We start from the raw sequence: 55,934 nt of genomic DNA, 5'->3' as shown, positions 1-55,934 counted from the left end.
AGCCCGAGGTTCAGCAGCAGGCTGCTGCCGGCATTGCCCACGGCAAAGCCGATATGCCGCAGCAACAAGCCGTCGAACTCCTTCAGTGCCTGGTCGTGGTCCTCGCGGGCGGCCAGGGCCATTTCCTTGAGCACGAACGGATGGCAGCGAATCGCCCCCTGGCCGAAGATCATCAGGTTGCGCGAGAGGATGTTCGCGCCTTCGACGGTGATGAAGATCGGCGCACCTTGCCAACTGCGGCCCAGGTAGTTGTTGGGGCCCATGATGATGCCCTTGCCGCCGTGGACATCCATGGCGTGGCCGATGCACTCGCGGCCGCGTTCGGTCAGGTGGTACTTGAGGATGGCCGACAGCACCGAGGGCTTCTCGCCCAGGTCCACGGCATTGGCGGTGAGCATCCGCGCACTGTCCATCAGCCAGGCATTGCCGCCGATTCGTGCCAGGGCCTCCTGGATGCCTTCGAAGGCGGCCAGCGGCACATTGAACTGCTCGCGCACCTGCGCGTACTGGCCGGTGACCAGGCTGGTGAACTTGGCCGCGCCGGTGCCGACCGCCGGCAGCGAGATCGAGCGGCCCACCGACAGGCAGTTCATCAGCATCATCCAGCCCTTGCCGAGCATGTCCCGGCCGCCGATGAGGTAGTCCAGGGGGATGAACACGTCCTTGCCGGCGTTCGGGCCATTCATGAAGGCGGCGCCCAGCGGCAGGTGACGACGGCCGATCTCGACGCCCGGGGTATCGGTGGGGATCAGCGCGAGGCTGATACCCAGGTCCTCCTGCTCACCGAGCAGATGGTCCGGGTCGTGAGCCTTGAACGCCAGGCCGAGCAGGGTGGCGACGGGGCCGAGGGTGATGTAGCGCTTTTCCCAGTTCAGGCGCAGGCCGAGGACCTCCTCACCGTTCCAGTCGCCCTTGCAGACCACGCCGGTATCCGGCATCGCCCCGGCATCGGAGCCCGCCAGTGGCCCGGTCAGGGCGAAGCAGGGGATGTCGTCGCCGCGGGCCAGGCGTGGCAGATAATGGTCGCGTTGCGCTTCGGTACCGTAATGCAGCAGCAGTTCCGCCGGCCCCAGGGAGTTGGGGACCATGACGGTGGAAGCCAGGTCGCCGCTGCGGGTCGCCAGCTTCATCGCCACCTGGGAGTGGGCATAGGCAGAGAAGCCCTTGCCGCCGTACTCCTTGGGAATGATCAGGGCAAAGAAGCCGTGCTCCTTGATATGCGCCCAGGCTTGCGGCGGCAGATCCATGTCCTGGCCGATCTGCCAGTCGCTGACCATGGCGCAGAGTTCTTCGGTCGGGCCGTCGATGAAGGCCTGCTCTTCCTCGGTCAGTTGCGCCTTGGGATAGGCCAGCAGCTTGTTCCAGTCCGGGCGACCGCTGAACAGTTCGCCATCCCACCACACGGTGCCGGCATCGATGGCATCGCGTTCGGTCGCGGACATCGGCGGCAGGACCTTGCGGAACCAGGCGAACAGCGGAGCCGTGAACAACCGGCGGCGCAGGTCGGGCAGCAACAGGGGGGCGGCGACCGCCGCGAGGAACAACCAGAGCACCGGCATCAGGCCGCCGGGGGCATGACCGAGGGTTCCCATCGCCAGGAGATACAGCGCCACTGCGCCAAGGGCGGGCAGCGCGGCGATGCGCCGGTGTGCCAGGTAGGCGACGCCGAGCAGCAGAACCAGTATCCACAACAGCAGCATATTCAATCCTCCATGAGACAGGGCAAAAACACTTCAGAGCTTAGTCGGCATCCGGCAAGCCGGATGCCGGGGCTGTGTATCCAGATCGGTGGGAGCGGGCCGCCGGACGGATGCCGCCGCGCACTGCCCGCAAGAAAGGCACGGTGGGTCTGTGACTTGGCCGAATCGTCGTGCCCGGCGCGCGGTGCCCGGGGCTAGACTCGAGACTGGCCACGGGGACTGCGCTCATGCACGAGTATCTGAATCCAGGACGCTTCATCGATAGTGACCACCCGGCGGTGATGGAGTTCGCCGAGAGTCGTCGCGGCGCCAGCCGCGACCCGAGGGAACAGGCCATCAGTCTGTACTACGCCGTGCGTGATGAGGTTCGCTACAACATCTACGCCTTCAGCCGCAACCCGCAGACCTTGTGCGGCAGCCATGCCCTGGCGCTGGGGCAGAGCTACTGCGTGCCCAAGGCGACCCTGCTTGCCGCCTGCGCCCGGCACTGCGGGATACCGGCCCGGATCGGCCTGGCGGACGTACGCAATCACCTGTCGACGCCGCGGGTGCTGGAGTTGCTCAAGAGCGAAGTGTTCGCCATGCACGGCTATACCGAGCTCCATCTGGACGGACGCTGGGTCAAGGCCACGCCGGCTTTCGACAAGGGTCTGTGCGAAGCCTTCGGGGTGATACCGCTGGAATTCGACGGGCATAGCGACAGCGTATTCCATGCCTACACCCAAGACGGCCAGCGGCACATGGAATACCTGCGCGACCACGGGCAGTTCGCCGATGTGCCGCAGGCGTTGTTCTTCGGTCATCTGGCCGAGTGTTATCCCCACCTGTTCCTCGCCGACGCGCTGCCCTTGCGAGGTGACATGCGCGGCGATTTGAGTCGTGGCTGATCGGGCGTAGACTGCGTCGGCATTTATCCTGTGAGAGGCCGTCATGCTGAAGATCTGGGGTCGGAAGAATTCGTCGAATGTCAGGAAAGTACTGTGGATTGCCGAGGAGCTGGGACTTTCCTACGAGTCCATCGATGCCGGTGGTGCCTTTGGTGTCGTGAACACGCCGCAATACCGTGAGAAGAATCCCAATGGCCTGGTGCCGATGATCGAGGATGGCGACTTCGTCCTGTGGGAATCCAACGCCATCGTCCGCTACCTGGCGGCCAGGCACGCCGCCAACCCGGTCTGGTCACCGGCGGACTTGCAGGTGCGTGCCCGTGCCGAGCAGTGGATGGACTGGGCCACCTCGTCCTTCGTCGCGCCGTTTCGCGTGGTGTTCTGGGGCGTCATGCGCACGCCGGCCGAGCAGCAGGACTGGACCGCGATCAACGCCGGCTTGCAAGCCTGTGGCGAGCTTCTGGCCATGGCCGACCGGGCTCTGGCGCAGCAGCCCTACCTGTCCGGCCAGGAGATCGGCCTGGGCGACATTCCCCTGGGCAGCTTCATCTACGCCTGGTTCGAGATGCCCATCGAACGACCGGAGTTGCCCCATTTGAGTGCCTGGTACGAGCGCCTCAAGCAACGTCCGGCCTACCAGCGTGCGGTCATGACCGCTTTGACTTAATAGCTACTATTAACGCGGGTTGCTGTACTTGTGCGGCGTAGCCAAGCACCATAGTCCTGGCGCGCCGCTATTGTTCACGACCCGGCGTGCCCTTATATGGGGCTATGGAAGGCCGGCCATGCGGTTGGTTTTCGCGCAGTTTCCCGACTTTTTCCTTCCTTCTTGGTGCATCGTCCGCTATGAGTTCCGCTCTGTCCATCCGGCAGCTAACCAAAACCTACGGCAACGGTTTCCAGGCCCTGAGTGGTATCGATCTGGACGTCGCCGAAGGTGATTTCTTCGCCTTGCTCGGCCCCAACGGTGCCGGCAAATCCACCACCATCGGCATTCTCTCGACCCTGGTGAACAAGACCAGCGGCACGGTGAATGTCTTCGGCCACGACCTGGACCGGCAACCCGCCGCACTCAAGCGCAGCATTGGCGTGGTGCCGCAGGAGTTCAACTTCAACCAGTTCGAGAAGACCTTCGACATCGTCGTGACCCAGGCCGGCTACTACGGCATCCCGGCCAAGGTCGCCAAGGAGCGCGCCGAGCAGTACCTGACCCAGTTGGGCCTGTGGGACAAGCGCGACGTGCCGTCCCGTTCGCTGTCCGGCGGCATGAAGCGCCGGCTGATGATCGCCCGGGCACTGGTGCACGAGCCGCGCCTGCTGATCCTCGACGAGCCGACCGCCGGGGTCGACATCGAGTTGCGTCGTTCGATGTGGACCTTTCTCACCGAGCTGAACGAGAAGGGCATCACCATCATCCTCACCACCCATTACCTGGAAGAGGCCGAACAGCTGTGCCGCAACATCGGCATCATCGATCACGGCACCATCGTCCAGAACACCAGCATGCGCCAGTTGCTCAGCCAGTTGCATGTCGAGACCTTCCTGCTCGACCTCAAGCATGCACAAACCGTCGCACCTAGCCTGATCGGCTACCCGAGCAAGCTGCTCGACAGCCATACCCTGGAAGTGCAGGTGGACAAATCCGTGGGCATCACCGAACTGTTCGGCCAACTGGCCACGCAGCAGATCGAGGTCCTCAGCCTGCGTAACAAAACCAATCGCCTTGAGGAACTGTTCGTGTCACTGGTAGAAAAGAATCTGTCGAAGGTGGCGGTATGAGTTCGGAGCTGCAGGCCAACCTGGTCGCCCTCAACACCATCGTCTACCGGGAAGTGCGGCGCTTCATGCGGATCTGGCCGCAGACCCTGCTGCCGCCGGCCATCACCATGGTCCTGTACTTCGTGATCTTCGGGAACCTGATCGGCCGGCAGATCGGCGACATGGGTGGCTTTACCTACATGGAGTACATCGTGCCGGGGCTGATCATGATGTCGGTGATCACCAACTCCTACGGGAACGTGGTCTCGAGCTTCTTCGGCAGCAAGTTCCAGCGTTCGATCGAGGAGCTGATGGTGTCGCCGGTTTCGCCGCACACCATCCTCGTCGGCTACACCCTGGGCGGTGTGCTGCGCGGCCTGATGGTGGGGATCATCGTGACCCTGCTGTCGCTGTTCTTCACCCACTTGCAGGTCCATCACCTGGGCGTGACCCTGCTGGTGGTGGTGCTGACGGCGACGATCTTCTCGCTGCTGGGGTTCATCAACGCGGTGTTCGCGCGCAACTTCGACGACATCTCGATCATCCCGACGTTCGTGCTGACGCCACTGACCTACCTGGGCGGGGTGTTCTACTCCATCAGCCTGCTGCCGCCGTTCTGGCAGACCGTATCGCTGGCCAATCCGGTGCTGCACATGGTCAACGCCTTCCGCTATGGCATTTTAGGGGTATCGGACATCCGTATCAGCGTGGCCATCGCCTTCATGCTGCTGGCGACCGTGGTGCTGTATTTCGGTTGCGCGCGGCTGCTGGTCAGCGGGCGCGGCATGCGCCAGTAAGCCCAGGCGACCCTGGCATGCCTGGCATGCCTGGCGGGCCGGGGCGCCCCGATTTCTTTGGTACAGCGCAACCTTGTAGGAGCGTGGCTTGCCCGCGAAGCTCTTGGCGTTCTCAAGGAACTCTTCGCGGGCAAGCCACGCTCCTACAGGGGGCGGTATTCATTTGGGGCGGCGCTGTTCCCGGCGCCGCTGCCACTGCCGGGCCACCCACCAGCGCCAATAACCCATGGTCAGGCAGTAACCGAGGGCCGCCATCACCAATCCCAACAGCACCGAACCCAGCAGAAAGGGTTGCCACAGCGTCGACAGCTGGTCGCTGATCCACGCCCAGGTCAGTTCGTCCGGCAGGCTGCGTGGCGGCAGGTTCATCACCCAGCTTCCCAGCTTGTAGGTGCAATAGAAGATCGGCGGCATGGTCAGCGGGTTGGTCAGCCACACCAGGCTGACGGCGATCGGCAGGTTGCCGCGCAGAAAAATCGCCAGGCACGCCGCCAGCAGCATCTGCAACGGGATGGGTATCAGTGCGGCGAACAGGCCGACCGCCATGGCCCGTGACACCGAGTGGCGATTGAGGTGCCAGAGGTTCGGATCGTGGAGCAGCTGGCCGAAAAATCGTAAGTGCTTGTGTTCGCGGATGCTCTGCGGGTCGGGCATGTAGCGTTTGAATAGGCGACGCGGCATAGGGCTTCTCGGTCGGTTCAAGCGGGCAGTATGCCCGGATTCTACTGACGACCCATTCAGACATTGTGACAATTGATAAAGCAGCTGCCGGCCAATCGGGCTATTCCGAGAACTGAACGGGTTCATGGAGTGAGAGATGCGCACAGGGATGTTGGCGCTGGCGGCGGGCCTGCTGAGCCTGCGTTTTCTGCCGCAGTTGCCTCCGCTCGGGTGGCTGCCGGTGTTGTCGCTGCTCGGCCTGATGCTGTTGCCGTTTCGCAGCTATCCGGTCGCGCTGGTGCTGTTCGGTTTCAGTTGGGCCTGCCTGCAGGCTCACCTGGCCTTGAGTGACCGCCTGGCAGCGCAGCTGGACGGCCAGACACTGTGGCTGGAAGGGCAGGTGGTGGGACTGCCGGAAAACGATGGAGCAGTGCAACGCTTCGTGCTGGAAGACGCGAGCTCCCGGCGCACGCTGCTGCCGCGGCGCATGCGCCTGGCCTGGTACGGCGGGCCCGCGGTCGGCAGTGGCGAGCGCTGGCGGCTGGCGGTCAAGCTCAAGTCGCCGAGCGGGCTGCTCAATCCCCATGGCTTCGACCGTGAGGCCTGGTTGCTGGCCCAGCGGATCGGCGCCTCCGGTACCATCAAGGACGGCCAGCGACTGGCCGCATCGCCGGGGTCCTGGCGCGACGGGATTCGTCAGCGCCTGCTGGCGGTCGATGCCTGGGGCCAGTCGGCGACCCTGGTGGCGCTGGTGCTGGGCGATGGTTCGGGTTTGTCGCCTGACACCTGGCGCGTCCTGCAGGACACCGGCACCGTGCACCTGCTGGTGATTTCCGGGCAGCATATCGGGCTGTTCGCCGCGCTGGTCTATGCCCTGGTGGCGGGGCTGGCGCGTTATGGCCTGTGGCCGCGGCACCTGCCCTGGCTACCCTGGGCCTGCGGCCTGGCCTTTGCCGCGGCGCTGGGCTACGGATTGCTGGCCGGCTTTGGCGTCCCGGTGCGCCGGGCCTGCGCGATGATAGGCATGGTGCTGCTCTGGCGCCTGCGCTACCGCCATCTGGGGGTGTCGTGGCCGTTGCTGGTGGCGCTGAACCTGGTCCTGCTGGTCGAGCCCCTGGCCAGCCTGCGATCGGGTTTCTGGCTGTCGTTCGCCGCAGTGGCGGTGCTGATCTTCTGTTTCGCCGGCCGGCTGGGGGCCTGGAACCTCTGGCAAACCTGGACCCGCGCGCAATGGACCATCGCCCTCGGCCTGCTGCCGTGGCTGCTGGCGCTCGGCCTGCCCATCAGCCTCAGCGGCCCGTGGGTCAACCTGGTCGCGGTGCCCTGGATCAGCCTTGCGGTACTGCCGCTGGCCTTGCTCGGGACCCTGACCTTGACGCTACCCTGGATCGGTGAAGCGCTGTTGTGGCTGGCCGGCGGCCTGCTGGAAATCCTGTTCCAGGGGTTGGCCCAGGTGGCGACACGGGTACCGGCCTGGCTACCCGGAACCCTTGCACCCTGGGCCTGGGGCCTGGGCAGCCTGGGTGTTCTGCTGTTGTTGCTGCCCGCGGGCGTGCCGTTACGGCCCCTGGGCTGGCCGCTGGTGGCCATGGTGTTGTGCTCGCCGCCGTCCAGGGTGCCGCAAGGGCAGGCCGAAATCTGGCAACTGGACGTCGGGCAAGGCCTGGCGATCCTGGTCCGTACCCGCCATCACAACCTGCTGTATGACGCGGGGCCGCGCTTCGGCGCGTTCGACCTGGGCCAGCGGGTGGTCCTGCCGACGCTGCGCAAGCTGGGGGTACGCGAGCTTGACCTGATGCTGATCAGTCACGCCGATGCCGACCATGCCGGTGGTGCCCTGGCGGTCCGCAACGGTATGCCGGTGAACCGGGTGATCAGTGGTGATGCCCCGGGATTGCCGGCACCCCTGCATGCCGGTACCTGCCCCAGTGGCGAGCGCTGGCAATGGGACGGAGTGAGTTTCGGGCTCTGGCAATGGGCCGCGGCGCAGGACAGCAACCAGCGTTCCTGCGTGCTGCAGATCGAGGCCCGGGGGGAGCGGCTGCTGCTGACCGGAGACATCGACACCCACGCCGAGCAGGCCTTGCTGGACAGTCCGCTGGCGGTCGCCACCGACTGGCTGCAGGCCCCTCATCATGGCAGCCGCAGTTCCTCGTCGATGAGCTTTCTCCAGCGACTGGCGCCGAGGGCCGTGCTGATTTCCCGGGGTCGTGGAAACAGCTTCGGCCATCCGCATCCGCAGGTGATGGCTCGTTACCAGGCATTGGGGATGGCGGTACATGACAGTGCCGAGCAGGGTGCGGTGCGCCTGGTGCTGGGGGCTTTTGGCGATGCGCAGTCGCAGCGCGAGGACAAGCGATTCTGGCGTTGATCCGATAGAGAGCTGAGCACTCCAGTCCCCTTGTGGGGGTGCCGGTGCAGCGTGATTCAAATAGCCCAGGGTTATTAAACCGCTCCCTGATGCGACATCACGTTCTTCGGCCCGGCCGACCCCTATGTTAGAGTGGCGCACTTTTTCGAGGGGGCTGTCACTGTGTGGGAATTGGTCAAATCCGGCGGCTGGATGATGTTGCCGATCATTCTGAGTTCCATCGCCGCCGTGGGTATCGTCGCCGAGCGCCTGTGGACCCTGCGCGCCAGCCGGGTGACCCCGGAGCATCTGCTGGGGCAGGTCTGGGTGTGGATCCGCGACAAGCAGCTGGACAAGGAAAAACTCAAGCAACTGCGCGCCGATTCGCCCCTGGGTGAAATCCTCGCCGCGGGCCTGGCGAACTCCAAGCACGGTCGCGAGATCATGAAGGAGTGCATCGAAGAGGCCGCCGCCCGGGTGATCCATGAACTGGAGCGCTACATCAACGCCCTCGGCACCATCGCCGCCATGTCGCCGCTGCTCGGCCTGCTCGGTACGGTGCTGGGCATGATCGATATCTTCAGCTCGTTCATGGGCTCGGGCATGACCACCAATGCGGCCGTCCTCGCCGGCGGTATCTCCAAGGCTCTGATCACCACCGCGTCGGGCCTGATCGTCGGTATTCCCGCGGTGTTCTTCCACCGCTTCCTGCAACGCCGCATCGATGAGCTGGTGGTGGGCATGGAGCAGCAGGCGATCAAGCTGGTCGAAGTGGTCCAGGGCGACCGCGATGTTGAAATGCCCGGGGGCAAAGCGTGAAGTTCCGCCGCAAGCCCCGGGAAACCATCGATATCAACCTCGCCTCGCTGATCGACGTGGTGTTCGTCCTGCTGCTGTTTTTCGTGGTCACCACCACCTTCACCCGCGAAACCCAACTGCGGGTCGACCTGCCGCAGGCGGTCAGCGGTTCGCCGGCGGAGGATCAACTGGTCAAGCAACTGGACATCGCCATCAGCGCCGATGGCGTATTCTCGGTGAACAACCAGATACTGCCGAAGAATGACCTGTCGACCCTGATGGAAGCGTTGCAGAAGGAGTCCAACGGTGACACCAACATGCCGCTGTCGATCAGTGCCGACGGCAAGACCCAGCACCAGGCCGTGATCACCGCGATGGACGCCGCCGGCAAGCTCGGCTTCAGTCACTTGCGCATGACCACCGTCGAGGCGGCGCCGGCGCCCTGATGGCTCTCTCGGACCGTTTGTTGCGCGCCTGGTACGAGGGCCATCCGGCCCTGACCCTGCTGCGCCCGCTGGAGTGGCTGTATCGTCGCGTGGTCGATGGCAAGCGCGCCCGCTTCGTTGCCGGCGCAGGCGACATCTACCAGCCTGCGGTGCCGTTGATCGTGGTCGGCAACATCACGGTCGGCGGTACGGGCAAGACCCCGATGATTCTCTGGCTGGTCGAGCATTGCCGTCGTCGCGGCCTGCGCGTGGGCGTGGTCAGCCGTGGTTACGGCGCCAGGCCGCCGAGCCTGCCATGGCGGGTACGTGCCGGGCAGTCCGCGGCGGTAGCCGGCGACGAGCCGCTGCTGATCGTCCGGCGCAACGATGTGCCGCTGATGATCGATCCGGATCGCAGCCGCGCGGTGCAGGCCCTGCTGGCCGAGGAACAGCTCGACCTGATCCTCTCCGACGACGGCCTGCAGCATTACCGCCTGGCCCGCGACCTGGAACTGGTGCTGATCGACGCCGCCCGTGGCCTGGGCAATCGCCGCTGCCTGCCCGCCGGCCCCCTGCGCGAGCCGCTGGAGCGCCTGCAGAGTGTCGACGCGCTGATGTACAACGGCGCCGACGCCGATCGCGGCGACGGTTTCGCCTTTCGCCTGCAGCCGACCGCTCTGGTCAATCTGCTGAGCGGCGAACGCCAGCCGCTCGACCACTTTCCCGTCGGCCAGGCGTTGCACGCGGTGGCCGGCATCGGTAATCCGCAACGTTTCTTCAATACCCTCGAAACGCTACACTGGCAGCCTGTGCCCCACGCCTTTGCCGATCATGCCGAATACAGCGCGCAGGCCCTGAGTTTCACGCCGTCGCTGCCGTTGGTCATGACCGAAAAGGACGCGGTGAAATGCCGGGCGTTCGCGGCCGCCGACTGGTGGTACCTGGCGGTCGACGCGGTGCCTTCCGAAGCGTTCGTGGCCTGGTTCGACACGCAATTGCTGCGTCTGCTGCCCGATCGTCTTTTGCCCTAAACCCCTTTTTATCCAGGGAACTCCTCATGGACACCAAACTGCTCGATATCCTCGCTTGCCCGATCTGCAAGGGGCCGCTCAAGCTCAGCTCCGACAAGACCGAGCTGATCAGCAAGGGCGCCGGCCTGGCGTTCCCGATTCGCGACGGCATCCCGGTGATGCTCGAGAGCGAGGCGCGCACCCTGAGCGCCGATGAGCGTCTGGACAAATGAGCACTCCGTTCATCGTCGTGATTCCGGCGCGGTATTCCTCCACGCGCCTGCCGGCCAAGCCTCTGCAACTGATCGCCGGCAAGCCGATGATCCGGCACACCTGGGAACAGGCGCGCAAAAGCAGCGCCCAGCGGGTGGTGGTGGCCACCGACGACCCACGGATCGTCGAAGCCTGCCAGGCCTTCGGCGCCGAAGTGCTGTTGACCCGCGAAGACCATGAGTCCGGCACCGATCGCCTGGCCGAAGTCGCCAGCCTGCTGGGGCTGGAGCCGGAGGCGATCGTGGTCAACGTCCAGGGTGACGAGCCGTTGATCCCGCCGGCGGTGATCGACCAGGTTGCGGCCAACCTGGCGGCGCACACCGAAGCGCGCATGGCCACCCTGGCCGAGCCGATCGAAGAGGTCGAGGCGCTGTTCAACCCGAACGTGGTCAAGGTGGTCAGCGACATCAACGGCCTGGCCCTGACCTTCAGCCGGGCCACCTTGCCCTGGGCCCGCGACGATTTTGCCGGGGATCGTGAACACCTGCCGAAAGGCGTGCCGTTCCGTCGGCATATCGGCATTTATGCCTACCGTGCCGGCTTCCTGCATGACTTCGTCGGCTGGGGCCCGTGCTGGCTGGAAACCACCGAGCGCCTGGAGCAGTTGCGGGCCCTGTGGCACGGCGTGCGAATCCATGTGGCCGACGCCCTGGAGGCACCGCCCACCGGCGTCGATACACCACAAGACCTCGAACGCGTTCGTCGTTTGCTGGAGGCCTGATGCGGGTCCTGTTTGTCTGCCTGGGCAACATCTGTCGTTCGCCCACGGCTGAAGGCGTCTTGCGCCACAAGTTGCGCGCGGCCGGTCTCGCCGAACTGATCGAGGTCGATTCCGCCGGTACCGGCCACTGGCATGTCGGCAAGGCGCCGGACAGCCGCAGCCAGCGGGCTGCGCGGCTGCGCGGCTACGACCTGTCGGCGCAGCGCGCCCGCCAGGTGAGCAGCGCGGATTTCAACCGCTTCGACCTGATCCTCGCCATGGACCAGAGCAACCTGCGCCACCTCAAGCAGCTGCAGCCGGCCCAGGGCAAGGCCGAGCTGGACCTGTTCCTGCGTCGTTACGACGGTGCGTTGGACGAGGTCCCGGATCCGTACTACGACGAGGAACACGGCTTCGAACAGGTACTGGACCTGATCGAGCAGGCCAGCGATCGTCTGGTCGACGAACTCCGGGGGCGTCTATGAGCCTGCAACCGCAAGCCGGTGTTTCCCTCAAGCCCTACAACAGCTTTGGCGTCGATGTCCGTGCCCAGTGGTTCGCCGAGGCCCACGGTGATGACGACGTGCGCGAGGCCCTGGCTTTCGCGGCGCAGCGGCAATTGCCCCTGCTGGTGATCGGCGGTGGCAGCAACCTGCTGCTGACCGGCGATATCCAGGCGCTGGTGTTGCGCATGGGCAGTCGCGGCATTCGCCTGCTCAGCGATGACGGCCAGCGTGTGATCGTCGAGGCCGAGGCCGGCGAACCCTGGCATCCGTTCGTGCTGGCTACCCTGGCCCAAGGCTGGTATGGCCTGGAGAACCTCAGCCTGATCCCCGGCACCGTCGGCGCCGCGCCGATGCAGAACATCGGTGCCTATGGCGTCGAGATCAAGGATGTGTTCGCTGGCCTCACCGCCCTCGACCGGCAGACCGGCGAATTGCGCGAGTTTTCCCTGCAAGAGTGCCAGTTCGGCTACCGCGACAGTCTGTTCAAGCACGCCCAGGGGCGCTGGCTGATCCTGCGGGTGCGCTTTGCCCTGAGCCGGGTCGAGCAGTTGCACCTGGGCTACGGTCCGGTGGCCGAGCGCCTGAAAGAGCAGGGTGTCAGTCAGCCGGGGGCGCTTGATGTCAGTCGGGCGATCTGCAGCATTCGCAGCGAGAAACTGCCGGACCCGGCGGTACTCGGCAATGCCGGGAGCTTCTTCAAGAACCCGCTGGTCTCGGCCGCTCACGCCGCCGAGCTGAAGCAGGCTCACCCCGCGCTGGTTGGTTATCCACAGGCCGACGGGCAGGTGAAACTGGCGGCCGGCTGGTTGATCGAGGCGGCCGGCTGGAAGGGCTTCCGCGATGGCGACGCCGGTGTGCATCGCCTGCAGTCGCTGGTGCTGGTCAACCACGGCGCGGCGACGGGGGAGCAACTGCTGGCCCTGGCCCGGCGGATCCAGGCCGATATCGCCGAGCGTTTTGCGGTTCAGCTGGAAATGGAACCGAACCTCTACTGAATGAGGCTATGCTGATCGTTGGTCAGCCGGAGCGCTTTCTCTCAAAGCCCTGTGCAGTCGGACTGCATGGGGCTTTTTTGCATGGAATGGCTTTCCCCGGGCTGGTCAAAACGGTAAAAAAGCCTCAACGAACGGCCCGGTGAAGCATCCGCTTCACAAGAGAGCCGATTAGCCTGAGTCGATCTGCTGCCGTCCGTGCGGCCCCTTGCAGATGGCTCGACCCCATGACCTTCAACGATGCGGGCGTGCCCATGATTACCCTGAAACTCAATGGTCAAGACCATCCCCTGGACGTCACCGAGGATATGCCGCTGCTCTGGGCTATTCGCGACGTGGCGGGTTATACCGGGACCAAATTCGGCTGCGGCATGGGCCTGTGTGGTGCCTGTACCGTGCATATCGACGGCCTGGCGGCCCGTTCCTGCGTCACGCCGATCGGCTCGGTGGTGGGCCGCGACGTGCGCACCATCGACAACCTGCACAGCGATCCGGTCGGCCAGGCGGTACAACAGGCCTGGCTCGACGGTGGCGTGGCGCAGTGCGGGTTCTGCCAGGGCGGACAGATCATGTCGGCCACTGCCCTGCTCAAGGTGAACCCCAAGCCCAGCGACGAGCAGATCGAGGAAGCCATGCTTGGCAATATCTGCCGCTGTGGCACCTACAACCGCATCAAGACGGCCATCCAGGCCGCGTCCGCCCATTTGCAGGAGGCCAAGGCATGAGCCGCTCCCTGAACGATTTCGCCCTGAGCAACCTCAGCCGGCGCGGCTTTCTCAAGGGGGTCGGCGCCACTGGCGCGCTGGTGCTGGCGGCCACCTGGGGCCTGCCCGATGCCTTTGCCGAAGGCGAGAAGAAGTACGGCGCCGACGGCATGCCCAATGGCTGGGTCGACGATCCCAAGGTTTATGTCAGCATCGACGCCGACGGCAGTGTGACGGTGGTCTGCAACCGTTCGGAGATGGGCCAGGGCGTGCGTACCAGCCTGAGCATGGTGGTGGCTGACGAACTGGAGGCCGACTGGGCGCAGGTCAAGGTCCGCCAGGCGCCGGGAGACGAAGTGCGTTTCGGCAACCAGGACACCGATGGCTCGCGCAGCATGCGTCACTGGTACGAACCCATGCGCCGCTGTGGTGCTGCCGCACGGACCATGCTGGAACAGGCTGCCGCGCAGCAATGGAACGTGCCGGTCGGCGAGTGCCGGGCGCAGTTGCACAAGGTTATCCACAGCCCGAGCGGGCGCGAGCTGGGCTATGGAGCCCTGGCCGCCGCTGCCGGCGCCCTGGCGGTGCCGCCGCGGGACAGTCTGCGGCTCAAGCAGCCCGCGGAGTTCCGCTATATCGGCAAGGAATCGACGCGGGCCATCGACGGTGCGGATATCGTCAACGGCCGTGCCCTTTACGGGGCCGATATCCATTTCGAGAAGATGGTCTATGCCACCGTGGCGCGTCCGCGGGTGTATGGCGGCAAGCTCAAGTCGTTCGATGCGGCGGCGGCGCTGAAGGTGCCGGGGGTGCTCAAGGTGCTGGAGATCGAACCTCGCCCGTTGCCGTCCGAATTCCAGCCGCTGGGTGGCGTGGCGGTGATCGCCAGCAACACCTGGGCCGCGATCAAGGGGCGCGAGGCGCTGAACATTGTCTGGGACGATGGCGACAATGCTCGCTACGACTCGGTTGCCTATCGCCAGGAACTGGAAGCCGCGTCGCGCCAGCCGGGCAAGGTGGTGCGCAATACCGGCAATGTCGATGAGGCGCTCAAGGGGGCCGCGAGCCACTTCGAGGCCGGCTACTACCTGCCGCACCTGGCGCAGGCGCCGATGGAGCCGATGGTCGCCATCGCCCGTTTCAACGACGGGCAATGCGAGGCCTGGGCGCCGACCCAGGCCCCCCAGGTCACCCGCGAGCGGATTGCCGAGCGGCTGGGCATCGGTTTCGACCAGGTCACCGTCCATGTCAGCCTGCTCGGTGGTGGCTTCGGGCGCAAGTCCAAGCCGGACTACGTCATCGAGGCGGCGATCCTGGCCAAGGCGATGCCGGGTACGGCGGTGCGGGTGCAATGGACCCGCGAGGACGACATCCACCACTCCTATTTCCACACCGTGTCGGCGGAATACCTGCAGGCCAGCCTGAACCAGGACGGTACGCCATCCGGCTGGCTGCACCGCACCGTGGCCCCGAGCATCACCGCGCTGTTCGCGCCGAACATGAACAACGAGGCGGCGTTCGAACTGGGCATGGGTTTCACCAACATGGCCTATGACATTCCCAACGTGCGCCTGGAGAACCCCGAGGCGAAAGTCCACACCCGGGTCGGCTGGTACCGCTCGGTGTCGAACATTCCCCATGGTTTCGCCATCCAGAGCTTCGTCGACGAACTGGCGCACAAGGCCGGCCAGGATCCGCTGGCCTATCAGCTCAAGCTGCTGGGACCCGACCGGCAGATCGATCCGCGCAGCCTGAGCGAACAGTGGAACTACGGTGAGTCGCCGGAGCGTTACCCGATCGATACCGGACGCCTGCGCACCGTGCTGGAAACCGCGGCCAAGGCGGCCGGTTGGGGGCGCAAGCTGCCCAAGGGACGTGGCCTGGGCCTGGCGGTGCACTACAGCTTCGTCACCTATGTGGCGGCGGTGATCGAGGTCGAGGTCAAGGACGATGGCACGCTGATCGTGCACAAGGCCGATATCGCCGTGGACTGCGGACCGCAGATCAACCCGGAACGGATCCGCTCGCAGTTCGAGGGCGCTTGCGTGATGGGCCTGGGCAACGCGGTGCTGGGCGAGATCAGCTTCAAGGAGGGCCAGGTCCAGCAGGACAACTTCCATATGTACGAAGTGGCGCGCATGTCCCTGGCCCCCCGGGAAGTGGCGGTGCACCTGGTCACGCCGCCGGGCCAGGTGCCACTGGGTGGTGTCGGTGAACCTGGGGTGCCGCCGATCGCGCCGGCGCTGTGCAATGCGATCTTCGCTGCCACCGGTCAGCGTATCCGCAACCTGCCGGTGCGTTATCAACTGCAAGGCTGGAACAAGGCGCAGGCCTGATGGACAGCGTCGATCTGAATGTCCTGCGCAGCGTCCTGCAGTGGCGCCGCGCCGGGCACCGGGTAATGCTGTACAGCGTGGTCCGGACCTGGGGCAGCGCGCCGCGCCAGCCCGGGGCGATGCTGGCCTTGCGTGGGGATGGCATGGTGATCGGCTCGGTGTCGGGTGGTTGCATCGAGGATGACCTGATCGCCCGCCTGCACGATGGGCGCCTGCCCGCAGACGGGCCCCCGGTGCAACTGGTGACCTATGGTGTCAGTCGCGAGGAGGCGGCGCGCTTCGGCCTGCCGTGTGGTGGCACCCTGCGTCTGACCGAGGAACGGGTCGGCGATGTCGCCTGGGTCGAGCAACTGCTGCGGCGTTGCGAGGCTCACGAGATCGTCGCGCGTGAACTGGATCTGCTCAGCGGAACGGTGACTCTGCATGAGGCCGGCCGGCAGGATCTGCTGAGCTTCGATGAGCGCACGCTGCGGGCCATCTACGGGCCGCGCTGGCGCCTGCTGCTGATCGGCGCCGGGCAGTTGTCGCGCTATGTGGCGCAGATGGCGCGGATGCTGGATTTCGAGGTACTGGTCTGCGATCCGCGCGAGGAGTTCATTCACGGCTGGGAGGAACCGCACGGCCGTTTCGTACCGGGCATGCCCGATGAGGCGGTGCTGAATATCCAGGCCGACGAGCGCACGGCGATCGTCGCGCTGACCCATGACCCGCGGCTGGACGACATGGCCTTGCTGACGGCGCTCAATTCCAGGGCCTTCTACGTCGGTGCGCTGGGCTCGCGGGTCAACAACCGCAAGCGGCGGGACAATCTGGCGCTGCTGGGGCTGGGCAGCGAGGCGATCGCACGGTTGCATGGGCCGATCGGCTTGCCTATCGGCAGTCACACGCCGGCGGAGATCGCCTTGTCGCTGTTGGCCGAGATCGTCGCGATCAAGAACGGCGTGGAGTCACGGCAGAAGAAAGCGGAGCTGGCACCGGGTGAATGAGTCGATTGCCGCGATCATCCTGGCGGCGGGGCAGGGCAGTCGGTTCCGGCAGGTGGCCGGGGCCGATCAGGACAAGTTGCTGGCCGCTTGCGAGGGGCGTGACGGGGTGGTGCGTCCGGTACTGGAACAGGTGCTGCGCAGCCTGCCTGACAGCCTGGGCGCGCGGGTGCTGGTGACCACGGCGGATCGGCCTGAAGTGATTCGCCTGGGCCAGGCCCACGGCTGCCGGGTGCTGTTGCCCGGGTCCACGGGCATGGGTGACAGCATTGCCACCGGGGTCGCCGCCAGTGCCGAGGCCGACGGCTGGCTGATGGTGCTGGGGGATATGCCATTTATCCTGCCGGAGACCTTTGAACGGGTGCTGGCGAGGATGGCAAGGGAGCGGATCTGCGTACCGACGCTGGCTGGCGGGTATGGGCATCCCGTGGGGTTCGGCCGCGATTTCGGGGAGGCGTTACGGGCGTTGTCCGGTGATCGTGGAGCGAAGGCGCTGTTTGCCACGGGGCGGGTCGAGCCGGTGCCGGTGGAGGACCGCGGGATCGTCTGGGATGTCGATGTGCCTGCAGCTCTGGTTTTCGAAGCGCACCACCCATGACCCATGAAAAAGCCCCGCCTGCATCACTGCAGGCGGGGCTTTTCATTGGCCATCGAATCAGGCGTGAGGCTTGTGCTCTTCGACTGTTTCCAGGGCTTTTGGCGCGTGCTCGATCACTTCTTCGGCAGGCTGCGAGTTTTCCTCGGTAGCCGCTTCGTTGTGAACGACAGGGGCCGCAGGGGCCTGTTCCGCCTCGACAACCACCGGCGCCGGTTCGGCAGCAACGGCAGCTTCCTCGGCAGGAGCAGCAGCGGCGGCAGCCAGTTCGGCAGCCTTGCGTGCTTCTTCCTCGCGCTTGCGACGGCGTACTTCACGTGGGTCGTTCGGTGCGCGGCCATTGCTGGTCAGGACCACCGCTGGGGCTTCCACCGCAACCGGAGCCGCTTCTTCAGCGACCACTGGTGTGGCTTCGACAACCGGAGCGGGCTCAGGCTGAGCGACGACCGCAGGTTCCACGGCAGCAGGCTCGGCAACCACGGGCTCGGCAACCGGCGCTTCGACGGCGGCAGGTTCGGCAGCCCACTGGAAGGTGGCCTGGATTTCCTGAGCAGGTTCGGCAGCCTTCTCGACGACCGCTGCTTCAACTGCCGGTGCTTCAGCCGGGGCAGCCTCGACAGTCGGGGCTTCGGCGGCTGGAGCTTGCACGACTGGAGCCTCGACCGCCGGCTCAGGCGCGACGAACACCGGCAGCTCGGCGGCAGCGGTTTCGATCGGTGCTTCAGCTACCGGCGCAGCTTCGCGAACCTCGGCGACTTCCACTTCCGGTGCGGCGATCACCTCAACCGGGGTGGTCGCTTCAACGGCAGGCGCTTCAGCGGTCGGGGTTTCCAGGGTGGCGGCGGTGGCACGTTCAGCCTGCTGATGCGCTTCGGCTTCGGCGTTGGCGCTGATCGCGCTGCTGGCAACGGCGGCGGTCACGGCCAGGCCGGCAGCCAGTTCGGCGCCGCTGGCTTCGGCCTGCTGGCCTTCGCCGGCTTCATCCGAGCCTTCGATCACGTTGCCGTTGGCATCGCGCTGACGTTCACGACGGTTGCTGCGACGACGCTGGCCACGGGAGCGACGACGTGGACGCTCGCCACCTTCGGCGTTGTCCTGGCCATCTTCCAGTTGCTCTTCGCCCTGCAGGGCTTCTTCCTCGCTGGCCGCGGCAGCCTGTTCGGCGCGTGGCTGACGCTCTTCACGCGGTGGGCGTGGCTGGCGTTCCTCACGTGGCGCACGGGCTGGACGTTCCTCGGCGACTACCGCGGCAGCGGCAGCAGCGGCTACGGCACCGACGGCCGGGGTGGCATCCAGCGGCTCGCGCAGTTCGCGTACACGTTCCTCGCGCTCGCCGCGTGGCTTGCGCTCTTCACGTGGGGCACGCGGCGCGCGTTCCTCGCGTGGTGGGCGCGGTGCACGTTCTTCGCGGGCGGCTGGCACGTCGTCACGGGTTTCACGCAGTTCGCGCGGGGCGCGCTCCTCGCGTGGCGCACGCTCCTCACGTGGGGCGCGCTCTTCACGCGGCTCGCGTGGTGCCCGTTCTTCACGAGGTGCACGTTCTTCGCGCGGCTTGCGGTCTTCGTCGCGGCGGCCGTTGCGGTTGCGGCTCTGCTGACGGCCGTTGCGGCGCTCTTCGTTGCGCGCCGGGCGTTCGGCGACAGGCTTCTCGACCACCACCGGCGCGGCCGGTTCTTCCTTGCCGGCGAACAGGCTGACCAGCGACTTCACCAGGCCCTTGAACAGGCTTGGTTCCGGGGCTGGAGCCGGAGCCGGAGCGGCGGCAACCGGGGCGGCCACTTCGGTCGGCACCGGTGCATTGGCGCGGGCCGGGGCGGTCTTGACCGCAGCTTCCTGGCGAACCAGGGTGCGGGTCGCGGCCGCCGGCTGGGCTTCTTCCGCTTCGGCGGCGGCGGCAGCGATCTCGTAGCTGGACTGGTTGTTGGTGGCGTCCGGGTTGTCGTCACGCAGACGTTGCACTTCGAAGTGCGGCGTCTCCAGGTGATCGTTCGGCAGGATCACGATGCGGGCGCGGGTGCGCAGTTCGATCTTGGTGATCGAGTTGCGTTTTTCGTTGAGCAGGAATGCGGCAACCGGGATCGGCACCTGGGCGCGGACTTCGGCGGTGCGGTCCTTCAGGGCCTCTTCCTCGATCAGGCGCAGGATTGCCAGGGACAGCGACTCGACGTCACGGATGATGCCGGTGCCGCTGCAGCGTGGGCAGACGATGCCGCTGCTCTCGCCCAGGGATGGGCGCAGACGCTGACGGGACATTTCCAGCAGGCCGAAGCGCGAGATGCGGCCGACCTGAACGCGGGCACGGTCGGCTTCCAGGCATTCGCGGACCTTTTCTTCCACGGCGCGCTGGTTCTTGGCCGGGGTCATGTCGATGAAGTCGATCACGATCAGGCCGCCGATGTCGCGCAGACGCAGTTGGCGGGCGATTTCTTCAGCGGCTTCCAGGTTGGTCTGCAGCGCGGTCTCTTCGATGTCGCTGCCTTTGGTGGCGCGCGCCGAGTTGATGTCGATGGACACCAGGGCCTCGGTCGGGTCGATCACGATGGAACCGCCGGACGGCAGCTCGACGACGCGCTGGAAGGCGGTCTCGATCTGGCTTTCGATCTGGAAGCGGTTGAACAGCGGTACGCTGTCTTCGTACAGCTTGATCTTGCTGGCGTACTGCGGCATCACCTGGCGGATGAAGGTCAGGGCTTCGTCCTGGGCTTCGACGCTGTCGATCAGCACTTCGCCGATGTCCTGGCGCAGGTAGTCGCGGATCGCGCGGATGATCACGTTGCTTTCCTGGTAGATCAGGAAAGGTGCGGAACGATCCTGGGAGGCTTCCTTGATCGCGGTCCACAGTTGCAGCAGGTAGTCGAGGTCCCACTGCATTTCTTCGCTGCTGCGGCCCAGGCCGGCAGTGCGGACGATCAGGCCCATGTCGGCCGGGGCGACCAGGCCGTTCAGCGCCTCGCGCAGTTCGTTGCGCTCTTCGCCTTCGATGCGGCGGGAGATGCCGCCGGCACGCGGGTTGTTCGGCATCAGCACCAGGTAGCGACCGGCGAGGCTGATGAAGGTGGTCAGGGCGGCGCCCTTGTTGCCACGTTCTTCCTTCTCGACCTGGACGATGACTTCCTGGCCTTCGCTCAGGACTTCCTTGATGTTGACGCGGCCTTCGGGTGCCTTCTTGAAGTACTCGCGGGAGATTTCCTTGAGGGGCAGGAAGCCGTGGCGCTCGGAGCCGAAGTCGACGAAAGCGGCCTCGAGGCTGGGCTCGATACGGGTGATCCGGCCTTTATAGATGTTGGCCTTCTTCTGTTCGCGCGCACCGGACTCGATATCCAGGTCGTAGAGGCGTTGGCCGTCTACCAGCGCAACACGCAACTCTTCGGGTTGAGTTGCGTTAATCAGCATTCTTTTCATGTAGTACCGTCGGTTTCCGGGCTGCCGGAAACGGCGTTCGGCACACACGACTTCTCACGGTCGGTGTCAGGTGCGTCATGGAGTGGCGGGCCATTCCAGTGTCTAGCGAGATTTCGGCCTACTAGTACTAGTGGCGAAGTCGCGACCGACGCTTCCTGCTTGCTGTGGTGGCATAAGCCCCGCTTTAAGCAAAACTGAGTCAGGAGGAGGAATCAACCGCGGGTGTGGACGATATGAAGCGTCTTGAACAAGCCTAATGCTACACAGTCCGACGGTTGTGCATCTCCACCCTACACGTATCCCTGATAATTCGGGTGCTGCCGCGCGCAGAATCCGCAGCGGGTTGCATTTACCGTGAACGCCGAAAGGGCAGTTCACGCATCATGGCTAATTAGGCGTTGTTTCCGACGCCTTCGCTGTCGGTGGGTCCTGCGACTGACTGCACTTTGTGAACTGTCCGTGAATATCGGCTCGGGAGACGAGTGGTTACTCAGTTTCCCGGCTCGCTTCAGGCCTCATGTCACCTGCGCTTGTTACAATCGCGAACCTGCCAAATGTAGCGAAAGCCCCGTAGGACGGCCTCGCGTCCTGATGAATTGCGTGGGTCAGGGTCGGCTGTTTGCCGTTGTTCCGCTGCCCGGCCGCTTTTGGCGGCGTTCGCGACTATAGCAGCAATGATTAAGTGCTTCAATTCCATAAAAAATTGTTATCATCCGCGACATGACGACGACTACCCCCCCGACCTCTGGCGTTCAACTGCTCGAGGTTTCGCCGGAATTTGCCGGCCAACGCATCGACAATTTTCTCCTGGCCCGGCTCAAAGGCGTACCCAAGACCTTGATTTACCGCATCTTGCGCAAAGGCGAAGTGCGAGTGAACAAGGGGCGGATCAAGCCCGAGTACAAGCTGCAGGCAGGCGATATCGTTCGTGTGCCTCCCGTGCGCGTTCCCGAGCGCGACGAACCCGTGCCTGTCGCCCAGGGGCTGCTGCAGCGCCTGGAGGACTCGATCGTGTATGAGGACAAGGCGCTCATCGTGATCAACAAACCGGCGGGTATCGCCGTGCATGGTGGCAGCGGCCTGAGTTTCGGCGTGATCGAAGCCTTTCGTCAGTTGCGTCCCGAAGCCAAGGAGCTGGAGCTTGTGCACCGCCTGGATCGCGACACCTCCGGGCTGCTGATGATCGCCAAGAAGCGCAGCATGCTGCGCCATCTGCACGAGGCGTTGCGCGGCGATGGCGTCGACAAGCGCTACATGGCGCTGGTGCGTGGTCACTGGGCAACCTCGGTCAAGCAGGTGCGGGCTCCGTTGCTCAAGAGCAACCTGCGCTCCGGCGAGCGCATGGTGGAGGTCAACGACGAGGGCAAGGATGCGCTGACGGTGTTCAAGGTGCTGCGTCGTTTCAACGACTTCGCCACCCTGGTCGAAGCCAAGCCGGTGACCGGTCGCACCCACCAGATTCGGGTGCACACCCTGCATGCCGGCCACTGCATCGCCGGCGACAGCAAGTACGGGGATGACGACTTCACCCGGGAAATCCGTGAACTGGGCGGCAAACGCCTGTTTCTGCATGCCTACATGCTGACAGTGCCGCTGCCTGATGGCGGCGAGCTGAAGCTGCAGGCGCCGGTGGATGAAATGTGGGCCAGGACCGTGGAGCGCTTGAGTGCGGGCTGATTACAAACTGCTGATTTTCGACTGGGACGGCACCTTGGCCGATTCCATTGGTCGGATCGTCGAGGCGATGGGCGCGGCGGCAGGGCGCTCCGGTTTTCCACTGCGGGACGAGCGGGCGGTCAAGGGTATTATCGGTCTGGGCCTTCCAGAGGCGATTCGCACCCTTTATCCAGAAATCTCCGACGAAGAGCTGGTAGTTTTTCGTCAACACTACGCCGATAGCTACATCGCCCTGGAAGCGGTACCTTCGCCACTGTTCCCGGGCGTGGTCGAGTCCATGGCGGCGTTCCGCGAGGCCGGCTACCAATTGGCGGTGGCCACTGGCAAGGCTCGTCGCGGGTTGGACCGGGTGTTGAAGGCCCATGGTTGGCTGGATTATTTCGATATCACCCGGGCCGCCGACGAAACCGCGAGCAAGCCGCATCCGCTGATGCTTGAGGAGATTCTAGCCCATTGCGGCGTGCCGGCGTCCCAGGCGCTGATGGTCGGTGACTCGGCCTTTGACCTGCAGATGGCCCGCAATGCCGGCATGGACAGCGTGGCGGTGGGTTACGGTGCCTTGTCCCTGGATGAGTTGCAGGTGTTCGAACCGCGCCTGGCGATCGACAGTTTTCCTGAGTTGCATGCCTGGTTGAATGGCCAGGCCAATTGAGTCTACTGGGGTGAGCACATATGGCTGATGAATGGAATGCACCGTCCAAGGCGAATGCCGACGGCGAAGATAAAAGCTGGAAGCTGCTGGAGCGTACGCTTCAGGCCGGCATCACCGAGCAGCGTCGGGCCCGGCGTTGGGGGATCTTCTTCAAGCTGCTGGCCTTTGTCTACGTGGGAACCGTGTTGGTGATGCTCTCGCCCCTGGTCGATGTGGAAAAGAGCGCCAGTCGTGGCGCTCACTACACCGCGTTGATCGAGGTGCGCGGCATGATCGCGGACAAGGAGTCGGCCAGCGCCGACAATATCGTCGGCAGCCTGCGTACGGCCTTCGAGGATCCCAAGGTCAAGGGCATCATCCTGCGTATCAACAGCCCGGGCGGCAGTCCGGTGCAGTCGGGCTATGTCTATGACGAGATCCGTCGCCTGCGTGGCCTGCATCAGAATACCAAGGTCTATGCGGTGATCTCCGATCTCGGTGCGTCGGGCGCCTATTACATTGCCAGTGCGGCCGACGAAATCTATGCCGACAAGGCCAGCCTGGTCGGTTCCATCGGTGTGACGGCGGCGGGCTACGGATTCGTCGGTACCATGGAGAAGCTCGGCGTGGAGCGTCGCGCCTACTCCTCGGGTGAGCACAAGTCGTTCCTCGATCCGTTCCAGCCACAGAAGGCGGATGAGACCCGCTTCTGGCAGGGCGTGCTGGACACCACCCACAACCAGTTCATTGCCAGCGTGAAGAAGGGCCGGGGTGACCGCCTCAAGGACAAGGAGCATCCGGAGCTGTTCTCCGGGCTGGTCTGGTCCGGCGAGCAGGCGTTGTCGCTGGGGCTGATCGACGGCCTGGGCAGTGCCAGTTCGGTGGCACGGGACGTGATCGGCGAGAAGAAGCTGGTGGACTTCACTGTTCAGGAGTCGCCGCTCGACCGCTTCTCGAAAAAGCTCGGGGCGAGCGTGGCTGAACACCTGGCCATGTGGATGGGTTTCCAGGGGCCGACCCTGCGCTGACAGCCTCTGCGTACGCCCACCGTCATCCTGCGGTGGGCGTGTCCCGGGGTCAGGGAATCTCGACGCCCTCGGCCAGCAACATATCCACCAGGCGGATCAGCGGCAGGCCGATCAGGCTGGTGGCATCCGTCCCTTCGGTGCTCTGGAACAGGCTCACGCCCAGGCCTTCGGCCTTGAAGCTGCCAGCGCAGTCGTAGGGCTGTTCGGCGCGCAGGTAGCGTTCGATGCGCTGTTCGTCGAGCTGGCGCATGTGCACGGTAAAGGCCACGCAATCGACCTGGCAGCGGCCGCTCTGGTTGTTGAGCAGCGCCAGGCCGGTGAGGAAGCTCACCCGGGCACCGCTGGCGGCCAGCAACTGTTCCCGGGCCGTTTCGAAACGGTGGGGCTTGCCGAGGATGCGCCCGTCGAGCACCGCGACCTGGTCCGAGCCGATGATCAGGTGCCGCGGGTGGCTGGCGGACAGGGCTCGCGCCTTCTGTTCGGCCAGGCGCCGTACCAGCGCTTCGGCAGGCTCGCCCGGCTGGTGGCTTTCGTCGATATCGGGCGAGCTGCACGTGAAGGGCAGGCGCAGGCGGTCGAGCAATTCCCGGCGGTAGACCGAGCTTGAGGCGAGTAACAACGGCAGCATGCGCTTCTCCTGAAGGTGGTCGGCGATTCTATCCACAGGCGAAGCCGACGGACAGGGCTGAATTTCCTTTGACATGGGCGGGTGCATCCCTATAATGCTGCGCCTATGTTGAATGACCCGATTCCACCTCACGTTGACCCGCGCAAATTGGCTGATCGCGGCACCACCCTCCAGGGTGAGCTGCTGCTGGCCGATTTGGAGAGACTCTGCGACCCGCTTTCCGACACAGTCGGTACGGTGCAGGCCAAATTCGTTTTTGAACGAGATGAACGTAAGTCTGTGGTTATCCACAGCTTTATTGACACCGAAGTCAAGATGGTTTGCCAGCGTTGTCTTGAGCTGGTCACCCTGCCGATTCACAGTGAATGCAGTTATGCTGTGGTGAAGGAGGGTGCGAATACCCAGTCGTTGCCGAAAGGTTATGACGTGCTGGAACTGGGCGAAGATCCTTTGGATCTGCAGGCATTGATCGAGGAAGAGCTTCTGCTCGCCTTGCCCATTGTGCCTGCTCATCATCCGGAAGAATGCCAGCAGCCGGCGGGGCTCGACGAGCCCGAACCAGCCGAGGACGAGGTAACGCGGTCCAACCCGTTCAGTGTATTGGCGCAGTTAAAGCGTGACCCAAACGTTTAGGAGTTAATCAATTATGGCTGTTCAGCAGAACAAAAAATCCCGCTCTGCCCGTGACATGCGTCGTTCGCACGATGCCCTCGAGGCCAACGCTCTGTCCGTGGAAAAGACCACCGGTGAAGTTCACCTGCGTCACCACGTTTCGCCAGAAGGCGTATACCGTGGTCGTAAAGTGATCGACAAGGGCGCTGACGAGTAAATCTTGTCCGCTCAGATCATCGCGATCGACGCAATGGGCGGGGACTTCGGTCCCCGCAACATTGTCCAGGCCAGTGTTGCCTGCCTTTCTACTACACCCTCGCTGCACCTGACCCTCGTCGGTCAACCCTCCCTCCTGGAAGAATTGATTGCTGGCTATCCGGCCGTTGATCGTGCGCGCCTGAATATCGTCCCGGCGAGCGAAGTCGTCACCATGGATGACCGTCCGTCCCAGGCCTTGCGGGGCAAGCCGGACTCGTCGATGCGGGTGGCCTTGCAATTGCTGCACGATGACCGCGTCCATGCGGTGGTCAGCGCCGGCAATACCGGGGCGCTGATGGCCCTGTCGCGCCATGTGCTCAAGACCCTGCCGGGCATCGATCGGCCGGCGATGGTCGCGGCGATTCCGACCCAACGGGGCTACTGCCAGTTGCTCGACCTGGGGGCGAATGTCGATTGCACCGCCGAAAACCTGTTCCAGTTCGCCGTGATGGGCTCGGTGGCCGCCGAGGCCCTGGGCGTAGTGCGCCCGCGGGTGGCACTGTTGAACGTCGGTACCGAGGACATCAAGGGCAACCAGCAGGTCAAGCTGGCGGCGGGGCTGCTGCAGCAGGCGCGCGGCTTGAACTACGTCGGTTTCATCGAGGGTGACGGCTTGTATCGTGGCGAGGCCGACGTGGTAGTCTGCGACGGTTTTGTCGGCAACATCCTGCTCAAGTCCAGCGAAGGGCTGGCGACCATGATCGCCGCACGCGTCGAGGCGCTGTTCCGGCGCAACCTGGCGTCGCGGCTGGTCGGTGCCCTGGCCTTGCCGTTGCTCAGCCGGCTGCGGGCCGATCTGGCGCCGGCGCGGCACAACGGTGCGAGCTTCCTCGGTCTGCAGGGGATCGTGGTCAAGAGCCATGGCTCGGCCGGCGTGCAGGGTTTGCAGAGCGCAATCCAGCGGGCGCTGATCGAGATCCAGGAAAACCTTCCCGAACGCCTGCATGGGCGTCTGGAGGACCTGTTGCTTTAGGCGTTTTGCCCGGCAGGCGCTTACAATGTGACCGCCCGGTTCAATGGGCCATCCAACTGACAGTTTATTGCGTTTCCGTTCGTTGTATTCCGACGGAACGCCAACTCTCCGACGATAAGATCATTAGGGGCTCGTTTCATGTCTACCTCCCTCGCATTCGTCTTTCCAGGGCAGGGCTCGCAGTCCCTCGGCATGCTGGCCGAGCTGGGCGCACAGTACCCGCTGATCCTGGAAACCTTCGCCGAGGCCTCCCAGGCTCTGGGCTATGACCTCTGGGCACTGACCCAGCAAGGTCCGGAAGAACTGCTGAACCAGACCGACAAGACCCAGCCGGCGATCCTCACCGCCTCGGTCGCCCTGTGGCGCCTGTGGCTGGCCGAAGGTGGTCGGCGTCCGGCCTACGTTGCCGGTCACAGCCTGGGTGAATACAGCGCACTGGTTGCCGCCGGCAGCCTGAGCCTGGCCGACGCCGTTCGCCTGGTCGAGCGTCGTGGCCAACTGATGCAAGAGGCCGTACCGGCCGGTCAGGGTGCCATGGCGGCGATCCTCGGCCTGGAAGATGCCGATGTCGTGGCGGCCTGTGCCGACTCCGCCCAGGGCGAAGTGGTCAGCGCGGTCAACTTCAACTCGCCGGGCCAGGTGGTGATCGCCGGTGCCAAGGCCGCCGTCGAGCGCGCCATGGAGGCCTGCAAGGCCAAGGGCGCCAAGCGCGCCCTGCCGCTGCCGGTGAGCGTGCCGTCGCACTGCGAACTGATGCGTCCGGCTGCCGAGCGTTTCGCCGAATCCGTTGCCGCCATCGACTGGCAGGCACCACAGATCCCGCTGGTGCAGAACGTCAGCGCCAGCGTTGCCGCCGACCTTGACAGCCTCAAGCGCGACCTGCTGGAACAGCTCTACAAGCCGGTACGCTGGGTCGAGTGCGTGCAGTACCTGGCGGCCCAGGGCGCGACCGAACTGGTCGAGTGCGGTCCTGGCAAGGTCCTGGCCGGCCTGAACAAGCGTTGCGCCGACGGCGTCAACACGTCCAACCTGAATACCCCGGATGCCTTCGCCGCCACGCGCGCGGCGCAGGCCTGAATTAGGAGAAGCCTGCATGAGTCTGCAAGGTAAAGTTGCACTGGTCACCGGCGCCAGCCGTGGTATCGGCCAAGCCATCGCCCTCGAGCTGGGTCGCCTGGGCGCCGTGGTGATCGGCACCGCGACGTCCGCCTCGGGTGCCGAGCGCATTGCCGCGACCCTCAAGGAGCACGGCATCCAGGGCACCGGCCTGGAACTCAACGTCACCAGCGACGAGTCGGTCGCTGCCGTCCTGGCGAGCATCACCGAGCAGTTCGGTGCGCCGGCCGTACTGGTCAACAACGCCGGCATCACCCGCGACAACCTGATGATGCGCATGAAGGACGATGAGTGGTACGACGTGGTCGATACCAACCTCAACAGTCTGTACCGCCTGTCCAAGGGCGTTCTGCGCGGCATGACCAAGGCGCGTTGGGGCCGAATCATCAATATCGGCTCGGTAGTGGGTGCCATGGGCAACGCAGGCCAAGTAAACTATGCGGCAGCCAAGGCAGGCCTCGAAGGTTTCAGCCGCGCACTCGCGCGTGAGGTCGGCTCGCGGTCGATTACGGTAAACTCGGTGGCGCCAGGCTTCATCGACACCGACATGACCCGCGAACTGCCGGAAGCACAGCGCGAAGCCCTGTTGACGCAGATTCCGCTGGGCCGTCTGGGCCAGGCTCAGGAGATCGCGCAAGTGGTCGCTTTCCTGGCTTCGGAGGGTGCGGCATACGTGACCGGAGCTACAATTCCGGTGAACGGCGGGATGTACATGTAATTCAAATGTGACGGATTGCTTCAAAAAAATGTCATACCAGCTGTCTAAAATCCGTTATAAAGCTGCAACTTATTGACGGGCAGGGGGACACGGCGGGGTGAAGGCGCAAGCTTTCGGTTGAAAAGCTGAAAAGCCTTTCTATACACTTACCCACCGGCCAGCTGCCTGAATTTTTCCATTAGGAGTGAAAACAAGGTATGAGCACCATCGAAGAACGCGTCAAGAAAATCGTTGCCGAGCAACTGGGTGTGAAGGAAGAAGAAGTCAAGAACGAATCTTCCTTCGTTGAAGACCTGGGTGCCGACTCCCTTGACACCGTTGAGCTGGTGATGGCTCTGGAAGAGGAATTCGAGACCGAAATCCCTGACGAAGAAGCTGAAAAAATCACCACCGTACAAGCTGCTATCGATTACATCAACGCCAACCAGGCGTAATAGTTTGTAATCTTTGCCTGCTGTCATGGAAAAACCGCACTGCCATCATGGCGTGCGGTTTTTTCTTTAGGTGAGGCAAACTGGTCAACAGGAAAAAGGAGAGTGCTGTGTCGCGTAGACGCGTCGTAGTCACCGGTATGGGGATGTTGTCGCCATTGGGTACGGATGTTCCGAGTACCTGGCAGGGCATTCTGGCTGGCCGTAGTGGCATTGGTCTGATCGAACACACAGACCTTTCTGCCTATACCACCCGTTTTGGTGGCTCGGTAAAAGGCTTCAATGTCGAAGAATACTTGTCGGCCAAAGAAGCCCGCAAACTCGACTTGTTCATTCAATACGGCCTGGCAGCCGGTTTTCAGGCGATCCGCGACGCGGGCCTGGAAGTCACCGACGCCAACCGTGAACGTATCGGCGTGGCCATGGGCTCGGGTATTGGCGGTCTGACCAATATCGAGGAAACCAGCCGCACCCTGCATGATTCCGGGCCGCGGCGCATTTCGCCGTTCTTCGTGCCTGGCTCGATCATCAACATGATTTCCGGCTTCCTGTCCATCCACCTGGGTGCGCAGGGACCGAACTACGCCATCTCCACCGCCTGCACCACCGGTACCCACTGTATCGGCATGGCGGCGCGCAACATCGCCTACGGCGAAGCCGACGTGATGATCGCCGGCGGTGCGGAAATGGCCGCTTGCGGCCTCGGCATGGGCGGCTTCGGCGCTTCGCGCGCGCTGTCGACCCGCAACGACGAGCCGACTCGCGCCAGCCGTCCTTGGGACAAGGGCCGTGATGGCTTCGTACTGTCCGACGGTGCCGGTGCCCTGGTGCTCGAAGAGCTGGAGCATGCCAAGGCACGTGGTGCGACGATCTACGCCGAACTGATCGGCTTCGGCATGAGCGGCGACGCCTACCACATGACCTCGCCACCCGCCGATGGCGCCGGCGCGGCACGTTGCATCGCCAACGCCCTGCGTGATGCCGGGATCACCCCGGACCAGGTGCAGTACATCAACGCCCACGGTACGTCGACCCCGGCCGGTGACATCGCCGAAGTCGAGGCGATCAAGACCGTGTTCGGCGAGCATGCCCACAAGCTGGCGGTCAGCTCGACCAAGTCGATGACCGGTCACCTGCTGGGTGCCGCCGGTGCGATCGAGGCGATCTTCAGCGTCCTGGCCATCGCCGACCAGGTGGCGCCGCCGACCATCAACCTCGACGAGCCGGACGAAGGCTGTGACCTCGACTTCGTGCCTCACGAAGCACGGCGCATGCCGATCGACGTGGTGCTGTCCAACTCCTTCGGGTTCGGTGGCACCAACGGTTCGCTGGTGTTCCGTCGGTTCGCCGAGTGATGCAGAGCTGGGTCGACGGTCAGCCGGCTGATTCGTTGCCGCTCAAGGACCGCGGCCTGGCCTATGGCGATGGTCTGTTCGAGACCATCGCCGTCAGGGGCGGGCGCCCGCTGCTGCTCGAACGGCACCTGCAGCGCCTGGCCGACGGCTGCCGCCGACTGGGTTTCGCCGCCAATCAGGCAGTGATTCGCAGCGAACTGCTGGTCTACAGCGCCGCACTGGGCGAGGGTGTGCTCAAGCTGATCCTCACCCGCGGCGACAGCCTGCGTGGTTATGCCGCGGCGGCCGATGCGCAGCCGCGGCGCATCCTGCAAGGCAGCCCGCTGCCGACTTATCCACCGGCCCTGCAGAACCTGGGGATCCGTCTCTTTCCCTGCACCACCCGTTTGTCCGAGCAGCCGTTGCTGGCCGGTCTCAAGCACCTCAACCGGCTGGAACAGGTCATTGCCCGTAGCGAATGGCAGGATGGCGAGCATGCCGAAGGGCTGATGCTCGATGCTGCCGGGCGGGTGATCGAGGGCGTGTTCAGCAACCTGTTCCTGGTCAGCGATGGCGTGCTGCGCACGGCCGATCTGAGCCGTTGCGGCGTGGCCGGGGTGATGCGTGCCGAATTGCTGGACCAGGCCCGGGACCTGGGGATCCCTGTGGATATTTCGGACATCAGCATGGAGCAACTCCGGCAAGCTGATGAGGTCTTTCTCTGTAACAGCGTTTACGGCGTCTGGCCGGTTCGCGCCTTGGCCGATCTGAGCTGGTCGGTAGGGCCGCTCACCCGTAAACTGCAAGGCATTGCCCGCGCGCTATTGGAAGTTTGAATTGAGACGTAAATTCTTGTTGCTGCTGCAGACGGGTCTGGTGCTGGCGGGATTGCTGCTGGGCGTATCGGCCTGGAAGATCCACTCCGCGCTGGAGCAGACTCTCGACCTGAAGCAGGAGCAACTGCTCGACGTGCCGACCGGTGCGACCCCAACCGGTACCTTCAACCGCATGGAGGCCGAGGGTACCCTGCACGATGCCTTCTGGCTGCGCCTGTACTGGCGCTTCAACATGGCCGGGGTGCAGTTGCACAGCGGCGAATATCGCCTCACTCCAGGCATGGATGTCCGCACCCTGCTGGGCCTCTGGCAGCGTGGCGAAGTGGTGCAGTACAGCCTGACCCTGGTCGAAGGCTGGAACTTCCACCAGGTACGCAGTGCGCTGGCCAAGCAGGAAAAACTCCAGCAGACCCTGGCTGGCCTCAGCGACAGCGAGGTCATGGCCAAACTTGGACATAAGGATGTGTTCCCGGAGGGGCGTTTCTTCCCGGACACCTATCGTTTCGTACGCGGGATGACCGATGCCGAGCTGCTGGAAAAGGCCTACGATCGCCTGCAGAGTGTCCTGGCCCAGGAATGGGAAAAGCGTTCGACCGATGCGCCTTACACCGAACCCTACCAGGCGCTGATCATGGCGTCGCTGGTGGAGAAGGAGACCGGCGTACCCCAGGAACGCGGGCAGATCGCCGGTGTCTTCGTCCGCCGGCTGCAGCTCGGCATGCTGCTGCAGACCGATCCGACGGTGATCTACGGTCTGGGTGAGCGCTATACCGGCAAATTGACCCGTGCCCATCTGCGCGAGGCCAACCCCTACAACACCTACCTCAACGTCGGCCTGCCGCCGACGCCGATCGCTATGGTTGGTCGCGAGGCGATCCATGCCGCATTGAACCCGGTGGAGGGCAAGAGCCTGTACTTCGTCGCCCGCGGTGATGGCAGTCACGTCTTCTCCGATGACCTGGACGCCCATAACAACGCGGTGCGCGAGTTCCAGCTCAAGCGCCGGGCTGACTATCGCTCCAGTCCGGCGCCGTCTCCGGCTGCGGGGGCTACGGTGAATCCGGCGCCGGGCGCTGAAGCCAAGCCTGCTGCACCGGCCCAGGATGCCGCCGAACCTGAGGCAAAACCGGCCACTGCTCCGGCAGAAGTGCCGCCTGCTGGTGATACCGAGGCAAAAGGCGGCCAGTAACCCGGCTTAGTCTCCGGGGGCCGGCCGGTTCTGCTGGCTGCGGGCGCCCCTCGGCAATCGGCAACTCAACGGTTCGTGGCATCAGCCCAGCTATTCGTCGATCATATCGGCCGCTTGCTGCGTCGTCTGGCTGGTCCGGGTGGCCAGCTTGCGAACTTCATCGGCGACCACCTCGATATCCCACAGCCCGTCATGGGCATGCCGACCAGGCCCCGCTGTCGAACGCTGACGCTCCCGACAGGGTTTGCCAGGCCAACGGGCCGGCAGCGATTTCCTCTGCACTCAGCAGGCAGTTGTCGAGCTCGCGCTGCAGCCGGTGGGTATCGAGATCCTGGCCGATGAAGACCAACTCCTGTCGGCAGTCGCCGACAACGCTGTCCCACTTGGTCATGATGCTCTGCATCCGATAGTCGTCCCGGGGCCATTGCGAAGGCTCGATGAAATTCCACCAGCGGCCGACATAGTCCCACTGGAATTGCCTGCCGCTTTGAACCAGCAATCCGGTTTCCAGGTATCGGCTGGCGAGCCAGAAGTAACCCTTGCAGCGCAACAGTTGCCCGTTGCTCCAGGGGCGGGAGAGAAAGTCGAGCAGGCGTTGGGGGTGAAAAGGGGCACGCTCGCGGTACACCCAGGAGGTCACGCCATAGGTTTGCGACTCGGAGGACGGGGTGTCCGTGTCCTCCATCTTCCTCATCCAGCCCGGTGATGTGGCAAGGCTGGGCAAGTCAAACAGCCGGGTACCGAGAATGCTGGATAACTCGACGTTACCGTGAGCGATCGGCACGATCCGGGCGCTCGGATTAAGACCAGTGAGGATGGCATGCACGGCCTGGTAACCCGGTTCATCGAGCAGGTCCAGCTTGTTGACGAGAATGACGTTGGCGTACTCCACCTGTTCGATCAGAAGATCCGCCAGATGGCGCTTGGGCGCCTGTTCATTCGCGTCGTTGCGGGCAATGCTGTCGGGTGACTCGAGCAACGCCTGGAAACGGCTGCCATCGACCACCGTCACCAGGGTATCCAGCCGTGCCAGTTCACTGAGGCTGAAGCCCTTGTCGTCAAGAAAGGCGAATGTTTCCGCGACCGGCATCGGCTCAGAGATACCCGTGGACTCGATGAGCAGGTAATCGAAGCGCTGCTGACGCGCCAGGCCGCTGATCTGCTCCAGCAGGTCGGCGCGCAGCGTGCAGCAGATGCAGCCGTTGCTCATCTCGATCAACTCATCGCTACCCCGGTGCAGCGACACTTCGCGCTGCACCTCTTCGGCATCGATGTTGACTTCGCTCATATCATTGACGATAACCGCCACTTTCAGGCCTTCGCGGTTGCGCAGGACATGGTTGAGCACGGTGGTTTTGCCGGCGCCGAGGAAACCCGAAAACACCGTTACCGGAAGTCGGCCCGCCTGGGCGCCGTCAATCATGCGCTCACCGCTTGCGGGTGGGGAGCCTTGTCCAGGTAGCTTTCGAAAAGATCGACCACCACGAAACCATCGTCCGCGGCATCTCCCCACAGGTCTTTCACGCGAAACTCGACGTGATAGGTCGGCTGATGCACTGCATTCAAATCGCCATGGCCAATCGAGTCCGGGAACGGCCACATTTGCGAAGTCCGGTGCAGGACCACGCCTTCCTTGCCACGCACGTAGGCTGGCATGCGGATATGCCCCGCCACGTGCTCGTCCCGGACCACCACCCGGTCGCCTGCTTCGAAGGGTGGCCGACCGGTGATCGCCGGGCGTCCCTTGGCCTGGGCGGGGTTCGCCAGCTTGAAGTGAGACCCCAGGGCCTGATCAAGCTCCGCCTGGGTGATGACACCTGTTTCGACCAACAGCGTGGCGGTAGCGATGACATAGCGTTCGTAGTACTGGGTGCCGACATGCTGGCGGACATCCAGGCGTTCGACGGCATGACGTACCTCGTCCACGCTGAATTTTTTCAAGTGATCGACGCCGATGAACATCAGGCTGTAGGCCAGGTGCTCCCAGTCCTGCTTGAACACGGGCTTGTAGCTCAGACTGTTGATTGCATGGGGGACTTTGCCAAAGCCCTGGAAGCCGCCGAGATCGTGGAAACCATCCATCGTGAATACCTCTGAAAAGTGAAGGAAACAAAGCGTCCCGGCTACGCCACGCGCGGCAGCGCCACGCCGATCAGGACATCCTTGGTGACCAGTTTTCGAAGTGCCTCTTCATCCATGGACTCGCTGCCCCGAGGCCGGACCGGCAACACCAGGTAGCGACTTTCAGCCGTGGTATCCCAGACCTTGACGGTGACCTCGTCCGGCAGGTCCGTACCCAGTTCCCGCAGGACGGTGCGTCCTTCTCGAACCAGGCGGGCACGGAATTCGAAGCCCTTGTACCACTCCGGTGGCAAGCCGAGGACGGGCCAATTGGTGCAGGAGCACAGGCTGCACACGATCACGTTTTTCAGCGTGGGCGTGTCCTGCAGGGCAACGATGTATTCGCCCTGAGGGCCGGTGTAGCCGAACTGGGCGCATGCGGCGGTGCCGTCCCTGAGCAGCCATTCACGAAATTGCGGGTCCACCCAGGCCTTGGCCACGACCCGGGCGCCATTTTCCGGGCTCCATTGGTGTGCCATCAGTTGGGTCATGTGTTCGATGTAACCGTCGGGGATCAGGTCCTTTTGCTTGAGCACTTGCAATAACGCATGGGCCCGCTCGCCCGGGGTCGAGGTGGTGCGTTCAGGTGAGTTCATCAATGGATTCCTCATCGTTGAGCTTCGAAGCAAACGCTTCACGGCTTTTATCGGTTTTTTGCGCTGCACGGGACGCGCCGGCTAACTGTTTTTCCAGTCGACCGACGCTTCGAACGCAGCGGCGGCCTGGTAAATCGTGCCTTCGGCATAGTGCTTGCCGACCAGCATGAGCCCGACCGGCAAACCCTCCACCCGGCCACAGGGAATTGACATGGCCGGGTGGCCGGTGATGTCCTGGGCCGAGGCATTGCCGATCATTTCCAGCGCCCGAGCCACGTATTCGGTGATCGAGCAACCCGGCTCCGGGTGTGGCTGGGCGAGGATCGGCACGGTAGGCATCACCAGCAGGTCGTAGCGGGCCAATGCCGCGTCATAGCCGGCACAGGCCAGGCGCCGGAGGTTTTGCGCCTTGGCGTAGAAGCGGCCGTTGTAGTGCTGAACGCCGTATTGCCCGACGAACATGCACAGCTTCAGGGATGCGGACAGATCATCCGCCTCATCGCGCCAGCCGACCTGCTTGTCCAGCAAGGGCAGGTCATACAGCCCCTTCCAGTTAAAACCGGCGCCGTTGCCATGCATCATCTGCATGGTCAGGCCCTCGCAGCCGATGGGGTGCCACAGCGAACCGGCGATCGTGTGCTCGGGAACGGAGACTTCCTCGACCTGTGCGCCGAGCCGCGCAAACTGTGCGATTGCACTGCGTACCGATGAGGCCACCCGTGGATCCAGGTTGGGCAGTTCAAAGCCTTCCTTCAGGATGCCGATCCTGAGTCCGTCCACGCCCCGCTCCAAATAATCGCTGTAGCGGTCGACCCGCGGCGCGGCCTGGCGAGGATCGAGCCCGTCCGCTCCCGCCATCACCTCCAGCATCAACGCGTTGTCGCGCACATTGGCGGTGATGGGGCCGGCATGGTCGATCGTCGACTCGATGGCCATGATTCCGGTGTAGGGCACCAGCCCATGGGTCGGCTTCATGCCGTAGGTGCCGCAGAACGCCGAAGGAATCCGGATGGACCCACCCTGATCACCGCCCACCGCCAGGTCGACTTCGCCCGCGGCCACCAGGACCGCGCTGCCGGAAGAGGAACCACCGGAAGAAAAACCCTGGCGGTGGGGGTTGTGCACCGGCGCTGGATCAGAGGTGTGGCTGCCGCCGGACAGGCAGTAGTGTTCGCATGTCGCCTTGCCGAGGATGGTTGCCCCGGCATCGAGCAATCGGCTGACGACAGTGGCGTCGAAGGAAGGGACGAAGCCTTCCAGTGGCTTGGCGCCATTCATCATGGGCACGCCGGCCAAGGAGATATTGTCCTTGAGGGCTACGGTCTTGCCCGCCAGCTTGCCCTCGCGGGCGCCGTTGACTTCGGTACGGAAATACCAGGCGTTGAACGGGTTGTGCTCAGCCGATGGACGATAGCCTGAACTGCGTTCGTAGCGTATCGGCGGGATGAAGTCGGGCAATTCGTCAATCAGGTCATAGGCGTCGAAGCTGGACTGCATGAGGGCCAGGTATTCACTGGCCTGCTCGCGGTCGAGCTGCATGTGCAGGCTGCTCGCGAGGTCCAATAGCTGCTCAAGGGTGGGGCGAACGATTGCCATGATGGGACTGTCCTTATCGTAAGTGGCCGAATGGCACTGCCTACTCGTCAAATGGGTGGGGCTGGTGCTCAAGATAGTCCCTATTCCCAGCCCCGGGCTTGGTTGAAAAAGACATCGACTTGGTCGAGCCGGACACCTGCGCGCCAGGACGGCAGGGGGCCGTGGTCGTTGTCCGGTGGGCGCCTGGGTCAAAACACGTGCGCGTAACGCAGGTTCATGCGCCAGTCTTCCCTGGCACCGTTGTCCACCGAGAGATCCTTGCCCAATTGCAGTTGGAGCTGGTCCGTGGGAGTGACGAACTGGGTGGCCGTCAGACGGAAGTTGGTGGTGCCCAACTCGTTATCCTGATTGACGTGCCCGACGCTCGTCTCACCGCCCCAGGTGCGCCCCAAGCCGATACCCAATGCGGTGGTGGCGTCTGGCATGTAACGCCCCATGATCTGTGCTGCGTAGGAAACGTCCTGCTTCAAGCGCACGGCATTCGCCCCATAGTCGGTGTTGTCGCCATACCAGGTGGCGCCGCCGACCAGGTCCACCGCCCATTTCTCCGTGAAGTGCTTGACGTAGGCACTCTGAAGCTCGAATTTCCAGCGGTTTTCGCCGATGTTGAGCGCGTCGTCCTTGTCATAGGTGCCCGTAGGGACATACAGGTAGGGGGCGATACTGAGGGTGTCGCGGGCCTCGTTGAGCCGCCACTTGACCGGCGCGGTCAGGATCAGGTCGCCAACGCCGCGGGTGCTGCCCAGCGCCGAGGCGTCACCTGCGCTGGAGACGTGTCCGAAAGGCAAAAGGAACTGCGGGTCGATGGTGACGGTGTCACTGAGCGCGTAGACATGCAGTAGACGCAGGATGCCGATGTCCGAACTCAACCTGAAATCAGAGCTGGCCTTGTGCCCGTTGGTGTAGGCCGAGTCCGTGGTGGCGTGCTGGTAATAAATTGCGCCAATGGTCGCGCCGACCGGGTATTGCTCGTAATCGCCAGGGGCCACTTCACCGGCATTCACCTGGAGCGCGGGTAACAGGGTGGAAAGTGTCAGCAGTCGGATCTTGTTCATCATTTATTCCTCGCACAGGGAGGCCGTGCCACCCGAGGAGAGTGGCAAGGAGGCTGAAATGGGGGGATGTAAACGCTGATGGACTTCAGGTGGCTGGCGGCAGCGCGTCGCGCAACATGCCGGTCTGCGAGTGACAGTTGATGTACTCGAATACCTGGCTCCTGGCGTCCGACACGGACACCTCGTGGTACAGCCGCAATTTTTTCAAACCTGCGGCCACGCGAAAGAACGTGACGAAAATACGCAGATGGGTAGGGTGCGATTCTGCCCAGCGCTCGAGTTTCTCGACCGAGCGCCAGTGACCGATGTTGTAGCTCAGGTCGAGAAAGTTGCCGTCCATATCGATGTTGCGCACGAACCGGTTGCTGTAGCAGCCCAGGGGGCCGCCGTTATCACGCAGGAAATCCATGCCGTCCTGCAGGGTCGGCAGAATTTCGTCGAGGTACAGCGAGCGCTCGTCTGCCTCGGCATCCGCCCAGTCCTGGCCGGAGCGGATCAGGGTGAGGTTGTCATGCCCCAGGACCACGACCCGACCACCTTTGGCGGGGTCCCCCGCGACCACTTGCAGCTCACTCGTGGGCTGCATCCAGTCCGTCTGGGAGAGCGGGAAGCGGTCGCGCATCGAGCCCCAGTAACCGTGTTCTTCGATCTCGCCACTGATCGCATCCATGACCGCGCCGACACCGGGCAGGTGGTCCTGGAAGGCATACAAGGTCTCGAACTGCTCGGCGCGCGGGGCGGTGATTTCGCGGAAGTAACCAAGGCCTTCGCCCAGCCGCTGCGGCGAATTCCACCAGTCATTCACCGAGGGTGAACGCAACCAGCGACAGTGGGCGGCAGGGTCTTTCCAGTATCCGACCACAATCAGGTTATCAAAGCCGCTGCTATCGGTGTGGTGGGTCAAGTCATGGGTCTGGGGGCCATCGACCAGGCTGAAACTGCCGACGATGTGACGCATCGCCTGCAACGCGGCCTCGCGCTGGGCGTCGCCGCGATATTGCACGCCGAGGTAGGCCATCACCACCTGTTCCAACTGCTCGCCAGCGCGTGCAACCCACATGGGAAAGGGTGGCTGGTACTCGTCGGGTACCCGGCGAGACAGGGTGCGTGGGCATTTGAGATGTTTGTCGATTGCAGATTCCATCTTGAGCTCCTCGTTATTTTCGTTCAGGCCTGCGGGGTTTCAGCGCTTGAGCGGCTGGTCGCGCTTGGCGATCTGCCGCCGGTGCAGCAGCTTCATGGCCCCCCATTCAATCAACCAGTAGGCCGACTCTTCAGGCGCGAGGTCGCGCATCTGCAGAAGCCAGGAGCAATCAGCCAGTCGTTGTGAACCGTGTCGATGCATGGCGTGCCTCGTCAGAAGGGTATGAGCTGCTGTGAGGTGGAAATTAGGCTGGACGGCGAGGGGACGCTTTGTTTGACGAGACAACCGTTTGGTTGGAAAAGACAAGGCTGAAAATGACCTTCCCATGGTCCGCATTGGTGCATCTGGCCCGACTGTGTGACCCGCCGTGCCTCCCGATGGGGAGGGCGGTGCAGGCAGCGGCACCGCAGCCAGGCGAACTTCGCGATGGAAGTTGCACGGCAGCGCACTGAGGGAGCTCCGCAACTGCCTGGCCTGTTAATTGCTATCGGTGGCTGAAGATTGGCTGCAAGTCAGAACTTCCCGCGCGCCTATTGCATCGTTGTCGAGGTCAGTGTCATGAACCCGAGCACTCAGTATTCGACCCTTGCCGTATCAGCACCCCGTCGCTTTGATTACTGGAAGGAAGTGGTGTGTCGCCATTGTCTGGCGGCAGATAGCAAACCCCTGTCCCAGAGCAGTTTTGATGGCCAGCTCGCAGTCAATGCCATCGGCGATCTGGACATCTTTTCGCTGTCTTCGCCGCTGCATTACTGGGAACGTTCCGAACGGCACCTGCGCAGCGGTCCGGCCGAGGATTTATGGTTGGGCTTCTCCCGCAATGGTCATGGACAAATCGAGCAGGGCGGAAGAAAAGCCAGCCTGGCCACCGGAAGTTTGTTTCTTTACGACGCAACCCAGGCGTTTCGATTCAGTTTGGGTGGTACCGAAAACCACCTGGTCCGTGTTCCTCGGGCCTTGTTGACCGAGCGTTTGCCACGGGTGGCCGATTACACCGCGATGGTCCTCGACGACCGGCGTCCCGGCGTCATTCCATTGCGTGAAATGTTGCGTCAGGTGGTGAGCGCACCGAGGTCGTTGGAGGATGAGCGCATCTCGAATCGTTATACAGGCGCATTGATTGACTTGCTGGTGATCAGCCTGGAACTTCAGGACCTGAAGACCACCCACCAGGAATTGGACCTCTACGGCCGCATCATGCAATACATCCGGCGGCACCTGACCGAGCCGGACCTGTCTATCGACGTCATCGCGCAAGCCCACAATGTATCCACCCGCACCGTTACGCGGGCGTTCGCGCGTCACCAGAAGTCCCCGGTCGCAGAAATCTGGAAAGAGCGCCTGAACGCGAGCCGTGAAGCGATCGAGCGCGGACAGGTGCGTACGGTGTCGCAAGCGGCGCTGGAGTTCGGGTTCTCTGATTTCTCCCATTTCAGCCATGCGTTTCGCAAGGCCTTTGGCGTGGCGCCCAATACGCTTTTGCAGCGCAACTGAGAGGATTCGCCCGAGGCCGCCCTTAGGGCCCGGGTAGCGCTCGACCGGCCAGGATCGAGCGCGGGTACACGGTATGGTCGCCGCTTTTACATCCTGAAGTACGAGCCATCGCCGGAGCCACGACGCAGGTGCGTTGTGTCGTCGCGACTTCTGCGTTAGCATGCCGGCCTTTCTTCCACCACGCAGCCAAGGAGACCATCATGCAAAACACCGCATCTTCCCTGGCAGAGCGCGCCCAAGCTTGAATTCCCCCGTGCCCGGCATCAGTGCCGCGTACGTCGAATGGCCTTCGGCCCCGGCTCTGCCCTAGCCAATTCATCTGTTGATTTCGTTTTACTGAACCGTCCGGTTCGGGACCGTATTGCGCCTGCGCGCTCGCCGCGCCAGGCCGTCGGCGTCCTGCCGGATGGATGGGACTATTCATGGGCAATTGCATGCAAACCCTGTCCGAGACCGTCACGCTGCTGGCCTCGGACGACACCTGGATCGAGGGCACCGCGATCCAGCAACTTCACACCACCGCTGCGCTGCCGGGCATGGCCCGGGTGGCCGGCATGCCGGACCTGCACCCCGGTCGCGGCTATCCGGTGGGCGCGGCTTTCTTCTCCGTTGGCCGCCTCTATCCGGCCCTGATCGGCGGTGATATCGGCTGCGGCATGGCGCTGTGGCGAACGGACCTTGCCGTTGGCAAATTGAGCGCCGACAAGCTGGACAAGCGACTGGGCAACCTGGATCGCCCGCTGGACGAGGACTGGCGCGAGCGGGTGGCGGCGCTGGGGCTGCCGGCCAATGGTTTCGACGCCGCGCTGGGCACCATCGGCGGCGGTAATCACTTCGCCGAGCTGCAGCGGGTGGAGCAGATTTACGACACCGAACGCACCGCCGCGCTGGCGCTGGACCCCAAGCGCCTGCTGCTGTTGGTGCACAGCGGTTCGCGCGGCCTGGGCCAGGCCATTCTGCGCGAGCAAGTGGACCGGCACGGCCACGCCGGTCTGCTGGAGGGCAGTACCGATTTCCTCGCCTACCTGGCCCGCCACGACGAGGGCCTGCGCTTTGCCGAGGCCAACCGGCGGCTGATTGCGCAGCGCATGTTGGAGCGCTTGCGCGCCAATGGCGAGCCACTGCTGGACGTCAACCACAACCTGGTGTCGCCGGCCCGCATCGGCGGCCTCGACGGTTGGCTGCACCGCAAGGGCGCGACGCCGGCGGATGCCGGCCTGGTGGCGATTCCCGGTTCGCGTGGGGATTTCACCTACCTGGTGGAGCCGCTGCCCAGCGAGCTGAGCCTGTTGTCGCTGGCGCACGGCGCCGGCCGCAAGTGGATGCGCAGCGAGTGCAAGGACCGGTTGTCGCGGCGTTTCAGCCCGGCGCAACTGATGCGCACCCGCCTGGGGGGACATGTGATCTGCGAGGATCGGCAGTTGATCTACGAGGAGGCGCCGGAGGCCTACAAGCCAGTGGACAGCATCGTCGACACGCTGGTCCGGGCCGGCCTGGTGCGACCGCTGGCACGGTTGGCTCCGGTGTTGACCTATAAAACCCGCGGGGAGTGCTGCTGATGATTCTGCTGCAATTTTCCGCCGCCCAGGGACCGGAGGAATGCTGCCTGGCCGTGACCAGAGCGCTGGGGCGCTTGCAGCTGGAAGCCGAGGCGCAAGACGTACGCTTGCAACTGCTGGAGCAGGAGGCCGGCCCGCGAGCGGGTACGTTGCGTTCGGTGCTGCTGAGTCTGGAAGGCTCGGACGCCGAAGCGCTGGCAGCGCAATGGACGGGTACGTTGCAGTGGCGGGCGACCAGCCCCTACCGGCCGCGCCATCAGCGCAAGAACTGGTTCATCGGCGTGGCGCGCTGCCCGGAGCCGGCCTTGGGGCTCGAAGGGGAAATCCGTTTCGAGACCCTGCGTGCTTCCGGTCCCGGCGGCCAGCATGTCAATCGCACCGAGTCGGCGGTGCGGGCTACCCACCTGGCCAGCGGTATCAGCGTCAAGGTGCAGTCCGAGCGCAGCCAGCACGCCAACAAGCGGCTGGCATTGCGCCTGATTGCGCTGAAACTGGAGCAGTTGCAGCAGCAGGGCGCAGCCGACGCGCGTGCGGCGCGACGTTTGTTGCACCACCAGTTGGAGCGCGGCAACCCCAGCCGGGTGTTCGTTGGCGAGCGGTTCGAGCCGCTGGGTTGAAGCCGCGAGGGCGGCGGCGGGCTTGCCGGCCCCTTCGTAGGCAAGCCAGGCTACTATAGGGGCGTGGGCTGCGGCAGGATTATCAATGTGCCTGTTGGGCGGTCTTGTGGTGTTGCCAGGCTCGTATCACCGTCTCTTGTAGCTGTTCGAGGCTGCCGTCATTGACGATCAGCACATCCTCGGGCAGGCGCGCCACGCCCAGTTCGGAGGAGTGGGCATTGACCCGCTGCAGGTTGGGGCGGGTGATGTGCCAGATGACGCCATGGTGTTCGCGCAGGTACCGGGCTTCGTTCTCGAAGCGGATGTCCTTGATGATGATCGTCGAGGCGCTCGCCGGCAGGGGAGGACGGCGCTTGAGCGGGGTCAGCGGCAGCTGGCCGCGTTTGGCCGCATAGTCGGGGTCGAAGGCCAGGGCGTGCCGTTCGATCAGGGCAACGGCATCCCGTGGGGAAATGTCCCAGCTCGGATCGACTTGTGCGTAATGCTGCGGGTCCCAGATCTGCCCATCGGAAAAATCGAAGAAGGCCTGGGCCGCCAGGCGGAAGGGTGCGTCGGTCGCGGACAGGTCCGCGGTGCCCGACCAGGTGCTGTCGTCCCGCGGTGGATTGATCTCGCGATCCGCCCGCTGCAACCAGTGGTCTGGGTTATGATTGCGCATCCACTCCGTGCCGACCTGCTGGAAGAACTCGCGCGGGGAGCGGTTCCACAGGTCAATCCTGCGCTCTTTTACTGTATCGTCCCAGGTTTGTTCATCGCTCAGGCCGAAGAGGGCCTGGCAGCCGACCTTGAGCGGATCGGCCAGGGCAAAGGCGGCAGTCTCCGCCTGTGCGAGCAGCATTGACGCTACCGTGTCCTTGCCGGATCTGGCGAGTGCGGCGAGCCCGATGATGGTTCTCAAACTGTTGCTCCTGAAGCCTTGCCAGGGCGACCGGCGCGGACGGCCTCCCTGTTCACCTGTTGTCGAAAGGATACCCATACTGCTGTGTTTAGATTTTTTATCAAGATAAAACAACAGGCTGGCGCACCATGGGGCGTGATTGCGACGGGGTTGCAGCATGGCTGAAGCCTATCCCTGGCAGGACACCCTCTGGCAGCAACTGGCCGGCCGTACCCAGCATGCCCATGCCTATCTGCTGCATGGCCCGGCCGGGATCGGCAAGCGCGCGCTGGCCGAGCGGCTGATGGCGCTGCTGCTGTGCAAGAGCCCGGCGGGCCTGGAGGCTTGCGGGCAGTGCAAGTCGTGCCTGCTGCTGGCGGCCGGCAGCCACCCGGACAACTACATCCTCGAGCCCGAGGAAGCGGACAAGGCGATCAAGGTCGACCAGGTGCGTGACCTGGTGGCGTTCGTCGCCCAGACCGCGCAACTGGGGGGGCGCAAGGTGGTACTGATCGAGCCGGTGGAGTCGATGAACATCAACGCCGCCAACGCCCTGCTCAAGAGCCTGGAAGAACCGTCCGGCGATACCGTGCTGCTGCTGGTCAGCCACCAGTCCAGTCGGCTGCTGCCCACCGTGCGCAGCCGCTGCGTGCAGCAGGCCTGCCCGCTGCCGGGCGAGGCGATGAGCCTGCAATGGCTGGCCACGGCCTTGCCCGAGTGCAGCGAAGAGGAGCGGATGGAACTGCTGACCCTGGCGGCGGGTTCGCCACTGGCTGCCGCGAACCTGCAGGCCCAGGGCGTACGCGAGCAACGGGCGCAGGTGGTCGACGGGGTGAAGAAACTGCTCAAGCAGCAGATGTCGGCGACTCAGCTGGCCGAAGGCTGGAACGCCATTTCGCTGTTGCTGCTGTTCGACTGGTTCTGCGACTGGTCGAACCTGATCCTGCGTTATCAACTGACCCAGGACGAGGAGGGCCTCGGCCTGCCGGACATGCGCAAGGTGGTGCAGTACCTGGCGCAGAAGGCGTCGCGGGAAAAGGTCCTGAATATCCAGGACTGGATCCTCGCCCAGCGCCAGAAAGTTCTGAGCAAGGCCAACCTCAACCGGGTACTGCTGCTTGAGGCCCTGCTGGTGCAGTGGGCCGCTTTGCCTGCTCAAAACTGAGGTAGAATCGACTTATCCGCATTTCGGGAGTCCGCATGAACGAACCTATTGGTCCTGGCCCGCGCAACGGCATCCTGTCATTGACCATCAAGGACAAGTCGGTGCTGTACGCGGCCTACATGCCCTTTATCAAGAACGGCGGCCTGTTCATCCCCACCAACAAGAGCTACAAGTTGGGCGACGAGGTGTTCATGCTGCTCAACCTCATGGACGAGCCGGAGAAGATTCCGGTCGCCGGCAAGGTCACCTGGATTACTCCCAAGGGCGCCCAGGGCAATCGCGCCGCCGGTATCGGCGTGCAGTTCAATGACGGCGACAACACCGCCCGCAGCAAGATCGAAACCCATCTGGCCGGTGCCCTGAAGTCCGACCGTCCCACTCATACGATGTAGTTGCCACCTTTCCCATGCTTGTAGATTCCCATTGCCACCTCGACCGCCTGGACCTGACCGCGCACCAGGGCTCCCTGGACGCCGCCCTGGAGGCTGCGCGCCAGCGCGGTGTCGGTCATTTCCTGTGCATCGGCGTCAGCGCCGACAACGCCGCCGAGGTGAAGGCCCTGGCCGAACGTTATGCCGATGTCGACTGTTCGGTCGGGGTGCACCCGCTGGACGTCAAGCCCGACGCGACCCCGGCCCTCGACTGGCTGCTGCGCGAGCTCGATCATCCGCGGGTGGTTGCGATTGGCGAAACCGGCCTGGACTATCACTATGAGCCGGAGGCGGCCGAGGTCCAGCAGGCATCTTTCCGCCTGCACCTGGAGGCGGCACGCAAGACCGGCAAGCCGGTGATCGTGCATACCCGCAGTGCCCGTGCCGATACCCTGCAACTGTTGCGTGAAGCGCAACTGCCCCAGGCGGGCGTGCTGCATTGTTTCACCGAGGACTGGGACATGGCCAAGGCCGCGCTGGACCTGGGTTTCTATATCTCGCTGTCGGGCATCGTCACCTTCCGCAATGCCGATGCGCTGCGCGATGTGGCACGGCAGGTGCCGGCCGACCGTCTGCTGGTGGAAACCGACTCGCCGTATCTGGCACCGATTCCCCATCGCGGCAAACCGAACCTGCCGCAATACGTGCGGGAAGTGGCGGAATACCTGGCGATGTTGCGGGGCGTGCCTTACGAGCGTTTTGCCGAGCAGACCACCGGGAACTTCAAGCGACTGTTTCCGCTGGCGCATGTGGCCTGAGGGGTCGCCGGCTCGAATCGCAGGCAAAAAAAACCCGGGTTCTGGGGGGTGAATCCGGGTCAAGACCATTAGGAGTAAAACAAAGGCGCGCGGTCCATTGGCACCTTTATCGACGTGACACTTGGGGGATATGCCCGTCGACATTTGAAGTATTGGTCAGTATCGCGGTACGTCCAGTCAGGCCTGCTCATTTTTTAAACAGATTTGGAATACATCCGCTTCCCTTGAGTTCTCACATGTTCAGCCGGGGCGCGGGCCTTGTCGTAGAGCGACGCAGCGTGACCCGAACGAAGACTTTTTGACTGGCGAAGGCTGATTCGTCGACAGTGAAAACGAAAAGCCGCTGATGATTCGTGCAATTTGGCGCGGCTCAGGCATAATACTTCGCTTCGATTTTGCCCCTACAGACCTTTTTCTTATGCACAAAGAACCCCGTAAGGTCCGTGAGTTTCGTCGCCGCGAGCAGGAAATTCTCGATACCGCGCTAAAGCTGTTCCTCGAACAGGGTGAAGACAGTGTCACCGTCGAGATGATCGCGGATGCCGTCGGTATCGGCAAAGGCACCATTTACAAGCACTTCAAGTCCAAGGCGGAGATCTACCTGCGCCTGATGCTCGACTACGAGCGCGACCTGAACGAGCTGCTGCACTCGGCCGACGTCGACAAGGACAAGGAAGCACTCTCCCGTGCCTACTTCGAATTCCGCATGCGCGACCCTCAGCGCTACCGGCTGTTCGACCGCCTGGAAGAGAAGGTGGTCAAGGGCCACCAGGTCCCGGAGATGGTCGAGGAACTGCACAAGATCCGCGCCTCCAACTTCGAACGCCTGACCCTGCTGATCAAGGGCCGTATCAGCGAAGGCAAGCTCGAGGACGTTCCTCCGTACTTCCACTACTGTGCCGCCTGGGCGCTGGTGCACGGCGCGGTCGCGCTGTACCACTCGCCGTTCTGGAGCAACGTGCTGGAAGACCAGGAAGGCTTCTTCCAGTTCCTGATGGATATCGGCGTGCGCATGGGCAACAAGCGCAAGCGCGACACCGATCATTCGGTAGCCTGAGCTCTATACTTGTCACTGGAAGGGACTTCCGAGAAAGAACTTGCCAAAACCTGATTTTGGAGTCAGGTTTTGGTGGGTGCGGTGTCTTGATGTCACGCTGCACCTGTAGGAGCCGGCTTGCTGGCGATAGCGACCTGTCAGTCACGGATTGGCCGTCTGACATCCTGCCATCGCCAGCGAGCCGGCTCCTGCGGGGTCCGAGTCTGCAAGTTTCCAAGTTCTCCGTCGGAGTGTCCCATGATCGTTGACCGTCAAGGCAGGCGTTTTCGCAATCTGCGTATCAGCCTGACCTCCGCCTGCAACTACGCCTGTACCTACTGCGTGCCCAATGGCAAGCGGCTGGTGGCGGCCCAGGACGAGTTGTCGGCCGAAGCGATGGCGCGTGGGGTTGCCTACCTGATCGAGGCGGCGGGCATCGAGCGGCTGCGCATCACCGGTGGCGAACCGCTGGTCAGTCCAAAGCTGGAGGCCTTCATGGGCGCGGTGGGCAAGCTGGGGCTGGACGACATCAGCCTGACCACCAACGGCCAACTGCTGGCGCGCAAGCTGCCGCTGCTGCTGGAGGCGGGGATCCGGCGGATCAACGTTTCCCTCGATACCCTGGATGCGGATGCCTTTCGCGGTATCGCCCGGGGCGGCGACCTGGCCAGCGTGCTCGATGGCATGGAGCAGGCGCGGGCGGCCGGGTTGAAAATCAAGGTCAACATGGTGCCGTTGCGCGGGCAGAACCTGGACCAGGTGATGCCGCTGCTCGACTACTGCCTGGCGCGCGGTTACGAGCTGCGCTTCATCGAGCTGATGCGCATGGGGCATCTGGCCAGTGACCACAACGCCTTTCTTCAGCAGTTCGTCAGCCTCCAGCAGTTGCTGGAGTTGATCGGCGAACGCTACGCCTATCTGCAGGCCAATGCGCCGGTGGATGCCACTGCGGTGCGCTACGAGATCCCCGGTCGTGGTCATTTCGGAGTGATCGCCAACGAAAGCGTACCGTTCTGCCGCACCTGTTCGCGCTTGCGGCTGTCTTCCACGGGGTGGCTGCATGGCTGCCTGTCATCGAGCAACCGGCATTATGTCGGCGACCTGCTGGACAAGCCGCGCCATGAGGCCCTGCCGGCGTTGCAGCGCCTGCTGGTCCGGGCGTTGGGCGACAAGCAGTCGGTGGCGTTTTCCGGTGGCGCGACGGTGATGAAGATCATTGGTGGGTGATCGGCCGGGCTTCCTGTGGGCCCCGTTCGCGGATGAATCCGGCCCCCAGGGGGCACTGCGGTGATCACCAATCTTGTAGATGCCTCACAAACCCGTGGGCACCGGATTGATCCGCGAACAAGGCCGCCGCTGTCCTGCAAATCCCGACTCCCCATCAATCTGGCGCGGAAGCTGCATCCTGGGGCTGTTCGCCGGTTTTCCGTCACCGGCCTCTGGAGGATTAGGATGCGTAGCCTGGTTATGCTGCTGGCGCTGTTGGCGCTGGGCGGCTGCATGAAAGTCAGCGATCTGGGAGAAGGGGCTCGTTATCAGATGAGCGACGCAGGGCTGCTCGATCATAGCGATACGCGCCGCATCCACTCGTTCCGCATTCAGCCGGACTCCTTTATCTACATCGCCCAGGGCGCGTTCGCCCCGCCCGGCAGCGCCTACCCACGGCCCAACGTGGTGGCCGAAGAAGCCTTCAACGGCTTCGTCGAATACTTCCCGATGGTCCGCCGCGCCCGCGCCCCGGTCGGCCTCGACCAGGCCATGGCCGAGGCCCGTTCGGCCGGTGCCCACTACCTGCTGTACACCCGTTTCGCCAAGGCCGACGACCGGATCGGCAACTATGACGAATGGGCCGACCAGGAAGCCGTCGACCGCCTTGGCGTTGACACCGGGGTGATCCAGATCATGCTGATCGAGACCGGTACCCAGTACCTGATCGACACCGCACGGATCAGGAGTCGTGGCGGTTTACTGACGTTCCATGACAACAAACCGCAAGACCTGATCGCCAAACCGCTGGCAGAATATGCCCGTAGCCTGCTGGGCTTGAGCGATCAGTAAGTCATTTCGGAGCGGACATGAGTGAATCAGGCAAGGCCAACGACCTGTTGGCGCAGATCCCCGGGACGGAAAAGGGGCTGCCACCGGTTCACCTCTGGAACCCGGATTTCTGCGGCGATATCGATATGCGCATCGCCCGCGACGGCACCTGGTATTACCTGGGCACGCCGATCGGGCGCAAGCCGATGGTCAAGCTGTTCTCCACCATCCTGCGCCGCGAGGGTGACGACTATTTTCTGGTCACCCCGGTGGAGAAGGTGGGCATCAAGGTCGACGATGCGCCGTTTGTCGCGGTGACCCTTGAGGTGCAAGGGCAGGGTGAGGCGCAGCAACTGCGTTTCACCACTCAGGTCGACGAGCAGGTGACGGCCGGTGCCGAACATCCGATCCGGGTGCTGATCGATCCCCACAGCGAAGAGCCGGCACCCTACCTCCTTGTGCGTAGCAACCTCGAGGCGCTGATTCACCGCAATGTGTTCTACCAGTTGGTCGACCTGGCGGTGACGCGGCAGATCGATGGCCAATCCTGGTTGGGCGTGTGGAGCGGCGGCGAGTTCTTCCCCATTGGCCTTGAGCCCTGAGGCCTCCCGTAACCGGGTTTTTGTGCGCTTTCTTGCTGCCGCCCTCTTGTGTAGGAGCAGGGCTTGCCCGCGAAAGCGGCCTTGAGATCGCCAGTGGCTTTGCGGCAAGCCGCAGGCCCTGGTGGCCTTGTGGGCCAGTCCGTTCCCGCAGGCTGCGCAGGCCTCCTGAACCCGTTCGTCAGACCACCATTCATCTTCCGGCAAGATAAATTTCTTGCAGCCACACGCCTCTTTCGGTTATCAAATTGTACATGATTAGACATGTCCGATTTGACAAGAAAAAACGGGTGGTCGATGAGCTCATCCGGCGCATCGAAAGCGGTCTTCTCGAAGACGGCTTTCTGTTGCCGGGCGAGCATCAGTTGGCCGAAGAATTCTCGGTGAGCCGTGGCACGCTGCGCGAAGCCCTGGCCGAGCTCAAACGACGCAACTACATCGCGACCCAGAGCGGCGTCGGTTCGATCGTCACCTACGACGGCATGACCCTCGACCAGGGGGCCGGCTGGGCCCAGGCCCTGGCCGATACCGGCGCGCGTATCGACACCGAGATCCTGCGCTTTGAGGCCGTGCGTCGGCCGGACCTGCTCAGCCGCTACGGCACCGAGCAGTTCATCGCCCTCGACCGGCGTCGGCGCAACCCCGAAGGGGTCGTGGTGTCCCTCGAATATTCGCTGATGCCGGCCAGCGGCGGCCTGGAACGCCTGCCCGAAACCGGCCTGATCGACGACTCCCTGACCATCACCCTGGCCGCCCATGGCTTCATCGGCCAGCACGGCGACCAGTGGATCGGCGCCGAACCCCTCGGCGAAGTGGAAGCCGAACGCCTGGGCCGCCCGGTCGGTACGGTGTTCCTCAAGGCCCTGCGCACCACCTACGACCGCCAGGGACGTTTCATGGAGCAGGTCGAAAGCCTGCTCGACCCCCAGCATTTCCGCCTGCACCTGGCTTTTGGAAACCCGACATGACCCCGACCAGCCGCGCCCTTGGCGCTTTCTACGGGCTGGCTCTGGGCGATGCCCTCGGCATGCCGACCCAGTCCCTGAGCCGCGCGCAGATCCAGGCGCGTTTCGGCAGCATCCGCACCCTGGTGGAGGCCGGCCCGGATCAGCCGATCGCGCCGAACATGCCCGCCGGCTCCATCACCGACGACACCGAACAGGCGATCCTGGTCGGTCAGTTGCTGATCGATGGCCAGGGCCATATCGAGCCCGCCGTGCTCGCCGAACGGCTGATCGCCTGGGAGGCGGTGATGAAGGCCAAGGGTTCCCAGGACCTGCTGGGGCCCTCGACCAAGCGGGCGATCGAAATGATCCTCGCCGGCCACAGCCCCGAAGAAGCCGGGCGCTACGGCACCACCAACGGTGCGGCGATGCGCATCACGCCGGTGGGGATCGCCGCCGACATCGCCCGGCCCCAGTACTTTATCGACGCGGTGGTACAGGCCTGTCAGGTGACCCATAACACCACCCTGGGCATCGCCAGTGCCGCGGCGGTGGCCGCGGTGATCTCCAGCGGGATCAATGGCAAGGGCCTGGTGCATGCGCTGGAGGCCGGCACCGAGATGGCCTTTGTCGCCGAGCGGCACGGGCACTGGGTCGCCGGTGGCCGCATCGGCCCGCGCCTGCGCTGGGCCCGGCAGCTGGTCGCCGATTGCGCCGACTCGGAACTGGCCGACCTGCTCTACGACGTGGTCGGTACCTCCGTGGCCAGCCAGGAGTCGGTGGTGGTCGCCTTTGCCCTGGCCCAGCGCGTGGCCCGCGGCCAACTGAGTGCCTTTGACGCCATCTGCCTGGCCGCCAGTATCGGCGGCGACACCGATACCATCGCCGGCATCCTCGGTGCCATGCTCGGCGCCTGTGACGGCCTGGAGTGCTGGCCGGCCGAACTGATCGCGCAAATCATCGAAGTCAACGGTCTGGAACTGGTCCCGCTGGTCCAGGGCCTGATCGCCTTGCGTACCGCCTGACGCAACAACCCGCAATGGATTGCAGACCGCCGGGGCTGAAGGGGCGCACGTTCCCCCACGCCTCGTGCATTGCCCACAACCACAACAATGGCATCAGGAGCAGAACAACATGACCTCATCAAACGCCGGGCAAAGTGCCGGGCAGTTGGAAATCCGTGGCATCGAGCCGGCTCCCGAGGCCGAGTGCAATGGCCATCCCCTGCAACTGTTCTGGGTCTGGTTCGCCGCCAACATCAGCATCCTCGGCTTGCCGCTGGGCGCCACACTGGTGGCCTTTCGTGGCCTGGCGATCTGGCAGGCGATCATCGTCGCAATCATCGGTGCGGCGGGTTCCTTCGCCGTGGTCGGGGTCATCTCGATTGCCGGCCGTCGCGGCCGTGCACCCAGCCTGACCCTGTCACGGGCGATCTTCGGGGTACGCGGCAACATCGGCCCGACCCTCGTCTCGCTGATGTCGCGCCTGGGCTGGGAAACGGTCAACACCACCACGGCGGCCTTCGTGCTGCTGTCGCTGTGCTCGATCCTGTTCCACTCGCCGGTCGAGGCCAAGAGCGCGCCGCTGCTGACGCTGTTGTTCATCGCCATCTTCGTGCTGCTCACGCTGTGCGTCTCGGGTCTGGGCCATGCGACCCTGCTGGTGATCCAGAAATGGGCGACCTACGTGTTCGGCGCCCTGAACATCCTGGTCGGCGGTTTCCTCTGCGCCACCATCGACTGGAACGCGGTGTTCAATGCCACGCCGGCCCCGCTGAGCGCGATGATCATCGGCATCGGTACCATGGCCGCCGGCACCGGGATCGGCTGGGCCAACGCCGGCGCGGACATGTCGCGCTACCAGCACAGGAGCGTCAAGGCCGGCCGCCTGGTGGCTTCGGCGGCCTTCGGTGCGGGTATCCCGCTGGTGTTGCTGATCACCCTCGGCGGGCTGCTGTCGGTGGGCAACCATGACCTGGCCCAGGCCAACGACCCGATCATCGCGATCCGCGACATGCTGCCGACCTGGATGGCGGTACCGTACCTGATCACCGCCTTTGGCGGCCTGCTGCTGTCGAACAACCTGTCGGTGTATTCGGCGGGCCTGACCACCCTGACCCTTGGCCTCAAGGTCAAGCGCGTGCATGCGGTGATCGTCGATATCGTGGCGATCTTCGCCGGCTCCATCTACTTCATGCTGATCGCCGACAGCTTCTACGGTCCGTTCATCACCTTCATCTCGCTGCTGGCGGTACCAATCACCGCCTGGGTCGGGATCTTCGTGGTCGATCTGCTGCACCGCCAGTACTACAGTGCCAGGGACCTGATGAACGTCGGGCCGGGCAGCGCCTACTGGTATCGCGGCGGCGTCGAGTGGCGTGCCTGCGGTTCCTGGGCCGTGGCCATCGTGCTCGGCTTCAGTTTCACCACCATCGGCACCACGGCGCAAAACGTCTGGTTCCGCGGTTTCCTGTCCGACTCCTGGCTGGGCCACAATGGTTTGGGCTGGGTCGTCACCTTCCTGGTTGCAGGCGGTCTCTACGGCCTGCTGGGCGGCGCGGCGGACCGTCGTGCCGCCCTCGTGGAAAATGCCAATGGCTGAGGATGGCTGCCTGTGAGACGCAACCCCCGATTGCTGCATTCCGGCCAGGTCATCGTCGACCTGGTCATGGCTGTCGACCAACTGCCCGGCAGCGGTGGCGATGCCCTGGCCCATTCGGCCACCTTCGAGACCGGTGGCGGTTTCAACGTCATGGCCGCGGCGCAGCGCAACGGCCTGCCGGTGGTCTACCTCGGTCGCCATGGTACCGGCCGTTTCGGCGACCTGGCCCGTCAGGCGATGACCGCCGAAGGCATCCGCATGGCGCTGGAGCCTGATGCCCGGCGCGATACCGGGCTGTGCGTGGCCGTGACCGATGCCAGCGCCGAGCGGACCTTCATCTCCCATATCGGTGCCGAGGGTGGGTTGTCGGCCGAGGATCTGGCGCGGGTGCCGGTGCAACTCGACGACTACGTCTATGTCAGCGGCTACAGCCTGCTGCAGCCGAACAAGGTCCAGCCGCTGCTGGACTGGCTGCTGGCATTACCGCGCGAGGTGGTCGTGGTGTTCGATCCGGGGCCGTTGGTGGACTCGCCGGAGGTTGCGCCGATGGCTGCCCTGCTGCCGCGCATCGATATCTGGACCAGTAACGCCGATGAGGCCCGGCGTTTTACCGGGACCGTGCAGATCGGCAGGGCGCTGGAAGGGTTGGGCCGGTTGCTGTCGGAACAGGCGCTGCTGCTGGTGCGTGATGGTCCGCAGGGTTGCTGGATCAGCCGGGCAGGGCAGGTCGAGCAGGTGCCGGGCTTCAAGGTGCAGGCCGTGGACAGCAACGGTGCCGGCGATGCCCATGCCGGGGTGTTCATCGCGGCGCTGGCCAACGGCCTTACGGCCAGTGAGGCGGCCCGACGGGCCAATGCCGCAGCCGCCATTGCGGTCACCCGCTGGGGGCCGGCGACGGCGCCGGGGACAGGGGAAGTCGATGCGTTGCTGGTGGCGCAAGGAGATATTGCCGGGCAGCCGACCCGCTGATACCAGCACAACGTGACAGCGTGCTGACATGCAGACGTCGGTCTGGCCGGCTGTCGATGAAGTAGCGCGCCCTTACGGGGCTCGCACCTTCGTATTGCCAGAGCAGTTCGTGGGTTTCTCCCGCTCGGTGTTCATACAGGGTCACGGTCTATGAGTAGGCTTCCACCCCGCTTGCCTGGGAGCGTGCGCCGACACATAGAGAGGGCAGGGAATGCTTGTCGCTGTTCATCGCTGTCTCCTTTTCCGTCTGGTGAGCCACGTCCTTTGCCGATTCCGGACGGGCACCCCGGATTTAGCGCTGAACAGGGCGGTTTGCCTAGCTGTCAGAAATGACAGGTGCCTGGTCTTTTCAGCGCTTCACCGGGCGGCGAAAGGGACGCTGTTCGCGGCGGGTCGATCCATGAAAAATTGACGGAGATCCATACTGTGGGTGTTTTCCGGGCGGGTTGAACAGGAAACACTGGAAACCGGCGCGGCTGCTGTTCTACCCTACCGCGTTAGCTTCCCTTTCCCGACACCAGGATTCCGGTTTCTGCCCCGGGCCACCTGTGTGCACAAAGGGCAGCGTTCTTCCCGACTCTTGTGACGACGCCTGTGAAACTCATCATCATTGCTGTTTACGTACTGTCCATCGCGTATGTACACCTGCGCGGCCAAGTCCGGCACAAGCTGGGCCGCCAACTGAGCGACCACTCCAGCTTCCTGGCCCCGATCAACTGCTTCCTCTACCTGTTCTCGAAGATTCCGAGCCGCCCCTACCTGGAGGTCAAGGACTTCCCGGAATTGAAGCCTCTGCAGGACAACTGGCAGGAAATCCGCGAAGAGGCCCTGGCGCTGCTGCGCGCCGGCGAAATCAAGAAGTCCGAGCGTCCCGATGACGTGGGTTTCAACTCTTTCTTCAAGACCGGCTGGAAACGCTTCTACCTGAAATGGTACGGCGACAACCACCCGTCGGCCCTGGAGTTGTGCCCGCGCACCACCGAACTGCTCAACAGCATCGGCACGGTCAAGGCGGCGATGTTCGCCGAACTGCCACCCGGCTCGCGGCTGGTTCGCCATCGTGATCCCTACGCCGGCTCCCTGCGTTATCACCTGGGGCTCGAAACCCCGAACGATCCGGGCTGCTACATCAACGTCGACGGCCAGAACTACCACTGGCGCGACGGCGAGCCGGTGATGTTCGACGAGACCTTCATCCACTACGCGGAAAACACCACCGACAAGGACCGGGTGATCCTGTTCTGTGACGTCGAGCGGCCGATGCAGTACCGCTGGGCGGCGGCATTCAACCGCTGGTTCAGCCGCAACGTGATGGCTGCCGCCGCGGCGCCGAACGGCGACGGCGACAAGACCGGCGGGATCAACAAGGCCTTTACCAAGCTCTACGGCATCCGCCAGCGCGGCAAGGCGCTGAAGAAGACCAACCGCACGCGCTACTACCTGGAGAAGTGGGCGATCTTCGGTGGTCTGCTGGCGTTGTTCCTGCTGATCTAGTACCGCGATCCAGGGCGATGAAAAAGGCCGGACTCCTCACAGAGTCCGGCCTTTTTTGTAGCGCTCTACAGTGAATCGATCAGATGCCATCCTGCGGATGCAGGGTGCGCTTGGCCAGGTCTTCGGGGCTCTTTTCCTGCCAGACCTTCCAGTACTCGACGCGTTTCTCTTCAACGCTGCCCTTGTTGTTCTCGAACCAGGACAGCGACTTCGGCGAGTTGCCGACCAGTTCGGTGTCCTTGATCAGGTTGTCGACTTCCTTGCTGCCCTTGGCGAACTCGGCCTTGCTGTCGGAACTGACCGGCCACAGCGAGAAGCGGGCTTTCCAGGCGCCCATGCGCGGTGTCACCACGCTGTAGTAGGTCTTGCCCGCAGCCAGGTCGGCCTCGAGGAAGTCGGCGGCCTCGGACACCACCATGAACGTGTGCTTGCCCGGGGTAGTGGGGTAGTTGATCTTGCTGCCGTTGGCCATGATGCCGATGAATTTGGTCTGGCCGCCGGTCACGTCATACAGCGACGCATCGATGATCTTGC

General features: G+C 63.9%; 56 protein-coding genes (2 of these 56 running past the window's edge). 43 read left to right on the top strand and 13 right to left on the bottom strand.

Annotated features, from left to right (window positions below; all coding sequences use genetic code 11):
* A protein-coding gene (locus tag PF66_RS13895; RefSeq protein WP_054063014.1) for an acyl-CoA dehydrogenase crosses the window boundary here: on the bottom strand, positions 1-1,700 show its 5' portion. Its footprint begins 748 nt before the window's first position; 1,700 of the gene's 2,448 nt are visible here — the first part of the coding sequence; its start codon is at positions 1,698-1,700; its stop codon lies beyond the left edge, outside the window.
* Between the two features lie 227 nt (positions 1,701-1,927).
* On the opposite strand from PF66_RS13895, the gene PF66_RS13890 reads away from it, so the two are divergent.
* The 4 genes from PF66_RS13890 to PF66_RS13875 all read left to right on the top strand — a co-directional run bounded on the left by PF66_RS13890 (position 1,928) and on the right by PF66_RS13875 (position 5,142).
* Positions 1,928-2,587 carry a transglutaminase-like domain-containing protein gene (locus PF66_RS13890; RefSeq protein WP_054061439.1) on the top strand — a complete coding sequence of 220 codons (660 nt, stop codon included), beginning with the start codon at positions 1,928-1,930 and terminating at the stop codon, positions 2,585-2,587.
* A 43-nt stretch (positions 2,588-2,630) separates the two neighbouring features.
* The gene (locus PF66_RS13885; protein ID WP_054061438.1) at positions 2,631-3,254 is read left to right on the top strand and encodes a glutathione S-transferase family protein; all 624 of its coding nucleotides are present in this window, start codon (positions 2,631-2,633) and stop codon (positions 3,252-3,254) included.
* A gap of 179 nt (positions 3,255-3,433) precedes the next feature.
* Positions 3,434-4,366, top strand: a complete 933-nt coding sequence (locus PF66_RS13880) for an ABC transporter ATP-binding protein (RefSeq protein WP_054061437.1) — start codon at positions 3,434-3,436, stop codon at positions 4,364-4,366.
* Positions 4,363-5,142 carry an ABC transporter permease gene (locus PF66_RS13875; RefSeq protein ID WP_054061436.1) on the top strand — a complete coding sequence of 260 codons (780 nt, stop codon included), beginning with the start codon at positions 4,363-4,365 and terminating at the stop codon, positions 5,140-5,142. The genes PF66_RS13880 and PF66_RS13875 overlap by 4 nt, the downstream gene beginning before the upstream one ends.
* 159 nt (positions 5,143-5,301) lie before the next feature.
* On the opposite strand, the gene PF66_RS13870 is transcribed toward PF66_RS13875, so the two are convergent.
* The gene (locus PF66_RS13870; protein WP_054063013.1) at positions 5,302-5,823 is read right to left on the bottom strand and encodes a DUF2062 domain-containing protein; all 522 of its coding nucleotides are present in this window, start codon (positions 5,821-5,823) and stop codon (positions 5,302-5,304) included.
* A gap of 136 nt (positions 5,824-5,959) precedes the next feature.
* On the opposite strand from PF66_RS13870, the gene PF66_RS13865 reads away from it, so the two are divergent.
* From PF66_RS13865 to PF66_RS13810, 12 genes are all read left to right on the top strand, one after another.
* A complete protein-coding gene (locus PF66_RS13865) occupies positions 5,960-8,173 on the top strand; it encodes a DNA internalization-related competence protein ComEC/Rec2 (RefSeq protein WP_054063012.1) in 2,214 nt (737 codons plus the stop codon).
* Between the two features lie 162 nt (positions 8,174-8,335).
* Positions 8,336-8,971, top strand: a complete 636-nt coding sequence (locus PF66_RS13860) for a MotA/TolQ/ExbB proton channel family protein (RefSeq protein ID WP_054061405.1) — start codon at positions 8,336-8,338, stop codon at positions 8,969-8,971.
* The gene (locus PF66_RS13855; protein WP_054061406.1) at positions 8,968-9,396 is read left to right on the top strand and encodes an ExbD/TolR family protein; all 429 of its coding nucleotides are present in this window, start codon (positions 8,968-8,970) and stop codon (positions 9,394-9,396) included. The genes PF66_RS13860 and PF66_RS13855 overlap by 4 nt, the downstream gene beginning before the upstream one ends.
* Positions 9,396-10,406, top strand: a complete 1,011-nt coding sequence (lpxK, locus tag PF66_RS13850; RefSeq protein ID WP_054063011.1) for a tetraacyldisaccharide 4'-kinase — start codon at positions 9,396-9,398, stop codon at positions 10,404-10,406. Before PF66_RS13855 ends, lpxK begins: the two co-directional genes overlap by 1 nt.
* A 26-nt stretch (positions 10,407-10,432) precedes the next feature.
* The gene (locus tag PF66_RS13845; protein WP_054063010.1) at positions 10,433-10,618 is read left to right on the top strand and encodes a Trm112 family protein; all 186 of its coding nucleotides are present in this window, start codon (positions 10,433-10,435) and stop codon (positions 10,616-10,618) included.
* Positions 10,615-11,379, top strand: a complete 765-nt coding sequence (gene kdsB, locus PF66_RS13840; protein ID WP_054061192.1) for a 3-deoxy-manno-octulosonate cytidylyltransferase — start codon at positions 10,615-10,617, stop codon at positions 11,377-11,379. Before PF66_RS13845 ends, kdsB begins: the two co-directional genes overlap by 4 nt.
* A complete protein-coding gene (locus tag PF66_RS13835; protein ID WP_054061191.1) occupies positions 11,379-11,843 on the top strand; it encodes a low molecular weight protein-tyrosine-phosphatase in 465 nt (154 codons plus the stop codon). Before kdsB ends, PF66_RS13835 begins: the two co-directional genes overlap by 1 nt.
* Positions 11,840-12,859 (top strand): UDP-N-acetylmuramate dehydrogenase, encoded by a 1,020-nt coding sequence (gene murB / locus PF66_RS13830; protein WP_054063009.1) that lies wholly within the window; start codon positions 11,840-11,842, stop codon positions 12,857-12,859. Before PF66_RS13835 ends, murB begins: the two co-directional genes overlap by 4 nt.
* Positions 12,860-13,110: 251 nt before the next feature.
* Complete coding sequence (locus PF66_RS13825; protein ID WP_054061193.1) at positions 13,111-13,581, top strand: (2Fe-2S)-binding protein; 471 nt, start codon at positions 13,111-13,113, stop codon at positions 13,579-13,581.
* On the top strand, positions 13,578-15,896 hold the full coding sequence (locus PF66_RS13820) for a xanthine dehydrogenase family protein molybdopterin-binding subunit (protein ID WP_054061189.1): 2,319 nt from the start codon (positions 13,578-13,580) through the stop codon (positions 15,894-15,896). The genes PF66_RS13825 and PF66_RS13820 overlap by 4 nt, the downstream gene beginning before the upstream one ends.
* The gene (locus tag PF66_RS13815) at positions 15,896-16,882 is read left to right on the top strand and encodes an XdhC family protein (RefSeq protein ID WP_054061188.1); all 987 of its coding nucleotides are present in this window, start codon (positions 15,896-15,898) and stop codon (positions 16,880-16,882) included. The genes PF66_RS13820 and PF66_RS13815 overlap by 1 nt, the downstream gene beginning before the upstream one ends.
* Positions 16,875-17,477: a nucleotidyltransferase family protein gene (locus PF66_RS13810; RefSeq protein ID WP_054063008.1), complete on the top strand. Its 603-nt coding sequence runs from the start codon at positions 16,875-16,877 to the stop codon at positions 17,475-17,477. The genes PF66_RS13815 and PF66_RS13810 overlap by 8 nt, the downstream gene beginning before the upstream one ends.
* A gap of 57 nt (positions 17,478-17,534) precedes the next feature.
* Here PF66_RS13810 and rne read toward each other — a convergent pair whose 3' ends face one another.
* Positions 17,535-20,876 carry a ribonuclease E gene (gene rne, locus PF66_RS13805; protein ID WP_193394204.1) on the bottom strand — a complete coding sequence of 1,114 codons (3,342 nt, stop codon included), beginning with the start codon at positions 20,874-20,876 and terminating at the stop codon, positions 17,535-17,537.
* A 720-nt stretch (positions 20,877-21,596) separates the two neighbouring features.
* Between rne and rluC the strand changes: the two genes are divergently transcribed.
* From rluC to sppA, 3 genes are read left to right on the top strand one after another with little or no spacing between them, the layout of a single operon-like run.
* On the top strand, positions 21,597-22,553 hold the full coding sequence (gene rluC / locus PF66_RS13800; RefSeq protein ID WP_054061148.1) for a 23S rRNA pseudouridine(955/2504/2580) synthase RluC: 957 nt from the start codon (positions 21,597-21,599) through the stop codon (positions 22,551-22,553).
* Positions 22,543-23,205: an HAD-IA family hydrolase gene (locus tag PF66_RS13795; RefSeq protein WP_054063006.1), complete on the top strand. Its 663-nt coding sequence runs from the start codon at positions 22,543-22,545 to the stop codon at positions 23,203-23,205. The genes rluC and PF66_RS13795 overlap by 11 nt, the downstream gene beginning before the upstream one ends.
* A 20-nt stretch (positions 23,206-23,225) precedes the next feature.
* Entirely contained in the window at positions 23,226-24,212 is a 987-nt protein-coding gene (gene sppA, locus PF66_RS13790; protein ID WP_054061150.1) for a signal peptide peptidase SppA, read from the top strand.
* Positions 24,213-24,261: 49 nt separating this feature from the next.
* Here the strand turns inward: sppA and PF66_RS13785 are convergent, their stop codons facing one another.
* Positions 24,262-24,840, bottom strand: coding sequence for a Maf family protein (locus PF66_RS13785; RefSeq protein ID WP_054063005.1), 579 nt, complete (start codon positions 24,838-24,840; stop codon positions 24,262-24,264).
* Positions 24,841-24,945: 105 nt separating this feature from the next.
* On the opposite strand from PF66_RS13785, the gene PF66_RS13780 reads away from it, so the two are divergent.
* The 9 genes from PF66_RS13780 to mltG all read left to right on the top strand — a co-directional run bounded on the left by PF66_RS13780 (position 24,946) and on the right by mltG (position 32,307).
* Positions 24,946-25,473: a YceD family protein gene (locus tag PF66_RS13780; protein ID WP_017905764.1), complete on the top strand. Its 528-nt coding sequence runs from the start codon at positions 24,946-24,948 to the stop codon at positions 25,471-25,473.
* A 13-nt stretch (positions 25,474-25,486) separates the two neighbouring features.
* The gene (gene rpmF, locus PF66_RS13775; protein WP_009406838.1) at positions 25,487-25,669 is read left to right on the top strand and encodes a 50S ribosomal protein L32; all 183 of its coding nucleotides are present in this window, start codon (positions 25,487-25,489) and stop codon (positions 25,667-25,669) included.
* A 3-nt stretch (positions 25,670-25,672) separates the two neighbouring features.
* Positions 25,673-26,683, top strand: a complete 1,011-nt coding sequence (gene plsX, locus PF66_RS13770; RefSeq protein WP_081006107.1) for a phosphate acyltransferase PlsX — start codon at positions 25,673-25,675, stop codon at positions 26,681-26,683.
* Positions 26,684-26,821: 138 nt separating this feature from the next.
* Complete coding sequence (fabD, locus tag PF66_RS13765; RefSeq protein WP_054063004.1) at positions 26,822-27,760, top strand: ACP S-malonyltransferase; 939 nt, start codon at positions 26,822-26,824, stop codon at positions 27,758-27,760.
* Positions 27,761-27,776: 16 nt separating this feature from the next.
* A complete protein-coding gene (fabG, locus tag PF66_RS13760; RefSeq protein WP_010447167.1) occupies positions 27,777-28,517 on the top strand; it encodes a 3-oxoacyl-ACP reductase FabG in 741 nt (246 codons plus the stop codon).
* 197 nt (positions 28,518-28,714) lie between these two features.
* Positions 28,715-28,951, top strand: coding sequence for an acyl carrier protein (gene acpP / locus PF66_RS13755; protein ID WP_017905760.1), 237 nt, complete (start codon positions 28,715-28,717; stop codon positions 28,949-28,951).
* A gap of 107 nt (positions 28,952-29,058) precedes the next feature.
* Entirely contained in the window at positions 29,059-30,303 is a 1,245-nt protein-coding gene (fabF, locus tag PF66_RS13750; protein WP_054061154.1) for a beta-ketoacyl-ACP synthase II, read from the top strand.
* On the top strand, positions 30,303-31,118 hold the full coding sequence (pabC, locus tag PF66_RS13745; RefSeq protein ID WP_054063003.1) for an aminodeoxychorismate lyase: 816 nt from the start codon (positions 30,303-30,305) through the stop codon (positions 31,116-31,118). The genes fabF and pabC overlap by 1 nt, the downstream gene beginning before the upstream one ends.
* Before the next feature lies 1 nt (position 31,119).
* Positions 31,120-32,307 (top strand): endolytic transglycosylase MltG, encoded by a 1,188-nt coding sequence (gene mltG, locus PF66_RS13740; RefSeq protein ID WP_054063002.1) that lies wholly within the window; start codon positions 31,120-31,122, stop codon positions 32,305-32,307.
* A gap of 190 nt (positions 32,308-32,497) precedes the next feature.
* On the opposite strand, the gene PF66_RS13735 is transcribed toward mltG, so the two are convergent.
* The 7 genes from PF66_RS13735 to PF66_RS33190 form a co-directional block, all read right to left on the bottom strand.
* Complete coding sequence (locus PF66_RS13735; protein ID WP_054063001.1) at positions 32,498-33,730, bottom strand: GTP-binding protein; 1,233 nt, start codon at positions 33,728-33,730, stop codon at positions 32,498-32,500.
* Complete coding sequence (gene nthB / locus PF66_RS13730; protein ID WP_054063000.1) at positions 33,727-34,389, bottom strand: nitrile hydratase subunit beta; 663 nt, start codon at positions 34,387-34,389, stop codon at positions 33,727-33,729. Before nthB ends, PF66_RS13735 begins: the two co-directional genes overlap by 4 nt.
* A gap of 41 nt (positions 34,390-34,430) precedes the next feature.
* Complete coding sequence (gene nthA, locus PF66_RS13725; RefSeq protein WP_054062999.1) at positions 34,431-35,024, bottom strand: nitrile hydratase subunit alpha; 594 nt, start codon at positions 35,022-35,024, stop codon at positions 34,431-34,433.
* A gap of 81 nt (positions 35,025-35,105) precedes the next feature.
* Positions 35,106-36,620, bottom strand: a complete 1,515-nt coding sequence (locus tag PF66_RS13720) for an amidase (RefSeq protein ID WP_054062998.1) — start codon at positions 36,618-36,620, stop codon at positions 35,106-35,108.
* A gap of 188 nt (positions 36,621-36,808) precedes the next feature.
* Positions 36,809-37,675, bottom strand: coding sequence for a transporter (locus tag PF66_RS13715; protein WP_054062997.1), 867 nt, complete (start codon positions 37,673-37,675; stop codon positions 36,809-36,811).
* Positions 37,676-37,760: 85 nt separating this feature from the next.
* On the bottom strand, positions 37,761-38,819 hold the full coding sequence (locus tag PF66_RS13710; RefSeq protein ID WP_054062996.1) for a phenylacetaldoxime dehydratase family protein: 1,059 nt from the start codon (positions 38,817-38,819) through the stop codon (positions 37,761-37,763).
* Between the two features lie 39 nt (positions 38,820-38,858).
* Positions 38,859-39,020: a hypothetical protein gene (locus PF66_RS33190; protein ID WP_193394203.1), complete on the bottom strand. Its 162-nt coding sequence runs from the start codon at positions 39,018-39,020 to the stop codon at positions 38,859-38,861.
* A gap of 357 nt (positions 39,021-39,377) precedes the next feature.
* Here PF66_RS33190 and PF66_RS13705 point away from each other — a divergent pair, with 357 nt between their 5' ends.
* The 3 genes from PF66_RS13705 (at position 39,378) to prfH (ending at position 42,489) form a co-directional block, all read left to right on the top strand.
* Positions 39,378-40,313 carry a helix-turn-helix domain-containing protein gene (locus PF66_RS13705; RefSeq protein ID WP_054062995.1) on the top strand — a complete coding sequence of 312 codons (936 nt, stop codon included), beginning with the start codon at positions 39,378-39,380 and terminating at the stop codon, positions 40,311-40,313.
* Between the two features lie 422 nt (positions 40,314-40,735).
* Positions 40,736-41,872, top strand: a complete 1,137-nt coding sequence (locus PF66_RS13700) for an RNA ligase RtcB family protein (protein WP_054062994.1) — start codon at positions 40,736-40,738, stop codon at positions 41,870-41,872.
* A complete protein-coding gene (gene prfH, locus PF66_RS13695; protein WP_054062993.1) occupies positions 41,872-42,489 on the top strand; it encodes a peptide chain release factor H in 618 nt (205 codons plus the stop codon). Before PF66_RS13700 ends, prfH begins: the two co-directional genes overlap by 1 nt.
* 82 nt (positions 42,490-42,571) lie before the next feature.
* Here prfH and PF66_RS13690 read toward each other — a convergent pair whose 3' ends face one another.
* On the bottom strand, positions 42,572-43,327 hold the full coding sequence (locus tag PF66_RS13690; RefSeq protein ID WP_054062992.1) for a deoxynucleotide monophosphate kinase: 756 nt from the start codon (positions 43,325-43,327) through the stop codon (positions 42,572-42,574).
* A gap of 217 nt (positions 43,328-43,544) precedes the next feature.
* On the opposite strand from PF66_RS13690, the gene PF66_RS13685 reads away from it, so the two are divergent.
* From PF66_RS13685 to lpxO, 12 genes are all read left to right on the top strand, one after another.
* The gene (locus tag PF66_RS13685; protein ID WP_054056830.1) at positions 43,545-44,531 is read left to right on the top strand and encodes a DNA polymerase III subunit delta'; all 987 of its coding nucleotides are present in this window, start codon (positions 43,545-43,547) and stop codon (positions 44,529-44,531) included.
* A 35-nt stretch (positions 44,532-44,566) separates the two neighbouring features.
* Positions 44,567-44,923, top strand: a complete 357-nt coding sequence (locus PF66_RS13680) for a PilZ domain-containing protein (protein ID WP_017905754.1) — start codon at positions 44,567-44,569, stop codon at positions 44,921-44,923.
* 14 nt (positions 44,924-44,937) lie between these two features.
* A complete protein-coding gene (locus PF66_RS13675; RefSeq protein ID WP_054062991.1) occupies positions 44,938-45,720 on the top strand; it encodes a TatD family hydrolase in 783 nt (260 codons plus the stop codon).
* Positions 45,721-46,138: 418 nt separating this feature from the next.
* The gene (locus tag PF66_RS13670) at positions 46,139-46,777 is read left to right on the top strand and encodes a TetR/AcrR family transcriptional regulator (RefSeq protein ID WP_010447155.1); all 639 of its coding nucleotides are present in this window, start codon (positions 46,139-46,141) and stop codon (positions 46,775-46,777) included.
* 237 nt (positions 46,778-47,014) lie between these two features.
* Positions 47,015-47,983: a GTP 3',8-cyclase MoaA gene (locus tag PF66_RS13665; protein WP_054056832.1), complete on the top strand. Its 969-nt coding sequence runs from the start codon at positions 47,015-47,017 to the stop codon at positions 47,981-47,983.
* A 225-nt stretch (positions 47,984-48,208) separates the two neighbouring features.
* Positions 48,209-48,814, top strand: a complete 606-nt coding sequence (locus tag PF66_RS13660; protein WP_054062990.1) for a DUF4823 domain-containing protein — start codon at positions 48,209-48,211, stop codon at positions 48,812-48,814.
* Between the two features lie 17 nt (positions 48,815-48,831).
* The gene (locus PF66_RS13655) at positions 48,832-49,395 is read left to right on the top strand and encodes a DUF1285 domain-containing protein (protein ID WP_054062989.1); all 564 of its coding nucleotides are present in this window, start codon (positions 48,832-48,834) and stop codon (positions 49,393-49,395) included.
* A 251-nt stretch (positions 49,396-49,646) separates the two neighbouring features.
* Positions 49,647-50,360, top strand: coding sequence for a GntR family transcriptional regulator (locus PF66_RS13650; RefSeq protein ID WP_054056835.1), 714 nt, complete (start codon positions 49,647-49,649; stop codon positions 50,358-50,360).
* Positions 50,357-51,361, top strand: a complete 1,005-nt coding sequence (locus PF66_RS13645) for an ADP-ribosylglycohydrolase family protein (protein WP_054062988.1) — start codon at positions 50,357-50,359, stop codon at positions 51,359-51,361. Before PF66_RS13650 ends, PF66_RS13645 begins: the two co-directional genes overlap by 4 nt.
* A gap of 109 nt (positions 51,362-51,470) precedes the next feature.
* The gene (locus PF66_RS13640; protein ID WP_054062987.1) at positions 51,471-52,937 is read left to right on the top strand and encodes a purine-cytosine permease family protein; all 1,467 of its coding nucleotides are present in this window, start codon (positions 51,471-51,473) and stop codon (positions 52,935-52,937) included.
* A 12-nt stretch (positions 52,938-52,949) separates the two neighbouring features.
* Complete coding sequence (locus PF66_RS13635) at positions 52,950-53,906, top strand: PfkB family carbohydrate kinase (RefSeq protein ID WP_081009850.1); 957 nt, start codon at positions 52,950-52,952, stop codon at positions 53,904-53,906.
* Positions 53,907-54,500: 594 nt separating this feature from the next.
* Positions 54,501-55,400 (top strand): lipid A hydroxylase LpxO, encoded by a 900-nt coding sequence (lpxO, locus tag PF66_RS13630; RefSeq protein WP_054061103.1) that lies wholly within the window; start codon positions 54,501-54,503, stop codon positions 55,398-55,400.
* Between the two features lie 79 nt (positions 55,401-55,479).
* On the opposite strand, the gene PF66_RS13625 is transcribed toward lpxO, so the two are convergent.
* Positions 55,480-55,934, bottom strand: partial view of a hypothetical protein gene (locus PF66_RS13625; protein ID WP_054061104.1) — the 3' portion only. 148 nt of this gene lie beyond the right edge of the window; only the last 455 of its 603 coding nucleotides appear in the window; the start codon falls outside the window, past its right edge — the gene reads right to left on this strand; it ends in the stop codon at positions 55,480-55,482.

It is taken from the genome of Pseudomonas asplenii, assembly GCF_001293465.1.
Classification (GTDB): domain Bacteria; phylum Pseudomonadota; class Gammaproteobacteria; order Pseudomonadales; family Pseudomonadaceae; genus Aquipseudomonas; species Aquipseudomonas fuscovaginae_B.
The sequence above is the reverse complement of the archived record's forward strand: the minus strand, read 5'-3'. Positions and strand labels throughout refer to the sequence as shown.

What these genes read in the sequence shown, in the direction of transcription:
- PF66_RS13890 (WP_054061439.1), top strand. Translation starts at nt 1,928, where the DNA reads ATGCACGAGTATCTGAATCCAGGACGCTTCATCGATAGTGACCACCCG.
- PF66_RS13885 (WP_054061438.1), top strand. Translation starts at nt 2,631, where the DNA reads ATGCTGAAGATCTGGGGTCGGAAGAATTCGTCGAATGTCAGGAAAGTA.
- PF66_RS13880 (WP_054061437.1), top strand. Translation starts at nt 3,434, where the DNA reads ATGAGTTCCGCTCTGTCCATCCGGCAGCTAACCAAAACCTACGGCAAC.
- PF66_RS13875 (WP_054061436.1), top strand. Translation starts at nt 4,363, where the DNA reads ATGAGTTCGGAGCTGCAGGCCAACCTGGTCGCCCTCAACACCATCGTC.
- PF66_RS13870 (WP_054063013.1), bottom strand. Translation starts at nt 5,823, where the DNA reads ATGCCGCGTCGCCTATTCAAACGCTACATGCCCGACCCGCAGAGCATC.
- PF66_RS13865 (WP_054063012.1), top strand. Translation starts at nt 5,960, where the DNA reads ATGCGCACAGGGATGTTGGCGCTGGCGGCGGGCCTGCTGAGCCTGCGT.
- lpxK (WP_054063011.1), top strand. Translation starts at nt 9,396, where the DNA reads ATGGCTCTCTCGGACCGTTTGTTGCGCGCCTGGTACGAGGGCCATCCG.
- PF66_RS13845 (WP_054063010.1), top strand. Translation starts at nt 10,433, where the DNA reads ATGGACACCAAACTGCTCGATATCCTCGCTTGCCCGATCTGCAAGGGG.
- kdsB (WP_054061192.1), top strand. Translation starts at nt 10,615, where the DNA reads ATGAGCACTCCGTTCATCGTCGTGATTCCGGCGCGGTATTCCTCCACG.
- PF66_RS13835 (WP_054061191.1), top strand. Translation starts at nt 11,379, where the DNA reads ATGCGGGTCCTGTTTGTCTGCCTGGGCAACATCTGTCGTTCGCCCACG.
- murB (WP_054063009.1), top strand. Translation starts at nt 11,840, where the DNA reads ATGAGCCTGCAACCGCAAGCCGGTGTTTCCCTCAAGCCCTACAACAGC.
- PF66_RS13825 (WP_054061193.1), top strand. Translation starts at nt 13,111, where the DNA reads ATGATTACCCTGAAACTCAATGGTCAAGACCATCCCCTGGACGTCACC.
- PF66_RS13820 (WP_054061189.1), top strand. Translation starts at nt 13,578, where the DNA reads ATGAGCCGCTCCCTGAACGATTTCGCCCTGAGCAACCTCAGCCGGCGC.
- PF66_RS13815 (WP_054061188.1), top strand. Translation starts at nt 15,896, where the DNA reads ATGGACAGCGTCGATCTGAATGTCCTGCGCAGCGTCCTGCAGTGGCGC.
- rne (WP_193394204.1), bottom strand. Translation starts at nt 20,876, where the DNA reads ATGAAAAGAATGCTGATTAACGCAACTCAACCCGAAGAGTTGCGTGTT.
- rluC (WP_054061148.1), top strand. Translation starts at nt 21,597, where the DNA reads ATGACGACGACTACCCCCCCGACCTCTGGCGTTCAACTGCTCGAGGTT.
- sppA (WP_054061150.1), top strand. Translation starts at nt 23,226, where the DNA reads ATGGCTGATGAATGGAATGCACCGTCCAAGGCGAATGCCGACGGCGAA.
- PF66_RS13785 (WP_054063005.1), bottom strand. Translation starts at nt 24,840, where the DNA reads ATGCTGCCGTTGTTACTCGCCTCAAGCTCGGTCTACCGCCGGGAATTG.
- PF66_RS13780 (WP_017905764.1), top strand. Translation starts at nt 24,946, where the DNA reads ATGTTGAATGACCCGATTCCACCTCACGTTGACCCGCGCAAATTGGCT.
- rpmF (WP_009406838.1), top strand. Translation starts at nt 25,487, where the DNA reads ATGGCTGTTCAGCAGAACAAAAAATCCCGCTCTGCCCGTGACATGCGT.
- fabD (WP_054063004.1), top strand. Translation starts at nt 26,822, where the DNA reads ATGTCTACCTCCCTCGCATTCGTCTTTCCAGGGCAGGGCTCGCAGTCC.
- fabG (WP_010447167.1), top strand. Translation starts at nt 27,777, where the DNA reads ATGAGTCTGCAAGGTAAAGTTGCACTGGTCACCGGCGCCAGCCGTGGT.
- acpP (WP_017905760.1), top strand. Translation starts at nt 28,715, where the DNA reads ATGAGCACCATCGAAGAACGCGTCAAGAAAATCGTTGCCGAGCAACTG.
- pabC (WP_054063003.1), top strand. Translation starts at nt 30,303, where the DNA reads ATGCAGAGCTGGGTCGACGGTCAGCCGGCTGATTCGTTGCCGCTCAAG.
- PF66_RS13735 (WP_054063001.1), bottom strand. Translation starts at nt 33,730, where the DNA reads ATGATTGACGGCGCCCAGGCGGGCCGACTTCCGGTAACGGTGTTTTCG.
- nthB (WP_054063000.1), bottom strand. Translation starts at nt 34,389, where the DNA reads ATGGATGGTTTCCACGATCTCGGCGGCTTCCAGGGCTTTGGCAAAGTC.
- nthA (WP_054062999.1), bottom strand. Translation starts at nt 35,024, where the DNA reads ATGAACTCACCTGAACGCACCACCTCGACCCCGGGCGAGCGGGCCCAT.
- PF66_RS13720 (WP_054062998.1), bottom strand. Translation starts at nt 36,620, where the DNA reads ATGGCAATCGTTCGCCCCACCCTTGAGCAGCTATTGGACCTCGCGAGC.
- PF66_RS13715 (WP_054062997.1), bottom strand. Translation starts at nt 37,675, where the DNA reads ATGAACAAGATCCGACTGCTGACACTTTCCACCCTGTTACCCGCGCTC.
- PF66_RS13710 (WP_054062996.1), bottom strand. Translation starts at nt 38,819, where the DNA reads ATGGAATCTGCAATCGACAAACATCTCAAATGCCCACGCACCCTGTCT.
- PF66_RS33190 (WP_193394203.1), bottom strand. Translation starts at nt 39,020, where the DNA reads ATGCATCGACACGGTTCACAACGACTGGCTGATTGCTCCTGGCTTCTG.
- PF66_RS13705 (WP_054062995.1), top strand. Translation starts at nt 39,378, where the DNA reads ATGAACCCGAGCACTCAGTATTCGACCCTTGCCGTATCAGCACCCCGT.
- PF66_RS13700 (WP_054062994.1), top strand. Translation starts at nt 40,736, where the DNA reads ATGGGCAATTGCATGCAAACCCTGTCCGAGACCGTCACGCTGCTGGCC.
- prfH (WP_054062993.1), top strand. Translation starts at nt 41,872, where the DNA reads ATGATTCTGCTGCAATTTTCCGCCGCCCAGGGACCGGAGGAATGCTGC.
- PF66_RS13690 (WP_054062992.1), bottom strand. Translation starts at nt 43,327, where the DNA reads ATGCTGCTCGCACAGGCGGAGACTGCCGCCTTTGCCCTGGCCGATCCG.
- PF66_RS13685 (WP_054056830.1), top strand. Translation starts at nt 43,545, where the DNA reads ATGGCTGAAGCCTATCCCTGGCAGGACACCCTCTGGCAGCAACTGGCC.
- PF66_RS13680 (WP_017905754.1), top strand. Translation starts at nt 44,567, where the DNA reads ATGAACGAACCTATTGGTCCTGGCCCGCGCAACGGCATCCTGTCATTG.
- PF66_RS13675 (WP_054062991.1), top strand. Translation starts at nt 44,938, where the DNA reads ATGCTTGTAGATTCCCATTGCCACCTCGACCGCCTGGACCTGACCGCG.
- PF66_RS13670 (WP_010447155.1), top strand. Translation starts at nt 46,139, where the DNA reads ATGCACAAAGAACCCCGTAAGGTCCGTGAGTTTCGTCGCCGCGAGCAG.
- PF66_RS13665 (WP_054056832.1), top strand. Translation starts at nt 47,015, where the DNA reads ATGATCGTTGACCGTCAAGGCAGGCGTTTTCGCAATCTGCGTATCAGC.
- PF66_RS13660 (WP_054062990.1), top strand. Translation starts at nt 48,209, where the DNA reads ATGCGTAGCCTGGTTATGCTGCTGGCGCTGTTGGCGCTGGGCGGCTGC.
- PF66_RS13655 (WP_054062989.1), top strand. Translation starts at nt 48,832, where the DNA reads ATGAGTGAATCAGGCAAGGCCAACGACCTGTTGGCGCAGATCCCCGGG.
- PF66_RS13650 (WP_054056835.1), top strand. Translation starts at nt 49,647, where the DNA reads ATGATTAGACATGTCCGATTTGACAAGAAAAAACGGGTGGTCGATGAG.
- PF66_RS13645 (WP_054062988.1), top strand. Translation starts at nt 50,357, where the DNA reads ATGACCCCGACCAGCCGCGCCCTTGGCGCTTTCTACGGGCTGGCTCTG.
- PF66_RS13640 (WP_054062987.1), top strand. Translation starts at nt 51,471, where the DNA reads ATGACCTCATCAAACGCCGGGCAAAGTGCCGGGCAGTTGGAAATCCGT.